The organism is Corynebacterium sp. (assembly GCF_030532715.1).
Classification (GTDB): Bacteria; Actinomycetota; Actinomycetes; order Mycobacteriales; family Mycobacteriaceae; genus Corynebacterium.
Genome location: NZ_JAUNKO010000002.1, coordinates 1 through 57,671, shown reverse-complemented (window position 1 = coordinate 57,671; position 57,671 = coordinate 1). Strand labels below are relative to the sequence as shown.

The 57,671-nt window shown below is 59.8% G+C and carries 53 protein-coding genes, 1 tRNA gene and 1 riboswitch (1 of these 55 running past the window's edge); of the genes, 28 read left to right on the top strand and 26 right to left on the bottom strand.

Annotated elements, in window-relative coordinates; translation table 11 throughout:
• Positions 1-68 carry the 3' portion of a hypothetical protein gene (locus Q4D83_RS03360; protein WP_303172980.1) on the top strand. The gene continues 544 nt to the left of window position 1, outside the view, so the window shows 68 of its 612 coding nt (coding positions 545-612); its start codon lies beyond the left edge, outside the window; the stop codon is at positions 66-68.
• Between the two features lies 1 nt (position 69).
• Here Q4D83_RS03360 and Q4D83_RS03355 read toward each other — a convergent pair whose 3' ends face one another.
• Positions 70-1,551, bottom strand: coding sequence for an NAD-dependent succinate-semialdehyde dehydrogenase (locus Q4D83_RS03355; RefSeq protein ID WP_303172978.1), 1,482 nt, complete (start codon positions 1,549-1,551; stop codon positions 70-72).
• Positions 1,552-1,629: 78 nt separating this feature from the next.
• Between Q4D83_RS03355 and pgi the strand changes: the two genes are divergently transcribed.
• Positions 1,630-3,270, top strand: coding sequence for a glucose-6-phosphate isomerase (gene pgi / locus Q4D83_RS03350; RefSeq protein WP_303172976.1), 1,641 nt, complete (start codon positions 1,630-1,632; stop codon positions 3,268-3,270).
• A 499-nt stretch (positions 3,271-3,769) separates the two neighbouring features.
• The gene (locus tag Q4D83_RS03345; RefSeq protein ID WP_303172974.1) at positions 3,770-5,287 is read left to right on the top strand and encodes a hypothetical protein; all 1,518 of its coding nucleotides are present in this window, start codon (positions 3,770-3,772) and stop codon (positions 5,285-5,287) included.
• 168 nt (positions 5,288-5,455) lie between these two features.
• Here Q4D83_RS03345 and Q4D83_RS03340 read toward each other — a convergent pair whose 3' ends face one another.
• Complete coding sequence (locus Q4D83_RS03340) at positions 5,456-6,052, bottom strand: lipoprotein LpqH (RefSeq protein WP_303172972.1); 597 nt, start codon at positions 6,050-6,052, stop codon at positions 5,456-5,458.
• A 111-nt stretch (positions 6,053-6,163) separates the two neighbouring features.
• Here Q4D83_RS03340 and Q4D83_RS03335 point away from each other — a divergent pair, with 111 nt between their 5' ends.
• Positions 6,164-7,408: an MFS transporter gene (locus Q4D83_RS03335; RefSeq protein ID WP_303172970.1), complete on the top strand. Its 1,245-nt coding sequence runs from the start codon at positions 6,164-6,166 to the stop codon at positions 7,406-7,408.
• On the opposite strand, the gene Q4D83_RS03330 is transcribed toward Q4D83_RS03335, so the two are convergent.
• The 3 genes from Q4D83_RS03330 to Q4D83_RS03320 are packed head-to-tail and all read right to left on the bottom strand — an operon-like array spanning position 7,358 to position 13,173.
• Positions 7,358-7,876 carry a PadR family transcriptional regulator gene (locus Q4D83_RS03330; protein ID WP_303172968.1) on the bottom strand — a complete coding sequence of 173 codons (519 nt, stop codon included), beginning with the start codon at positions 7,874-7,876 and terminating at the stop codon, positions 7,358-7,360. The two genes, Q4D83_RS03335 and Q4D83_RS03330, sit on opposite strands and share 51 nt — an antisense overlap.
• Positions 7,877-7,928: 52 nt before the next feature.
• Positions 7,929-8,735 (bottom strand): DNA-formamidopyrimidine glycosylase family protein, encoded by an 807-nt coding sequence (locus tag Q4D83_RS03325; protein ID WP_303172967.1) that lies wholly within the window; start codon positions 8,733-8,735, stop codon positions 7,929-7,931.
• Between the two features lie 4 nt (positions 8,736-8,739).
• Positions 8,740-13,173, bottom strand: coding sequence for a DEAD/DEAH box helicase (locus tag Q4D83_RS03320; protein ID WP_303172965.1), 4,434 nt, complete (start codon positions 13,171-13,173; stop codon positions 8,740-8,742).
• 35 nt (positions 13,174-13,208) lie between these two features.
• Between Q4D83_RS03320 and Q4D83_RS03315 the strand changes: the two genes are divergently transcribed.
• Positions 13,209-13,967: a 3'(2'),5'-bisphosphate nucleotidase CysQ gene (locus Q4D83_RS03315; RefSeq protein WP_303172964.1), complete on the top strand. Its 759-nt coding sequence runs from the start codon at positions 13,209-13,211 to the stop codon at positions 13,965-13,967.
• Between the two features lie 12 nt (positions 13,968-13,979).
• Positions 13,980-14,696: a DNA alkylation repair protein gene (locus Q4D83_RS03310; RefSeq protein ID WP_303172963.1), complete on the top strand. Its 717-nt coding sequence runs from the start codon at positions 13,980-13,982 to the stop codon at positions 14,694-14,696.
• Between the two features lie 26 nt (positions 14,697-14,722).
• Here the strand turns inward: Q4D83_RS03310 and Q4D83_RS03305 are convergent, their stop codons facing one another.
• Positions 14,723-15,052, bottom strand: a complete 330-nt coding sequence (locus Q4D83_RS03305; protein ID WP_303172962.1) for a hypothetical protein — start codon at positions 15,050-15,052, stop codon at positions 14,723-14,725.
• A gap of 535 nt (positions 15,053-15,587) precedes the next feature.
• Between Q4D83_RS03305 and Q4D83_RS03300 the strand changes: the two genes are divergently transcribed.
• Genes Q4D83_RS03300 through Q4D83_RS03290 form a run of 3 tightly spaced genes read left to right on the top strand, consistent with a single transcriptional unit; the run spans position 15,588 to position 17,142 of the window.
• A complete protein-coding gene (locus Q4D83_RS03300; RefSeq protein ID WP_303172961.1) occupies positions 15,588-16,388 on the top strand; it encodes a thymidylate synthase in 801 nt (266 codons plus the stop codon).
• Positions 16,388-16,888: a dihydrofolate reductase gene (locus Q4D83_RS03295; protein WP_303172960.1), complete on the top strand. Its 501-nt coding sequence runs from the start codon at positions 16,388-16,390 to the stop codon at positions 16,886-16,888. Before Q4D83_RS03300 ends, Q4D83_RS03295 begins: the two co-directional genes overlap by 1 nt.
• On the top strand, positions 16,885-17,142 hold the full coding sequence (locus tag Q4D83_RS03290; protein ID WP_303172957.1) for a mycoredoxin: 258 nt from the start codon (positions 16,885-16,887) through the stop codon (positions 17,140-17,142). The genes Q4D83_RS03295 and Q4D83_RS03290 overlap by 4 nt, the downstream gene beginning before the upstream one ends.
• Here the strand turns inward: Q4D83_RS03290 and cobF are convergent.
• From cobF to Q4D83_RS03275, 3 genes are all read right to left on the bottom strand, one after another.
• Complete coding sequence (cobF, locus tag Q4D83_RS03285; protein WP_303172955.1) at positions 17,079-17,873, bottom strand: precorrin-6A synthase (deacetylating); 795 nt, start codon at positions 17,871-17,873, stop codon at positions 17,079-17,081. The two genes, Q4D83_RS03290 and cobF, sit on opposite strands and share 64 nt — an antisense overlap.
• Positions 17,874-17,948: 75 nt before the next feature.
• Positions 17,949-18,227, bottom strand: coding sequence for a hypothetical protein (locus tag Q4D83_RS03280; protein WP_303172954.1), 279 nt, complete (start codon positions 18,225-18,227; stop codon positions 17,949-17,951).
• Between the two features lie 208 nt (positions 18,228-18,435).
• Positions 18,436-18,508: transfer RNA gene (locus tag Q4D83_RS03275), tRNA-Arg, on the bottom strand.
• A gap of 206 nt (positions 18,509-18,714) precedes the next feature.
• On the opposite strand from Q4D83_RS03275, the gene Q4D83_RS03270 reads away from it, so the two are divergent.
• A complete protein-coding gene (locus Q4D83_RS03270; RefSeq protein ID WP_303172953.1) occupies positions 18,715-19,542 on the top strand; it encodes a DUF1906 domain-containing protein in 828 nt (275 codons plus the stop codon).
• 7 nt (positions 19,543-19,549) lie between these two features.
• Here Q4D83_RS03270 and Q4D83_RS03265 read toward each other — a convergent pair whose 3' ends face one another.
• From Q4D83_RS03265 to Q4D83_RS03235, 7 genes are all read right to left on the bottom strand, one after another.
• On the bottom strand, positions 19,550-20,917 hold the full coding sequence (locus tag Q4D83_RS03265; RefSeq protein ID WP_303172951.1) for a cation:proton antiporter: 1,368 nt from the start codon (positions 20,915-20,917) through the stop codon (positions 19,550-19,552).
• Positions 20,917-21,696, bottom strand: coding sequence for a hypothetical protein (locus Q4D83_RS03260; protein ID WP_303172948.1), 780 nt, complete (start codon positions 21,694-21,696; stop codon positions 20,917-20,919). The genes Q4D83_RS03265 and Q4D83_RS03260 overlap by 1 nt, the downstream gene beginning before the upstream one ends.
• Before the next feature lie 82 nt (positions 21,697-21,778).
• On the bottom strand, positions 21,779-23,425 hold the full coding sequence (locus Q4D83_RS03255) for a cation acetate symporter (RefSeq protein ID WP_303172946.1): 1,647 nt from the start codon (positions 23,423-23,425) through the stop codon (positions 21,779-21,781).
• A gap of 3 nt (positions 23,426-23,428) precedes the next feature.
• A complete protein-coding gene (locus Q4D83_RS03250) occupies positions 23,429-23,773 on the bottom strand; it encodes a DUF485 domain-containing protein (protein ID WP_303172943.1) in 345 nt (114 codons plus the stop codon).
• Between the two features lie 364 nt (positions 23,774-24,137).
• A complete protein-coding gene (locus Q4D83_RS03245; RefSeq protein ID WP_303172941.1) occupies positions 24,138-26,417 on the bottom strand; it encodes an HAD-IC family P-type ATPase in 2,280 nt (759 codons plus the stop codon).
• A 51-nt stretch (positions 26,418-26,468) separates the two neighbouring features.
• Entirely contained in the window at positions 26,469-27,200 is a 732-nt protein-coding gene (locus Q4D83_RS03240; RefSeq protein ID WP_303172939.1) for an enoyl-CoA hydratase, read from the bottom strand.
• On the bottom strand, positions 27,197-28,033 hold the full coding sequence (locus Q4D83_RS03235) for an aldo/keto reductase (RefSeq protein ID WP_303172937.1): 837 nt from the start codon (positions 28,031-28,033) through the stop codon (positions 27,197-27,199). The genes Q4D83_RS03240 and Q4D83_RS03235 overlap by 4 nt, the downstream gene beginning before the upstream one ends.
• Before the next feature lie 69 nt (positions 28,034-28,102).
• Here Q4D83_RS03235 and Q4D83_RS03230 point away from each other — a divergent pair, with 69 nt between their 5' ends.
• Together Q4D83_RS03230 and Q4D83_RS03225 are read left to right on the top strand one after the other, a co-directional pair.
• Positions 28,103-29,617, top strand: coding sequence for a carboxyl transferase domain-containing protein (locus tag Q4D83_RS03230; protein WP_303172935.1), 1,515 nt, complete (start codon positions 28,103-28,105; stop codon positions 29,615-29,617).
• 10 nt (positions 29,618-29,627) lie between these two features.
• Positions 29,628-30,791, top strand: a complete 1,164-nt coding sequence (locus tag Q4D83_RS03225) for an NADP-dependent malic enzyme (RefSeq protein ID WP_303172933.1) — start codon at positions 29,628-29,630, stop codon at positions 30,789-30,791.
• Positions 30,792-30,808: 17 nt separating this feature from the next.
• Here the strand turns inward: Q4D83_RS03225 and fkpA are convergent, their stop codons facing one another.
• The 3 genes from fkpA to Q4D83_RS03210 form a co-directional block, all read right to left on the bottom strand.
• A complete protein-coding gene (gene fkpA, locus Q4D83_RS03220) occupies positions 30,809-31,168 on the bottom strand; it encodes an FKBP-type peptidyl-prolyl cis-trans isomerase FkpA (protein ID WP_303172931.1) in 360 nt (119 codons plus the stop codon).
• Between the two features lie 133 nt (positions 31,169-31,301).
• Positions 31,302-32,597, bottom strand: a complete 1,296-nt coding sequence (locus Q4D83_RS03215; protein ID WP_303172929.1) for a citrate synthase — start codon at positions 32,595-32,597, stop codon at positions 31,302-31,304.
• A gap of 453 nt (positions 32,598-33,050) precedes the next feature.
• Entirely contained in the window at positions 33,051-33,953 is a 903-nt protein-coding gene (locus Q4D83_RS03210; protein WP_303172927.1) for an aldose 1-epimerase family protein, read from the bottom strand.
• 86 nt (positions 33,954-34,039) lie between these two features.
• On the opposite strand from Q4D83_RS03210, the gene serC reads away from it, so the two are divergent.
• The 3 genes from serC (at position 34,040) to Q4D83_RS03195 (ending at position 37,050) form a co-directional block, all read left to right on the top strand.
• A complete protein-coding gene (gene serC, locus Q4D83_RS03205) occupies positions 34,040-35,167 on the top strand; it encodes a phosphoserine transaminase (protein WP_303172925.1) in 1,128 nt (375 codons plus the stop codon).
• An 86-nt stretch (positions 35,168-35,253) separates the two neighbouring features.
• Positions 35,254-36,186: a septation protein SepH gene (gene sepH / locus Q4D83_RS03200; protein ID WP_303172923.1), complete on the top strand. Its 933-nt coding sequence runs from the start codon at positions 35,254-35,256 to the stop codon at positions 36,184-36,186.
• A 6-nt stretch (positions 36,187-36,192) separates the two neighbouring features.
• On the top strand, positions 36,193-37,050 hold the full coding sequence (locus Q4D83_RS03195) for a hypothetical protein (protein ID WP_303172922.1): 858 nt from the start codon (positions 36,193-36,195) through the stop codon (positions 37,048-37,050).
• A 38-nt stretch (positions 37,051-37,088) separates the two neighbouring features.
• Here the strand turns inward: Q4D83_RS03195 and Q4D83_RS03190 are convergent, their stop codons facing one another.
• Positions 37,089-37,706 (bottom strand): CPBP family intramembrane glutamic endopeptidase, encoded by a 618-nt coding sequence (locus tag Q4D83_RS03190; RefSeq protein ID WP_303172920.1) that lies wholly within the window; start codon positions 37,704-37,706, stop codon positions 37,089-37,091.
• Between the two features lie 352 nt (positions 37,707-38,058).
• Here Q4D83_RS03190 and Q4D83_RS03185 point away from each other — a divergent pair, with 352 nt between their 5' ends.
• The gene (locus Q4D83_RS03185) at positions 38,059-39,246 is read left to right on the top strand and encodes a sensor histidine kinase (protein ID WP_303172918.1); all 1,188 of its coding nucleotides are present in this window, start codon (positions 38,059-38,061) and stop codon (positions 39,244-39,246) included.
• Positions 39,243-39,908: a response regulator transcription factor gene (locus Q4D83_RS03180; protein ID WP_303172916.1), complete on the top strand. Its 666-nt coding sequence runs from the start codon at positions 39,243-39,245 to the stop codon at positions 39,906-39,908. The genes Q4D83_RS03185 and Q4D83_RS03180 overlap by 4 nt, the downstream gene beginning before the upstream one ends.
• Here Q4D83_RS03180 and Q4D83_RS03175 read toward each other — a convergent pair whose 3' ends face one another.
• Both Q4D83_RS03175 and Q4D83_RS03170 read right to left on the bottom strand, forming a co-directional pair.
• Positions 39,909-40,736 (bottom strand): RNA methyltransferase, encoded by an 828-nt coding sequence (locus Q4D83_RS03175; protein WP_303173577.1) that lies wholly within the window; start codon positions 40,734-40,736, stop codon positions 39,909-39,911.
• A gap of 9 nt (positions 40,737-40,745) precedes the next feature.
• Positions 40,746-42,209: an NCS2 family permease gene (locus Q4D83_RS03170; protein ID WP_303172914.1), complete on the bottom strand. Its 1,464-nt coding sequence runs from the start codon at positions 42,207-42,209 to the stop codon at positions 40,746-40,748.
• Between the two features lie 134 nt (positions 42,210-42,343).
• Between Q4D83_RS03170 and Q4D83_RS03165 the strand changes: the two genes are divergently transcribed.
• Together Q4D83_RS03165 and Q4D83_RS03160 are read left to right on the top strand one after the other, a co-directional pair.
• Complete coding sequence (locus Q4D83_RS03165) at positions 42,344-44,164, top strand: chorismate-binding protein (protein WP_303172913.1); 1,821 nt, start codon at positions 42,344-42,346, stop codon at positions 44,162-44,164.
• Positions 44,161-44,832, top strand: a complete 672-nt coding sequence (locus tag Q4D83_RS03160; protein WP_303172911.1) for an aminotransferase class IV — start codon at positions 44,161-44,163, stop codon at positions 44,830-44,832. Before Q4D83_RS03165 ends, Q4D83_RS03160 begins: the two co-directional genes overlap by 4 nt.
• Here Q4D83_RS03160 and Q4D83_RS03155 read toward each other — a convergent pair.
• On the bottom strand, positions 44,829-45,539 hold the full coding sequence (locus tag Q4D83_RS03155) for a DUF3027 domain-containing protein (RefSeq protein ID WP_303172910.1): 711 nt from the start codon (positions 45,537-45,539) through the stop codon (positions 44,829-44,831). The genes Q4D83_RS03160 and Q4D83_RS03155 overlap by 4 nt on opposite strands.
• 38 nt (positions 45,540-45,577) lie before the next feature.
• On the opposite strand from Q4D83_RS03155, the gene Q4D83_RS03150 reads away from it, so the two are divergent.
• Together Q4D83_RS03150 and Q4D83_RS03145 are read left to right on the top strand one after the other, a co-directional pair.
• Positions 45,578-46,354, top strand: coding sequence for a glutaminyl-peptide cyclotransferase (locus Q4D83_RS03150; protein WP_303172909.1), 777 nt, complete (start codon positions 45,578-45,580; stop codon positions 46,352-46,354).
• 23 nt (positions 46,355-46,377) lie between these two features.
• Positions 46,378-46,875, top strand: a complete 498-nt coding sequence (locus Q4D83_RS03145; protein ID WP_303172907.1) for a DUF2771 domain-containing protein — start codon at positions 46,378-46,380, stop codon at positions 46,873-46,875.
• An 84-nt stretch (positions 46,876-46,959) separates the two neighbouring features.
• On the opposite strand, the gene Q4D83_RS03140 is transcribed toward Q4D83_RS03145, so the two are convergent.
• Positions 46,960-47,349: a cold-shock protein gene (locus Q4D83_RS03140; RefSeq protein ID WP_303172906.1), complete on the bottom strand. Its 390-nt coding sequence runs from the start codon at positions 47,347-47,349 to the stop codon at positions 46,960-46,962.
• Between the two features lie 365 nt (positions 47,350-47,714).
• Positions 47,715-47,889: riboswitch (cyclic di-AMP (ydaO/yuaA leader) on the top strand.
• Between the two features lie 5 nt (positions 47,890-47,894).
• On the opposite strand from Q4D83_RS03140, the gene Q4D83_RS03135 reads away from it, so the two are divergent.
• The 3 genes from Q4D83_RS03135 (at position 47,895) to Q4D83_RS03125 (ending at position 50,754) form a co-directional block, all read left to right on the top strand.
• Entirely contained in the window at positions 47,895-48,452 is a 558-nt protein-coding gene (locus Q4D83_RS03135; RefSeq protein ID WP_303172905.1) for a resuscitation-promoting factor Rpf1 domain-containing protein, read from the top strand.
• A 332-nt stretch (positions 48,453-48,784) separates the two neighbouring features.
• Positions 48,785-49,126 carry a DUF485 domain-containing protein gene (locus tag Q4D83_RS03130; protein ID WP_303172903.1) on the top strand — a complete coding sequence of 114 codons (342 nt, stop codon included), beginning with the start codon at positions 48,785-48,787 and terminating at the stop codon, positions 49,124-49,126.
• Complete coding sequence (locus Q4D83_RS03125) at positions 49,123-50,754, top strand: cation acetate symporter (protein WP_303172902.1); 1,632 nt, start codon at positions 49,123-49,125, stop codon at positions 50,752-50,754. Before Q4D83_RS03130 ends, Q4D83_RS03125 begins: the two co-directional genes overlap by 4 nt.
• A 193-nt stretch (positions 50,755-50,947) precedes the next feature.
• On the opposite strand, the gene Q4D83_RS03120 is transcribed toward Q4D83_RS03125, so the two are convergent.
• On the bottom strand, positions 50,948-51,142 hold the full coding sequence (locus Q4D83_RS03120; RefSeq protein ID WP_303172901.1) for a hypothetical protein: 195 nt from the start codon (positions 51,140-51,142) through the stop codon (positions 50,948-50,950).
• Positions 51,143-51,206: 64 nt separating this feature from the next.
• Here Q4D83_RS03120 and Q4D83_RS03115 point away from each other — a divergent pair, with 64 nt between their 5' ends.
• Genes Q4D83_RS03115 through Q4D83_RS03105 form a run of 3 tightly spaced genes read left to right on the top strand, consistent with a single transcriptional unit; the run spans position 51,207 to position 55,817 of the window.
• Entirely contained in the window at positions 51,207-53,468 is a 2,262-nt protein-coding gene (locus Q4D83_RS03115; RefSeq protein WP_303172900.1) for a helicase-associated domain-containing protein, read from the top strand.
• Between the two features lie 34 nt (positions 53,469-53,502).
• On the top strand, positions 53,503-55,170 hold the full coding sequence (locus Q4D83_RS03110; protein WP_303172898.1) for a DNA repair helicase XPB: 1,668 nt from the start codon (positions 53,503-53,505) through the stop codon (positions 55,168-55,170).
• Positions 55,170-55,817 (top strand): DUF3239 domain-containing protein, encoded by a 648-nt coding sequence (locus Q4D83_RS03105; RefSeq protein WP_303172897.1) that lies wholly within the window; start codon positions 55,170-55,172, stop codon positions 55,815-55,817. Before Q4D83_RS03110 ends, Q4D83_RS03105 begins: the two co-directional genes overlap by 1 nt.
• Here the strand turns inward: Q4D83_RS03105 and Q4D83_RS03100 are convergent.
• On the bottom strand, positions 55,814-57,265 hold the full coding sequence (locus Q4D83_RS03100; protein WP_303172896.1) for an SdrD B-like domain-containing protein: 1,452 nt from the start codon (positions 57,263-57,265) through the stop codon (positions 55,814-55,816). The genes Q4D83_RS03105 and Q4D83_RS03100 overlap by 4 nt on opposite strands.
• Before the next feature lie 206 nt (positions 57,266-57,471).
• Between Q4D83_RS03100 and Q4D83_RS03095 the strand changes: the two genes are divergently transcribed.
• A partial coding sequence (locus tag Q4D83_RS03095) for a hypothetical protein (protein ID WP_303172894.1) occupies positions 57,472-57,671 on the top strand: 200 nt, incomplete at its 3' end.

Genomic DNA, 57,671 nt, shown 5'->3' with positions numbered 1-57,671 from the left:
ACTCCTTAGGGTTCGGAACGTGGAGCAAAATACTGTACTTCCATTTCCCAGACGATTCTGAGAAGTAACCTACTCATCCAGTGGCAGAGCGATAAACTTCGGTTCCAAGAATTCGTGGATGCCTTCGAATCCGCCCTCGCGGCCGAGCCCGGATTCCTTAACCCCGCCGAAGGGGGCTGCGGGGTCCGAGAGCGCGCCACGATTGATGGCAACCATGCCCACTTCGAGGGATTCCGCAACCTTTAACGCAGTGTTTGGCGGGCCAAACACGTACGCCGCGAGGCCAAACGGGGAGCTATTTGCGCGAGCGATGGCTTGGTCCACATCATCAAAGGTGGTGACACTCACCACCGGGCCAAAGATTTCATCGCGGTGAATGGGCGACGAGTCCGGCGCACTCATCAACACCGCACCTGGATACCAGGCGCCGCCTTCGAATTCAGGTCCGAATTGTGGGGTGGGGCCGGCCCAAATAAGCCGCGCGCCGCGAGCCACCGCATCATCGACGAGGGTACGTACCGTCTCCACCTGATCAGCACCGGAAAGCGGCCCGAATGTCACCCCCTCCTCCCACCCAGGTCCGAGCTTAAAACTCGCCATTTCGGCTGCCACTTTTTGTACGAATTCCTCCGCAACGGACGAGTGAATAAGGAATCGATTAGCAGCGATGCACACTTGTCCCGCGCCGCGCATCTTTGCCACGGCTATTTCGCGGGCAGCCAAATCCACATCCGCCCCAGGCAGCACAATATACGGCGCGTTTCCACCCATCTCTAAACTCACCCGCAGCGAGTGTTTCGCCGCTTTCATCGCAAGCTTTTGCCCTACCGTTGAAGAGCCGGTGAAGGTAAGTTTGCGGATGCCAGGGGCGTCGAGCAGCGCGGAAATGCGACTCGCGCGAGCGCTGGGGAGCACACTCACCACACCGTCCGGAAGCCCAGCCTCCTTCAGCAATCGAGCCAAATAAAGCATGGTCAGCGGGGTCTTGGAGGCGGGCTTCACAATCACCGTGCAGCCCGCGGCTAACGCTGGGCCCAGCTTGCGTGTCCCCATGGCGAGCGGAAAATTCCACGGGGTGATCGCCAACACCGGCCCCACCGGTTCTTGTCGCACTAGTATGCGAGCTGTGCCCGCAGGGTTCAGCCGGTAATCGCCACGAATACGTACCGCCTCTTCCGCAAACCAACGGAAAAACTCGGCGCCATAAGACACTTCGGCCCGCGAATCCGGCAACGCGCGCCCCAGTTCGAGGGTTTGCAACAATGCTAAATCTTCCGCATGCGCATGAATCAACTCGAACGTACGATAGAGAATTTCTGAGCGCTCACGAGCCGGAGTATTCGCCCAATCTTTCTGCACGTCGAGCGCGGCTCGGAGCGCAGCTTGCGCGTCTTCGCTACTCGCGGAGGCTACCTGGGCTAACGTGTCGCCCGTCGCCGGGTTCTGCACCTCCAAAGTGCCGCCGTCCGAAGCCGCCGACCATCGCCCGGCGAGGAACAAATCTTTGGGCGTGGAAGCAATCAAAGAGTGGATTTGGGAAGGGTCTACCATGACCCCCACAGTAGATGCTCTCGGACTACTGTGGGTAGGAGATAGTGCCAATAATAAATCCCCACCCAAGGAGAGAGCATGGCAGCAGACATTACCGCTACTGCAGAGTGGAAAGCGTTGGAGGCGCACCACAACGAACTCAGCGAAACCACACTCCGGAATCTGTTCGACGCCGACGCTAACCGCGCAAACAAACTTACTTTCGATGCCGCGGGGCTCCACGTCGACCTTTCCAAAAACCTCGTCAACGACAAGACGATCGAGCTTCTGCTCGCGCTCGCCGAGGCCGCGAACCTCAAGGAACGTACCGAAGCTATGTTCAATGGCGAGCACATCAATAACACAGAAGATCGAGCGGTACTGCACACCGCGCTCCGCCTGCCAGTAGAACGCGACCTCACCGTTGATGGCCAAGACGTCGCGGCCGACGTCCACGAAGTTCTGGGCCGCATGCGTGACTTTGCACACGCCCTGCGCTCCGGCGAATGGTTGGGGCACACGGGACGTACCATCAAGACGATCGTCAATATTGGTATCGGCGGCTCCGATCTCGGGCCCGCAATGGCCGTGCAAGCGCTGCGGCACTACGCTACCGCCGGCATTTCTGCCCGGTTCGTCTCAAACGTCGACCCCGCGGACATGGTGGCAAAACTGGAAGACCTAGACCCCGCGTCCACGCTCTTCGTCGTCGCCTCAAAAACCTTTACCACGCAAGAAACGCTCGCCAACGCGCACGCCGCGAAACGCTGGCTGTTGGAGGCTTTCGACGGCGACGAAACCGCCGTGGCTAAACACTTTGTCGCAGTCTCCACCAACGCCGAAAAAGTATCCGAATTTGGCATCGACACCAACAACATGTTCGGATTCTGGGATTGGGTGGGCGGCCGCTACTCCGTGGACTCCGCGATCGGCTTGTCCCTCATGGCTGTCATCGGCCCCATGGATTTCATGCGCTTCCTCTCGGGCTTCCACGCAATGGATGAGCACTTCCGCACCGCGCCCCTAGCCCAAAACGTACCCGCGCTCATGGGCTTGCTCGGCGTCTGGTACGGCGACTTTTTCGGTGCCGCCACCCATGCCGTGCTCCCCTACTCCCAAGACCTAGCCCGCTTCCCTGCCTACCTCCAGCAACTGACCATGGAGTCCAACGGTAAATCCGTGCGCCATGACGGCACCTCCGTCAACTGCAACACCGGAGAAATCTACTGGGGCGAACCGGGAACGAACGGCCAGCACGCCTTTTTCCAGCTCATGCACCAAGGCACCCGCATGGTTCCAGCCGATTTCATCGGCTTCGCTCGGCCCAAGACCGACCTACCGACGGCCAACGGCACCGGCAGCATGCACGACCTCCTCATGAGCAACTTCTTTGCCCAGACGAAGGTGCTGGCGTTCGGCAAAACCGCCGCCGAAATCTCCAGCGAAGGCGTACCCGTGGAATTAGTCACCCACAAAGTCATGCCGGGCAACCGTCCATCCACCACCATCCTTGCGGAAGAACTCACCCCAGCAGTCCTCGGTGCACTCATCGCACTGTACGAGCACATCACCTTCGTGCAAGGCGTGATCTGGGACATCAACTCCTTTGACCAGTGGGGCGTTGAACTAGGCAAAAAGCAGGCCGGCGACCTGCTGCCCGCGGTGACCGGTGAAAAACAGCCGAACTCCGGCGATTCCTCCACCGACCACCTCATCACCTGGTACTGCGCAAACAAGTAACTAACCGCCAAGGGCGTACGCACACACTCCTCACCACTAGGGCCGCCAGCTAATACGCTGGGCCCGGTGGTGGGGAGTTTTTCAGGTTGGTGATGGTGCCCGTGGTGGCGTTGGCCGCGAAGCAGGTGCTTCCACCCCCATTCTCGGGCGAGCTCGCCAATATATTCGGAAAGCTACAGGCACGAGGGATGGCGCACACACGGCGGCTCGAACCATGCACACGCACCAAATTCAACTACGCGCAATTTGATGGTGCGTTATATGCATCTCGCAAAGTCCCGTTTGCGAAACTACCACCCAGACTTTTGGCCGATAAATACGAATTGCACGATTATTTTGCGTGCACTTCTTCCTCGAAGTGAAAATGGGGCATTCCGCAACATTGAAGCACCCGACTATGTGCCGCATTTCCGCAGCTACGCCAGCTCAATAATGAAACACACATGCTAGGATTAGGAATCCAAAAGACGGCATATGAAATCATTGAGGCAATTCTGCGATGTCCAATTCTGAATTTCGACCCACCGAGATACTTTCACGCAAACCCGACCGCGACACCGTCATCGACCTTGCGGAAACCGGTGCAGATTCGCGCACTTCGTCGGCGCTTGAAGTAGCCTCAAGCAGCTACGAAGCAGTGACCTCCATCAGCGGGAATACGACAACTCAGCATCACATTACGGCCGCGCCGCAGCAACCGAAGATGGGCACGATGACCGCCTTTCAAACCATGGCTTCTTTCTACCAAGCCGAGCAAGGTAAACGACGCGGCACCGCGATTGTACAGCTATTACTTTTCGCGATAACGTTTTTCCTTTTCTCGTCGAATTTTACGTATTTCGGCGCTTTTTTCGGCGGCCCAGATCCGGCTCCGCCATTCGCCATAACGATCACGATTATGGCGCTATTCGTCGGCATTTCAGCGTATCTAAAAGCTACCGCTTCGCGCGCGGAAACAAAGATCAAGTCCACGCTGAATAAGCTCCGACCATCTCACACAAATGCAAATTCTGAGCAACTGGAACACCCCGCTCACTACGTGAAAAACGCCGCCCAATACGTGGTTACCTTCAGCAAAGTGGACTCCACACTACGGTTCCTGCAACACACGTTGGTGCACGCACTGACGGTACTTTCCGCCGTTTGGACAGTGTTTGCTTGGCTGTCCCCCGCATCCCGTTTCGAATCCATCGCCTTTGCTTTGACCTGCATCCTGGTGGGCGGCATTATCCAAGTCATTTTGAGTATGGATTTCTTCGGTTACGACGATGACGTGCAGAAACTGCTACGCACCATCGAAAACGATTCGAAATACGCAGCGTTGCTGCAATGGGCGAAAATCCCCACCGAGGACAATGAGCAACGTAAAGTGGTTCAGATTTCTAACGCCGACTACGAAGAGCTACCAGCATCACTGTCGCTAAACCTACCGCGCTTTGTGCTCATGTATGGCTTGGCGGCGTTTTTCACCGCCGTGCTTAATATGGTGTTCGCGGAACGCTTACTCACGCAACCGATCTCCGACGTGTTCACGTTGACGATCATCACGTCACTCATTTCCATCCCAATCATGGCGAGCACCCTCACACGCATGCGATTCCCGCTGCAATTGCGCCAGCGATACATCCTGCATCATCGCCCAGTACTCATCGCGCTGTTTATCGCGGCCACGCTCTTGTTCATTGTGCCGGTGCTTGCCATGTCGGAAGTACTCAGCACAGAATATAATGTGCGACCACCAGTCAATCTCATGATCATGCAGATCGTCATCACGCTGATCATCCCCGTCGGGCTGGGCATCCTGGAAAGCACCCGCTATGCGCATGCCGCCAACCAAATCCTTCGCGGCACCATGACTCCCTACACGACGAGCATGACATTACCGTGGCGTGCCAAGCGCCCAATCCGGCTCAGCACTATTTCACGGCGCTTCCTGGAAGATGTGCTCACCTTGAAAAAGCAACTCCAAGAGCACATCGTGGACAAGGAAATGACGATGCGCCCTTTGATCTCATGATGCTCACCACCGTGTGCGGATAAGCTACCCAAAGCCAATGGGGCTGGTTGCATTCGTGCAACCAGCCCCACATCCTGTTCTACCCGGCCAAACGGACTTGCCACAAGCAATTGTAGAAAAATATTCGCCGGCGCGTAAGGGATCTGCTGAAAAGGCTTCACCCGGTGGTCATCCCTGAGGTGCTTCCTCAATTGGGGCATCGTCGGCCGGCGCATCAACCCCACCAGTCCCACCGGGGCAGACAATGCGCACTTTCACGGTAGCGGGCAGCTCGGCGTTGGCGTGACCTTCGTGCATGCCCTGTCCATCGATCACCCAAGCGTCGCCCTCTTTAGTCACTAGCGTTTGTTCGCGGGTGCGTTCGTCGATGTGCACATTGAGGGTGTGGGTCTTGATCGTAAGCTGCCCGAGTGTGGGAACGTCGTCGGCACCCTCGACGTTGGCATGGATTTGGGCGCTATGTTCCACGCCGCCTTCCAGTTTCAATGTGGGGCCTTCAGGGAAGCACACGACGGGTGTGAATTGTTCGTCGATGACGTTTCCGTCAACCTCAACGCTGACTTCACCTGGCCCGTCTTCGCTCATGACGGGTGGTGGCGAGGTTTTCGTGGAGGTGGCGTGCGCGGTGGTCGAGGTTTCACTGGCGAGCGCGGAGGCGGATTCCACCCCCGATTGCGCTTTTCCGAGTTCGGGTTCGCCGTTATTGCACGCTGCTGTTGCGAACGCGACGATGGGGACCATCGAAATCATCGCGATTTTTTTCATGGGTGTGTAACCTCCTGGTGGTTCGCCTCTCTGGGCACAGGTTACCGCCCACGTTACTCAGCGCGCCTACCCCCAGCTAGGCCCCGGGTGGGGCGGTATATAGTAGCGTGCGTGTCTCAACTGCGAGTTTCAGCGCTTCAACAACCTAAGCTTATCGCCCTGATTGCAATATTTTTGACGGCTCTCAACTTACGCGCCGCAGTCACTGCACTGCCGCCGCTGGTGCCGCGCATTCAGGAAGCGTTGGGCATTGGCAGTACGTTGGTGGGCGTTCTTGGCATGATTCCTACGGCGATGTTCGCGTTCAGCGCGTTTGTCACCCCGTGGTTATTGCGGCGTTTGCCTCTGCACCGCGCGTTGCTTCTGGCCATGGTGTTGACCGCGCTGGGCCAGGTGCTTCGGGTATTGGGTCCATCTTTTCCCATGTTGTTGGCGGGTTCAGTGGTGACGTTGTTTGCTATCGGCGCCACGAATGCGCTGATGCCGGTGACGATTCGGGCGCATTTTCCAAACCACGTGCCGTCGATGTCAACGACGTATATGGTGGCCATGCAAATCGGCATGTCCGTCGCTCCCTTGTTCGCCGAACCGCTGGCTATTCACACAAATTGGCAGCTGTCCTTGGCGTCGTGGGCGGTGCTAGGGGCGGTGGCGGCCTTGGCGTGGCTGCCATTGGTACGTCACGGCGGCGCTGGCGGCGCGGCTGCGGCGAGCAGTCAGCGACATCGGCGTACCCCGGTGTGGAAAACCCCGATCGGCGTTGGGCTTGCGGTGATGTTCGGCTGCACCAGTTTGACCACGTACTCGCTCATGATTTTCATTCCTCGCATGTACGTTGACGCGGGTGCCGAGCTCCAGTTCGGCGCAACGATGCTGGCGTGGTGGTCTGCGCTGGGGTTGTTGCTCGCGTTTATTGGCCCGTGGTTCGTCGCGCGTTTCGACGACCCGTTCCCCATCGTCGTTACCTTCGCGGCGTTGTTTATTGTGGGCAATGTTGGCATGGCTTGGGATGCGATGGCTGCGCCGTGGCTTTGGATTACGCTTTCCGCGATTGGTCCCTGTAGCTTCCCCATGGCGCTCACCCTGATCAATTTCCGTTCACGGACTGTCGACGGCGCGACCGCACTGTCCGCGTTCGGGCAAGGCGCCGGCTACACAATGGCGTGCATTGGCCCGCTTGGGTTCGGCCTATTGTACGACTACAGCGGCGACTGGATGATGCCCACGGTGTTTACCTCCGTCAGCTTGGTGTGCGTGGTGGCCGGCAGTTGGTTCTGCACCCGCAATACGAAGGTGGAGGATCAACTACCGCAAGTTTTCACGAAACCAGTTGAGCCCGAATTGGTGGGCGGCTAACCCATACGCAAGCGTGGCCCGCTGGTAGGTCGCCACATCTGCAAGATGCTTTGGAATCTCTGTTTGCGCCACCTGTTGCTCGATGTCAACCAGATGATCGCAGCCTCGTTGCAGCGCATCTTCAATATTGTCAAGCACTTCTTCGCGTTGCTCGGGCGGCAAAAAACCTAAGAAGAACAATCGGGCAAGGATGGCAGGCTCCGCGTTACTTCCCGAAATGTCGCTGCGCATCCATGTGCGAAACTCCGTGGTCCCGACGGGAGTAATGCGGTAGGTTTTCCGGCCGCGCGCAGCGGGGTCAATATGGTCGACTTCAATGCGCCCATCCCGCAACAAACCGTCGATCGCGCGTTTAATGCTGCCGGAGCTCGCACTATAAAACAACGCCGGTCCAGCTTCGAACGCCCGCACAAGATCGTAGAGACTCCTGGGGCGGATCAGCAGCAATCCGAGAATGACGTAGGCCATGGCACAAGACTAGACCAATCCGCGTAGTCAGCTTTGCCGCTCGATGCGCTCGCTACTCCCCAAGCATCGGCTGGCAGCTTGGGCACCACCAAATCACGCGTTCCAGCTCGTGCGCGTCGCCACCAAGGTCCGGGCCGCCTAAAAAATCCTTGCGGATTAGGGTCCCGCAGCGTCGGCATGGTTGGTGGTTGCGCCCGAACACGTACGAGTTTTCCCCGGCGCGCCGCACCCCGGTGGTCACGCGGATCGGCGAGCGTCGATTCCCCCACATGAGGCGCCGCGTGATACGCAGCACCTTGGCAACGTCAACGTGGGCGACTGGGGTCGCCGGATGAATGCCAGCGAGGAAGCACACTTCCATGCGGTACTCATTGCCAACGCCGGCAAGATTCCGTTGATCCAACAAGGCGGTACCGATCGGGCGTTCGGGCCTGAGCAGGATTCGGCGGGCGGCTTCCGCCACGTCCCATTCCTCGGCGAGCACATCTGGGCCGAGGTGCGCGATGGCATTGGCATACTCCGACGCCGGAAACACGCGAACAAAACCAAGTTCGAACCCGACGAGTTCGATGCCGCCGGAAAATTGCAGCACCACCCGGGCCTTATACCCAGGCTTGCGCCATCGCGTTCCCGTGGTGTGCACTGACCACGAGCCCTCCATTTTCAGGTGTGTGTGCAGCACCCGCTCATCGAACCGCATAAACAAGTGTTTGCCGTACGGCCAGATGCGGGTGAGGGGCGCGCCGTCGAAACGCACGGTGGCAACGTGCGGCACTCGCAGCTGGGTGCGGCTCACCACACGGCCGGTGAGGGGTTGCAGCCGCTCGGCCAATTGGAAAACGGAATCACCTTCGGGCATGCCGCTATCCTAGCTTCGCGCAGCGCACGCCCTGAGGGCTGATGCGCGCACCGATCGCCCGCAATTGCGGCAGAAACGGCGAGGTCAGAGCGTTTTCGCCGTTAATTTTAGCCACGGTATCACCGGTGTGGGACAGCGCATGCGCGATCTCAGCCACGCGGTCTTCGGCGACGATGGTCAAGTGTTTGCCGCCGCGGGTCAGGTAGCCTGCCAGCCCGCCGTCCACAAGAATCACGCGGGCGCCAGCAGCGCGGCTCAGGTTGGGTACGGGCCACGGCAACGCCGCACCGTAAGGGTTGGCAGGGTCCGCGGCCGCCACCACATGAACAGATGTTGTTTTCGAATCTCGGTCAGCATAGGTGCGCAGGCGGTCCACTACGGCAGAGGTGGAAAATTGGGAGGCCCCCAGTCCGTCGATCAGGTAGCCGCGCATCGCTTTACCCCGCTCCTCGAAGCCGCTGAACACTCGATACGCCAGTGCGAATCCGCCGATAACGTCTTCGGAGACGATACTGCCGCGCGTGACCACACCGTAGCGCGCCATCCAGAGATCGCCAAGCGCTTTCCCGCGCTCAGTAGCATTCGGAACAAACGTTTGGCTCGGCTGTGGAGCAGACCAGCGCCCCACCAAGTCTGGGGGAATCGCGGCGCGGGTACGCGACGGCCGCCTCGACGCACGATGCGCCACTCGTCCGCCGGAGCCGAGGTGAGCGCGGACGGGCTGGAAACCGTCAGGGGCAACCAGCCCGACTTCCACGAGGTTCCAAATTGCCGCCTGCAATTCCCCCACCGTTGCCGGAACAGCTGCTCGAATTTCGTGGAATAGGTAGGCGCCACCGTGCCGCAGGAAATCAAACACTTGTTGGTCAACCATGCCGAGCGTCGGTGTCTCCGGCGTCTCCGCGATCAAGGGCGCGTCGTCGGCAGGAAACAGCATAATCCACGGGTCTCGGCTCCCCGCTTTGCCCGCGCCACGCACGACAACCTCACCGTGGGTGGTGAGCTCGTCCAGCCACGCCGGATTGTAGTTTGCCACGCGAGAAGGCAGCACAATGGATTCCCACGCGCTGGCCGGAAGCCGCACCCCGGCAAGCTGCTCGATCACGGAATACACGCCATCAATACCGCTCAATTCCGGGGTGCCGCCAAGCGGGGCGACGCGCTGCCAATCCAGCAGGAACCGGGCGAACGCATCCTGTGGGACTGGCGACACTGCGGCACGGGCGGCGGCGAGACTTCGGGTGCGCAACATGCGCAACACACGAGAATCGCAAAACTGTTCGTCCGAGGAAGTGTAGTGTCCGGGCAACACGTCAAGATTGCGAACCACGCTGTGGGCACTGGCGATCGGCAGCCCAAACGCGTCAGCTATTTCAGCCAGCGTGAACGGGCCGTGGGTTCGCGCCCAACGACCCAGCAATTGCTCCAGTGCGTCCGTGATTGGGTCCGCTGGCGCGGCCACCCCGGCCGGGACCGGCACGCCTAACCCATCCCGCAGCAGCGGCGCATCCTGGGTCAGTGCGAGGTGCTCCACGCCCGCGATACGCGCCCGCATCATCCGCGGCGTCAACGCCAAGTGCGGATTTGGGTAGTTGCAATACCATTCCACATCGGCGCTGGGTATCGGGCCAAGCATCCGCAACGTATCCTCAAGTTCCGTCGGCGTGCGGGCTCGTTGATACCGGCGGATTTCCAGGTGCACCGCCGCCAGTACATCCGCATCTAGGAGTTCGCGCAATTCCACCTTGCCCAAGAGCTGGGCCATCAGCGCTGGATCGAGTGCCAGCGCAGCCGCCCGCTTTTCCGCCAACGGGGTGTCACCCTCGTACATAAACGCACCGGCGTAATGAAACATCAGCGCCGCGGCAAATGGGCTCGGTTGGTCCACCGTCACCTCGACGATGCGCACGCGGCGCGCGGCAATATCACGGAGCAATCCCACCAGCGCAGGCAAGTCGTACACATCCTGTAGGCATTCGCGCACGGTTTCTAAAATCACGGGAAAGGTGGGGTATTTTCGCGCCACCTCCAGCAACTGCGCCGCCCGTTGGCGCTGCTGCCACAATGGGGTCCGTTGTCCGGGATGCTTGCGGGGCATCAATAAGGCGCGCGCCGCACACTCGCGGAACCTCGACGCAAACAACGCGGACCCGCCTACCTCTCGGGCGACAATGTCCTCCGCCTCGGCGGGATCAATGTGAAACAGGCTCGCTCCAGGTTCCACGTCGCAATCAGGGATGCGCAAAATCATGCCGTCATCGCCAGCGACCACCTGAGTATCAAAGTCGAATTGAGTACCCACCGCCAATGCCCACGCCGCGTTAACGCCACGACCATAAGGCGAGTGTAAGAGCACCCGCCAGTCCCCAAGCTCATCGCGAAAACGTTCTACCACAAGGGTTTGTTCGTCCGGAATGATTCCCGTGGCCTGCTGCTGATCCGAAAGAAACTTCTGAATGTTGTGCGCGGAGTTTTCGTCGAGATCATCGCTATAGCTAGGGTTGCGGCGAAACGCACCCACAGCTTTGCCGAGCTCCGCGGGTCGGCCCGCCTGATCCCCCTTCCAAAACGGCAACCTACCGGTATGCCCAGGCGCCGGGGTAACCAACACTTGATCGCGGCCGATTTCCTCGACCCGCCAACTCGATGCCCCAAGTGTGAACACATCGCCGATTCGCGTCTCGTGCACCATTTCCTCATCGAGCTCACCCACACGCCGCGCACCGCTTTGTCCGCCAACGAGGTACACCCCAAACATGCCCCGATCCGGAATGGTTCCGCCACTCGTCACCGCAACACGTTGCGCCCCGGGCCGCGGAGTGAGCAGGCCGGAAACGCGATCAAAATCTACCCGGGGCCGGAGATCCGAAAATTCTGTGCTGGGATAACTGCCGCTGACCAAATCGATTACAGCATCGAATGCTGCGCGGGGTAGTTCGCGGTATGGGTAGGCACGCCGCACCACATCGAACCAATCATCAACATGGAGCGGCGTCATTGCCACGGCCGCAACGGTTTGTTGCGCGAGCACATCCAGCGGATTCTTCGGTACCTTCAGCTCCTCGATCAGCCTAGCGCGCATGCGTTGCACGATCACAGCGGTTTGCACGAGATCCGCGCGGTGGAGCGGATACAACCTGCCTCTCGACGTCTCGCCCACGGCGTGGCCAGCCCGCCCCACGCGCTGCAACCCGGCGGCGACCGACGGCGGTGACTCCACTTGAATCACCAATTCGACCGCACCCATGTCGATTCCAAGCTCGAGCGAGGATGTTGCCACCACGCACCGCAACTCCCCAGACTTGAGTAATTGTTCGGTGAGGGCACGCTCGTCTTTGCTCACGGAACCATGGTGGGCACGGGCAATCACTTGCGGCGCGCGCCCGGCGATATCGCTGGACGACATGATTTGCGCCGGGTCTCGGCGCCGCTCGAGGGAAAGGGATTCCGGATCGTGTTCCAGTGCCCACAGTTCATTCAGGCGAGACGTAAGCCGCTCCGCCGAGCGGCGCGAGTTTACAAACACCAGTGTGGATCGTGCCGCCATGACCTGGGCATAGACATCACGCTCGATCGAAGGCCACATGGAACCAGCGACAGGCAATGCGGACTCGCTGGCGAACTCCGGGAGATCCGAATCCATCACCGCGTCCCCGATCGTGGAGCCCTGCTTCTGGCCAGAAAGATCCGACATATCCTGTTCACCGACATAGACCTGCAGATCCCAGGATTTCTCCGCGGGCGGGGCAACGATGACGGTGTCGGGGCCTAAAAACCCGGCAACTCGATCCAGCGGGCGCACCGTTGCGGACAGTCCGATCCGCTGAAAGCTGGTCATCATCGCCAACCGCTCCAAACTCAGCGCAAGATGGCTGCCGCGCTTGGTTCCGGCAAGGGCGTGGATTTCATCCACAATGACCGTTTCTACCTCGCTTAACGTGGCGGCCGCCTTAGAGGAAAGCATCAAATAGAGCGACTCGGGGGTGGTAATCAAAATGTCCGGCGGGGTGCGCTGCAACTTCGCCCGCTCCGCGGCGGTCGTGTCGCCTGAGCGCACACCGACCTTAATGTCCGGCACAGGGAGCCCAAGGCGTCGGGCGGTCATAGCGATGCCTCGCAACGGCGCCCGCAGGTTGTGCTCCACATCCACCCCCAGCGCCTTCAACGGTGAGATATACAGCACCTTGACGCGGCGACGCTGGGCGGGTAGCGGGGCGTCGAAAAGCGCGGTTTGGGCGGGTGGAGCAACCAAGGAATTCAGCGCCCACAAAAACGCCGCGAGGGTCTTGCCGGAACCTGTCGGTGCTACCACCAGCGCATTATGCCCATCGCTAATGCTTTCCCATGCCTGTGCTTGGGCGGCGGTGGGCACAGCGTAAACGTCGCTAAACCATGCCGCCACCTGCGGGCGGAAGCGCTCCAACACAAGTTCAGACATGCCTACCATCCAACCAGAACGCTAGACTAAAACCCATGACCGCACACTTCGAAGATTCCATTTTGACCCGCCGTCTTGCCCAGGGAACTGGTGAAATTCTCAAAGGTGTCCGCAACGTCGGTTTGCTGCGCGGAACCAACCTCGGCGACGCTGGCGACGACCTCGCCCAAAACTGGATCGCCCGAGTGCTCGCCCAGCACCGGCCTGACGACGGATTCCTCTCCGAAGAAGCTGCTGACAACTTGGCACGACTGACCAAGGACCGCGTATGGATCATCGATCCGCTCGACGGGACCAAGGAATTCGCCACTGGGCGGCAGGACTGGGCCGTGCACATCGCCCTCATTGAAAATCAACAACCCGTGCACGCGGCGGTCGGACTGCCTGACCTCGGCGTTGTGTTCCATTCGTCCGACGCGAAAGCCGTAACGGGCCCCCTTTCGCGCAAGCTCATGGTTTCCCATAACCGGCCGCCGAAAGTGGCCGCACACATTGCCGACAAGCTGCAATTTGACACCGTGTCCATGGGCTCCGCCGGCGCCAAAGCCATGCACGTGCTACTCGGCGACGCTGACGCTTACGTCCACGCTGGCGGCCAATACGAATGGGACTCCGCCGCTCCTGTCGGCGTGTGCCGCGCTGCGGGGCTGCACTGCTCGAGGCTCGACGGCAGCGAGTTGACCTACAACAACGAAGACACCTATCTGCCGGATATTCTTATCTGCCGCCCCGAACTGGCGGACGAAATTTTGGAATTGGCCGCCGCGTTCCTCGAAGCCAACGGCGGATACTAGAGGATAGGTCCCATGGCTCGCCACACGGAGTTGCCCGACTCAGCTTCCGAACTGGTTGCCGAATTGCGCGCGGCGTTGCCGATGCACGCCGACCAGGTGAACGCTGAGCAGCAACAGCGGTATTTGAAAACCGACGAGCCGATGCTGGGCCTCCCCATTCCACTCTTGCGCAAGATAGTTCGGCAATCAGTTCGAACCCCCTTGTCGCCACCGACGCTGTACAACGCCGCACGCGAACTTTGGGACGGCGCAACCCACCGCGACTTTCGGCGGGCTGCCATCATGCTGCTGCTGGTGCCGAAACACGCGGCCACCCTGGACAGCTCCGCCATGGATGTAGTGGAGCACTTTGTTCGAACCGGCGCATGGTGGGATCTTGTGGACGAATGCGTGCACGTGCACAACTACATTCGGGGACCACGCGGCTCGGAGAATTTCGACACAGAGTTCGCGCGCATGCTTCGGTGGGCGCGGGACCCAGATCGATGGATCCGGCGCTTTGCAATCCTGTGCCAACTCCAAGCGAAAGGCGATACCGACCCCACGCTGCTATCCGAAGTGATCTCCATGAATCTCGAGGACACCGAATTCTTCGTAGCTAAAGCGATCGGATGGGCGCTGCGCGACTATGCCCGCACCGCGCCCGAATGGGTACGCAACTTTGTGGCCGACCACCCAACAATGCAACCACTATCCCGCCGGGAAGCGCTCAAACACCTTGGCGCATAATCGCCGACGGGCGAACGGTGAAGCGGTTACGGCAATTGCATAAACGTGGCGTGGATTTGACCGTCGTCGCCACGTTCGTGCTGCACCACAAGATCCACCAGCTCCGCGAGGCCGGATTCGCATACTTCCACCAACGTCGCGGGGCGAATCTTTGTTTCCCCATCGATCGGGATAGCATCCTCGAGTTCCCCGACGTCATCCAACGAGTCCCAGATAAGCATGTACTCGTTGCAATAGAAGCAGACTTTACCGTCTTCACGGGACGGGATGACGCAGAGATGAACTCCATCACTCTGGCGTTCGTCTGCGCCTTCATCTCTGTGAACAAAAAATACAGTACGTAAACTATTTTCCATTACCGTTTCCACTTCATGTGAAGATCTCTTGTGTAAAATTCTACGGGAAGGCGCCCATAAGGGTGCTCATACCCAAGCAGGCACTGTCAGAATTTTACCACTGAAACGAGCGTTCACCTGCTAGATCACTCCCCCGTAAACACCTCAAAGAAAGTACACTTTCAGGCATTTTTGGGCGAGTTGTTAAGTTTTGCATAGGGTAAATTGATTTTAAAATACCCACGCATTCAAGGTATCACTATTTGCGTCAGACGCACCTCTCTGGGCAATAATCAGATCCCATTCCAAGCAAATGCACCCCACACAATTTTGCGCACACATTGTTTAAATGCGCACGGCACCTAGTGGATCGGATACGAGTGTATACCCTGTGCCACCCCGCGCGATACTCGAGGGCCACCGCCGCGCAACAATGACGCGGCAACGCACAAGGACCAGCGGCATAATCACACACAGTTTCGCCATTACGGATGGCTGGAAAACCTGCCACATGCACACGTGCAAGCGGATCGGCGCACAACGTAGACTACTCCACATGAGCGCACCCACTCCATACGAAGACCTCCTGCGCAAAATACTCGACGAGGGCAGCCGCAAAAGCGACCGCACAGACACTGGGACCACGAGCTTGTTCGCCCAGCAACTCCGGTTTCCCCTGCACGAGTATTTTCCGCTGATCACCACCAAGAACGTTCATTTTCATTCGGTGGTCGGCGAGTTGCTGTGGTTCTTGCGCGGCGATTCCAACATCGCTTTTCTGCACGAACACGGGATCCGCATTTGGAACGAATGGGCCGACGAACAGGGCGAGCTCGGGCCGGTCTACGGCGTGCAATGGCGCAGCTGGCCCACCCCCAACGGGGAGCACATCGACCAGATTGCTCGCGCGGTTGACCTGCTGCGCCAAGACCCCGACTCGCGCCGCAATATTGTGTCCGCATGGAACGTCGCAGACCTCGACGCTATGGCCCTGCCGCCGTGCCACCTACTCTTCCAGCTGTACGTTGCCGACGGTCGCCTGTCGTGTCAGCTCTACCAGCGCAGCGCCGACATGTTCCTCGGGGTACCGTTTAACATCGCCTCCTACTCGCTGCTCACACACATGTTTGCCCAGCAGGCGGGGCTCCAGGTAGGCGAATTCATCTGGACCGGCGGGGACTGCCACATTTACGATAACCACCGTGAGCAAGTAGAGCTCCAGCTCTCCCGCACCCCCCGCGCCTATCCGCAACTTACCCTTCGAAAAGCTGACTCAATGTTCGACTACACCTTCGAAGACATTGCGATCACAGGTTACGACCCCCACCCCACCATCCGCGCCAAGGTCGCCGTATAATGCTGCGCGCAATCTGGGCCGAAAACCTCGACGGCGTACTTGGAGATGGCACACGCATGCTCTGGCACGTCCCCGAAGACCTCGCACATTTCAAGCGACTAACCTCAGGATTCCCGGTGATCATGGGCCGGCGCACGTGGGAATCGCTGCCCTTCCGTCCGCTTCCGGGCCGCCAGAACATTGTGCTGTCCACCCGCAACCCAGGCAAGTGGTCGGTCGGCGCGAACGTCGTCACGCAGCTTCCCGACGAAGGCTGGATCATCGGCGGCGGCGAAGTATACGCAGCAACTCTACCGCTCGTGCATTCGGTCGAACGAACGCTTATCGACGTCCCGACCCCCACCGCAGACAACCTCGTCTACGCCCCCACGCTCCCGGAGACGTTCGAATGCGTCGCCGAATCTGAGTGGATGGAATCGCACACGGGGGTACGCTACCGCTTCCAAACCTGGCGGCGGCGCGGAATCAATTTCACCGACGGCACGTTAGAACAAATATGAGCAACGAACACGTCACCCTGTACACGACGGATTGGTGCCCCTTCTGCCAGCGCCTCGTCAAAGCCCTCGACCGCACCGAAACCCCCTACGCGCGCATCGACGTCGAGCAGGACGAAGCCGCCGCCGAATGGGTCAAATCCGTGAACGACGGCAACCGCGTAGTCCCCACCGTGAAATACTCCGACGGCACCTACGCCACAAACCCTCCGGCCTCCGCAGTACGCCGCAAGCTGGAGGAACTCGCCTCCTCCTGAGTGAGGATCCGAACGAGGTAAATATCCATAATCCACCCGTGCTGGTCCCGCAACGATTGCTTCAGGCGCTCCAAATCCTCACCAATCTCGCGGATAAACCCAGCGCGGGTGACCTCATACTCCATACCTAAATAGGCCCCCCACCAGATGTACGCGTCCGGATCCGTGCAGGTCCGCCACGCCGCGCCGCCGTCAAGCATGACCACACAATTGTCTTTATTGTAAGTATCCGGAAACTGGCGGCCGGTGGTGATAGTAATATCGCTAGCAATTCGGTTCAACGGAATCGCATGCGCCGCCGTGAGCGCTTGGATGGCCGTAATCCCCGGAATCACTTTGACTCGAACTTGCGTTTGCATATTGGCGAGGATGCGGAGTGTGGAATCATACAAGGACGGATCACCCCACACGAGGATCGCCGCAGCACCAGACTCAGGAACATGCTCCAACAACGCTTCCTGCAATAATTCACTGCGCGCATGCAGCCAACGTTTGACCTCCCCGACATATTGCTTGGGCTGTCGATCCCGCGGCGGATCCACCATAGTCACCAACGGCACGTGCGGCGCATGCGCCGCAAGAATCTCCCGCCGCAGCGCAAGCAGATCCTCCTTCACCTCGCCCTTATCGAACGCCAGCACGACATCCGTTTGGCGCAGCGCCGCAATCGCCTCGAGCGTCACATGCTGCGGACTACCCGCCCCGATACCAATCACAAACACCGTACGCATCAACCAGCCAAAACCCTTCCAACTCAAAAGGCCCGCCCAAACAGTGGGCAGGCCCTCATTGTAGCGACGAAAACTCTACTCTTCGTCTTCGCCAAAAATATCCACGCGGTCCGTTGGGGTAAGGTGCCCAGAGAGATCCGCAAAGTTACGAGCAATACTGCGCTGCATAAACATTTCGCAAGCCTGCGAAAGGCGCTTCGCATCATACATATTCAAACGGAGAAGCAGGTTCGCCGAGTTGCCGTCCTCCGAAATCTCCTCAACGGACAGATACTCAAAGCCGTTCAGGTCAACCAACCTGGTGACAACCTTGCGGCCATCAACATCCGTAAACGTAGGCTTCAACTCTGCCATGTGCTACCTCCCAATGCTCAATGATGTCACTCAAGTGTAAGTGGTTTCCCACACCCCACGGGCAAAAATACCCATATTGGGGTGACCGCCATACAAAATTCCGTGCGAATGGGCAACGCCATACCAAGCGGGGGTGATTCTCATGCGGAGTTGTGGCCGCTACCCCGAGTCAAGCACGCGACGCCCACGCGCCCCGAACAAGTTCAAGCGCCCCAGAGAGGAATCGAACCTCCGACACCGGCTTTAGGAGAGCCGTGCTCTATCCACTGAGCTACTAGGGCCTTTTGCGTAGTAACGCTGCGCGTTGACCACCGTTAGAAATAGTAACCCACGACGGGGGCTGTCCCAAACCGCACAATGTTGCTATTGTGACAGGTGTTATTCAATGTTGCTTTTGTGGTTATTGTTTGATCGGTACGCCGTAGCGCGCTCCGACCGGCCCGCAAACAGCAACAGTTTTTCTGAGTTTCAGGAGCACTAGAGCATTATGATTTCGCGCCGCACGTTTTTGAAAGCTACGGCTTGTTCCCTCGCAGCCGGTGCCGCCAGTTCGGCTGTGGCCGGAACAACTGCCGGTGCCGCCCCGATCATGGGTACCATCATCGATTTCTCGGCGGGTGTGCCAAGCGCCTCGGCGATCAAAGCAGCAGGACACTTAGGGGCAATCCGATATGTCTCGGAGCGTCGCCCCGGCGCAGAGTGGATGCTCGGCAAGCCGGTAACGCTGGCGGAAACGCGCCAAATGGCCGCTGAGGATCTGCACACCGCAAGCGTGTACCAATTCGGCCGCGCGGAAACTGCGGACTGGAAAGCCGGGGCTGCGGGTGCATTGGAACATGCCCCGAAGGCGATCAGCATTCACTTTGCGGCGGGCGGACCGACAGCGCGGCCCATCTACGTGGCCATTGACGATAACCCCACCCGAGATGAATATGTGAACCAAATCCGCCCATACCTAGAGGGGTTTAAGGTCGCGCTAGCCGCCGTTGGCCTGCAAATGGGGATCTACGCCAACTATGGCACGATCGAGTGGGCGTTAGCGGACGGGCTTGGGGAATTCTATTGGCAGCACGATTGGGGTTCACAAGGCAAAGTGCACCCACGAGCGCACCTGCACCAAAAGGCAGGCTACCGCGCCTACATCGACGGCATCGAGGTAGATGTCAACGACGTCTACGCGGCGGACTGGGGGCAATGGTCACCGGGCAACGCGGCGATCCCGCCGAACACGGACGACTCCCCCAACACCAACAACAACGTCAGCACGGACACCACCTCCGAAATTATCCGAGCGTTAGGAACCCTATCGTCCTAGTTGCGGCTCAATCCAGGGTAATGTCCCCCGCCTCTAGCGTGCTGCTGCGCGGCGGGGCATTCTTTTTACCTTCCGCCTGCTGCTGGGCGCGCTGGGCGCTGGCCTGGCGGAATTCCTGATCCTCTGCACGCGCAGCGGCTTCCAGCGCATCGGCCGCCTCGGACGGCTGTTTCTTCGGCGCGGGAATCGCCCCGGCAACGATCGGGAAGATTAAGACGGTCACCGCCCCGGCAGCGACGAGGATGGACGCGAGGGCGGCGTCGATAAGCTCTCTGCTGAGCGCAATCTCGGTAACGGCGACGATAATTGGTAGCCCAGTAGCCGCATACAACCCCAATTGCGCCTGCTCCTGTAACCCGCGAATCCCCGAGCCGGTGTGCACAAAACGCTCGGTGAGGAAAATAGGCACCCCGCGAGCCACCAAAATCACCAGCACGCAAAACGCCACAATCATCGGGGCGCGCAGCACTTCCGAAACCTCAATAGCCATGCCGGAAGTAATAAAGAACACCGGAATGAGCAGCCCGTAGCCCATGACGTCCAGGCGCGCCTCCACCGTTTTCCGCGAACGAGCCGGCACCAGTGCGCGCAAAATCAAACCCGCGGCAAACGCCCCCAGCACCACGTCCAACTCAAAGACCGCGGCCATGGCCATCAGCGCAGTGAGCAAAGCGATGACTGCGCGCATCACGGTTTGGGCCGTGTGGCTCGCGCCGTCCCGCACCGCTGGGCCAATCCACGGCGCGATTGCCGCCACAGTGCGCGGCACAAAAGCGATGATCAACGCCCCGCCCATAAACACCAGCAGCACCACCACCGTCAACCACGTACTCCGCGTGGAAAGCAGCAACGCCATGGTGAAAATGGGGCCGAGCTCTCCCACGGCACCGTGCACCAAGACGCCACGCCGCACCGCCTGCGACACATCCGCCGTCTTAATCACCGGCAACAGGGTGCCCATCGCCGTCGACGTCACGGCCACAGCGATGACTATGGCTGCCATCGTGTCACCGGCAAACATCAACAACGCGGCACCAAACGCAAGGACCGCGCTCCCTACCCAGGTGCCGGCCGCATACTTGCCTTGCCGGCCACGCATGGACTCCGGCTCAATCTCCCAGCCCGCAAGCAGAAACAACATGCCAAGGCCGAGCTCGCGCAGCAGAGCGTTGCTTTCGTCCGAATGGGCCAGGTTCAGCACGTGCGGCCCGATGAGCACCCCCAGAAACAGCAAAAACACCACCGCTGGGATCTTTTTCCGCACCAGATAACTCAGCAGTGGCGAGGTCAACGCTGCGAGGGAAATCCACATCATCGAAATGATGGCCTCGGGTGATACCGAGGCGCCGGCAGCGAGAACCAAAGGTTCGGGCATTATTCCTCCATGAGACCAACGACTTGAAGTTCCACCAAGTCCGTAAGGTCTTCCGCGGTGCCCGACACGGCCACCGCCACCACAAAATTCTCGCCGTACGACACCGACGAATGCAGGGTGAGGTCGTTCGACCAACCCCACTTCGTACCAATCACGCCTGGCAACGTCGAGGTACCAAAGTTTTGCTCATATCCGTCCGCAGCAACCTCATCGGATTCCTTCATGGCCCGCAGAATGGGATCATTGCGATTTTTTCGAAGCTTTTGCGAAACGAAGGAGACCACGTCATAGGTGGAAGTGACACTATACCCCCAAGTATCCCGGGACCGTGTAGAAGCTAACCCGTATTCCTTGGCAACAATATCTATGCAATCAGGATACTTCTCAAACATTTTTTCGGCGATTTCATCGTTTGAGCTGCGGATCATTTCCAACGCATCGGCGCGATCCTTCAATTCACCGTGTTCCAACACATATTCGGCGATGTACAACTTAATGAGACTCAGCGCTGGTCGGGCGAAGCGCTCCGTCGCCGTGCCGGTGTGAAAACCGTCGTCCATGCGCAAAATAGTCACCTGAGAACCAGTGGGGTTCTCCACAAAGGTATCCACATCACCTTCCGCAAAGAAGTCTGACGCCCCCTGAGAAAACCCATCACTGCTCAGTCGCGCCTCCTCTTGAGAGTGCTGACCCCCTCCGTACATGGCAGCAACCGGCAAGGACAGGAAGGCTACCAATGCGACAACCACCGGGGCCGCCATCACAGCTCGTGAATTCATGAAAAAAATAATAGCCCCAGCCCCTGCGGCACGTGCAGCAAAGGGGTGGAGCTCCCAAAAATAGGGTAAGAATTGTTTCGCTCTAGTGATCGACTGGTGCTTCGACGCCGACGCCAGTCAAGGAACGAACTTCCATTTCCGCTTGGAGGTCATCCAAATTATCTGGCTTGCCAACAAAAGTACCAATGATGCCCGCGAGGAAGGCCGCCGGGATTGATACGATGCCCGGGTTCGACAGCGGGAACAGTGCGAAGTCCATGCTGGGGAACATCGAGTTCGGAGCACCCGAAACTGCCGGGGAGAACACGATCAGGGTCAGCGCCACAATCAGGCCGGTGTACATAGCTGCCACCGCACCGGTGGTGTTGAACTTCTTCCAGTACAGGGAGAACAGGATGGTTGGCAGGTTTGCCGACGCCGCGATAGCGAACGCGAGAGCAACCAGGAAGGCCACGTTTTGGCCCATGGCCAAAATACCCAGCACGATGGCAATCACGCCGATGACAACCACGGTGATGCGGGACACGCGGACCTGCTCCTCTTCCGTGGACTGGCCACTGCGGATGATGGAGTGGTAGATGTCGTGCGCCACGGAAGCAGAGGCGGTGATCGCTAGGCCGGCGACCACGGCGAGCACCGTAGCGAAGGCCACAGCGGAGATAATCGCCATGAAGATCGAGCCACCCAGCTCCAACGCCAGCAGCGGAGCCGCAGCGTTCGCACCACCGGGGGCTGCCAGGATACGGTCGGGCCCCACGAAGGCGGCGGCAGCGTAGCCCAGCACCAGAGTCATGAGGTAGAACGCGCCGATAAGGATGATGGCCCAGGTCACGGACTTGCGAGCTTCCTTCGCCGTTGGCACGGTGTAGAAGCGCATCAGCACGTGCGGCAGGCCAGCGGTACCCAGCACCAAGGCGAGACCCAAGGAGATGAAGTCAAGGCGGGTAGTTGCGTTCTTGCCGTACTTCAGGCCCGGCTCAAGGATGGCGCGGGCGTCGTACCCCGCCTTTTGCAGATTTTCGGAACTACCGTGCATAGCGACGGCCTGCTCCAGCAGCTCAGAGAAGCTGCCCTTAACGAACCACAGGATCATCAGGGTCATGATGCCCACGCCGCCGACGAGCAGCACGGCCTTAATCATCTGCACATAGGTGGTGCCCTTCATGCCGCCGAGCAACACGTACAGGATCATAATGACGCCGACCACGGCCACGACGATGGCTTGGGTGCTGGCGTCGTGAATGTCCAACAACACCGACACCAAGGAACCCGCACCAGCCATTTGTGCGATGAGGTAGAACAGGGACACGGCGAGGGTACCAAACGCCGCCGCGAGGCGAACCGGCTTCTGCCGGAGCCGGAACGAAAGCACGTCCGCCATGGTGAAGCGACCGGTGTTTCGCAGCGGTTCCGCAACGAGCAGCAGGGCGACCAGCCACGCGACGAAGAAGCCGATGGAATAAAGGAAGCCGTCGTAACCGGACAGGGCGACGGCGCCGACAATACCGAGGAAGGACGCGGCAGAAAGGTAGTCACCCGCGATGGCCAGGCCGTTTTGGGTGCCGGAGAAGGATGCGCCACCGGTGTAGAAGTCGGAGGCATCGGAGGTGGATTTACCCACCCGCATCACAATCGCCATGGTAACCACGATGAACGCGACAAACACGGCGATGTTGAGGATCGGGTTGCCCGCGGTAGCTTCCTGGGCAAGTACAACTGTCTGTGGCATTGACTAACCTTCCATCTCAGCACGGATGGCAGCGGCGCGAGGCTCAATCTGCTTGTTGGCGAACTTGATATACCACCAGGTAATTACGAAGGTGGTGACAAATTGGGCTAGGCCTAGCAGGATGCCAACGTTAATGGATCCGAACACCACCTGCCCCATCATGTTGGGCATGTAGGTTGCCATTAGCACGTATGCGATGTACCACACGAAGAAGGCCGCGCTCATCGGGAATGTAAAGGACCGGAACGTCCGTTTCAAATCGATGAATTCGGGGGCCTCCTGCATGGCACGGAATTCGGCCGCGGTGGGTTCACGGCGCCCGGCGTGTGCCTGAGGATTGGCGCTCACTGGTGAATCGCCTCGCTTTCTGCGTGGTTGTCAAACGATGAATGAATGCGTGTAACAAATTGCAACTGCACAGTGGCACGCCGAATTCGTTACTGCATTCGTTGATGAGGCCAAGTTACCCAGCTCACATTGCAATATGGAAGTGAAACGAGAACGTCTGACCAATTCGACGCATTTGACCACCCCCGAAATCTCGACTACCAGCATGTAAAGAATTCGCTAATTTACCCCCGAAGCCACACAATCTTCACACCTGCAAAGGTTGCGAATCACACTGTGGCATAGTTCACGCACTTATTAGTGGAGCTCAACAAGATGCGACGTGCGCAATCACTCCCTCCTCGCGGGAAAACGAACCCCACCCTTAGCGCCGCTTCGCATTGCTCAGACGCCACCACAACTCAATCACAGACGCCCCACAGAGCCCCACGATCAGCCCTCGCAGCAGCAGCTCGTAATTGCTGGGATCCAATAAGAAAAACTGCGCCAACCAGCTAGAAGAAAACAGCACCACGTAAAACCCTACCGATACGGTCAGCAGCACGATTTTCCACCATGTATAAGGGCGCGCCACGATCCCCAGCACCCACAACGCCATGACGAGCAGCGCCAACAGCACCGCCGTACCGGCCTGGGTTTTCAAAGCTTCGGGCGCCGCCGCACCGGGATAGTGCCACAGCCACATAGCAGCGGATAACAATCCGATCGTCAACCCGGAAGGTATTGCAAAACGCAACACGCGGAGCACGAAATGCGGGCGAGCTCGTTCATAGTTAGGGGCCAATGAAAGGATGAAAGCGGGAATTCCAATAGTGAACCAAGCAGTAACAGTGACGTGAATAGCTTGGAACGGAAATTTAATTCCGACCACCGCGAAAATCAGCGCCATCACAACCGAATACACAGTTTTAGTAAGGAATAGGTTTGCCACGCGCTCAATGTTTCCGATCACGCGGCGGCCTTCCGCCACCACATGCGGCAGCGTGGCAAAACGATTATCAAGCACCACCACTTGCGCCACCGACCGCGTCGCCGGCGAACCACTGCCCATGGATATACCAATGTTGGCGTCTTTCAGCGCGAGCACATCGTTGACGCCGTCACCGGTCATCGCCACTGTGTGCCCATTGCGTTGCAGCGCCTTCACCATTTCGCGCTTCTGCTCTGGGGTGACCCGCCCAAACACCGTGTGCTCTTCAATAGCGCGCCGAAACTCGTCCGGCTCCGCGGGTAACTCACGGGCGTCAATCACCGATCCCGTCAACCCCAGCTCGCGCGCCACCGCGCCTACCGACGCCGCGTTATCCCCCGAAATCACCTTCAGCTCAACGTGCTCAGCGCGGAAAAACTCCAGGGTTTCCAGCGCATCATCTCGAATCTTCTGCCGCAATATGACGAGGGCTTCGGGGGTGCGCGCGGCGTCGCAAAGCATAAGCACGCGCAAGCCTTGGGCGGCAAGCTCTTCGGCGGGGCGCGCGGCCGGTTTGCTCACCAATACGTCCGGCGCGCCAAGGAACCATTTGCCGTGCTCCCCCAAGTTGACGGAGGCGAACTTCTTTGCGGAGCTAAACGCCTCGAAGCTAATCACTTCGAACGGTTCTACGTCAATGGTGGCAATCGCCTGCAGCGTGTCATTCGGCCGGTTTTCCACCGAAACAAACGAGGCAAGGATGCGTTCCACTGGCGCCTTGCCCAACGGTCGCACCTCCGCGAGCTCCATGCGGTTTTCCGTCAAGGTGCCGGTTTTGTCCACGCACACCACGTCCACGCGCGCCAAACCCTCAATCGCTGGAAGCTCGTTCACCAGCGCTTTTCTACGCCCCAACCGCACCACGCCGACCCCGAACGCAATAGAGGTCATCAGCACGAGGCCTTCGGGAAGCATGGGCACCAGCGCCGCAACCATCGCAAGAATGGACTCCCGTAACGGTTCCCCCGTGCGAGTCAGCTGGGTCCACACGGTGAGCAGCCCCGTGGGAATCAGCAGCCAGGTAATCAATCGCAGGATCGAGTTAATGCCCGCCTGTAGTTGCGAATCCGTGAGTTGGAACTTCCCCGCCTCCGCAACAAGTTTCGCCGCATACGCATCCTCGCTAATGGCCGTCGCCTGGTAGGTGGCGGTACCCGCAGCTACAAACGAACCCGACCATACCGTGTCGCCCACAGCCTTGGGCACGGGCTCGGATTCGCCGGTCAGCATGGACTCGTCCACCATCAACCCATCCGCTGAGCGCACCTCGCCATCGACCACCAATTGGTCACCCACCCCAAGTTCGATCAAGTCATCCAGCACTAGCTGGTCGCGGAGAATTTCCTCCTTGCGCCCGTCGCGGATCACCGTTGGCAGCGACTCCCCTAAGATGGTGAGCTTGTCCAAGGTGCGTTTCGCCCGCAACTCCTGAATAATCCCGATCGCCGAATTGGCAATGATCAGCGTGCCAAATGCACTGTTAATCCACGACCCCAACGCCAACACGATCAACAGCAGCACCCCCAGAATCGCATTGATCCGAGTCAAAACGTTGGTTCGAATAATGGTTCCAACGCTGCGACCCGTTCGGCGCGACTGCCGATTCACCAGACCCGCCTGGACTCGCTGAGCAACCTCGTCACGGGTCAGGCCCGAAGGTGGGGTGTACGTCATGCCTGTCGATTTTAGCGAGACATTTCGCACACGCCGGAAACCCTCGGCTGGCTACTGTCCCTTAAACACCGGGGCACGCTTTTCCGCCCGGGCGGACCGCGCCTCCGCGGCGTCGGCACTCGACCAACAACGCTCGTAAAGCTCCTGCTGAATCGGCCGCAACGCAAACCCAAAGCCTTCATCGTTGAGCACGCCCTTGAGCTGCCGCAGGGCCAAAGGTGCAAAACCGGCGATGCGTTGCGCGTAGGCCAAAGCGTCATCCGCGTCGCCGCGGGCGTTGGCAAAACCCACCGCTTCGGCGAGGTCTGCGTCCACAGTTTCTGCCGCCAACAACACCGAACGCGCCACCGAACCGCCAAGCATGGACACCGCGCGGCGGATCGTCCAATTGTCCAGCGCAAATCCCAATTCGGCGGGCGGAACTCGGAACCAGCCGGCGTCGCCAACCACGCGTAAATCGCATGCCAGAGCGAGCTGAGTTCCGGCGCCGACGGCGGGCCCCTGGACGTCGGCAATCACCGGCACCGGGCAATCCAAGATGCTGCGCAGCATACGGTGCAACGCCCCATGGAAATCATCGCCATACACCCCACCCTTTAAATCAGCGCCCGCGCAAAACGCCTTGCCCCGCCCCCGGATCAATACCGCGCGGGTACCCGGGAAATCCACCGCATCAATCGCGTTTGCCACCTCAGTACACACCTGCGCGGTCAACGAATTGCGCTGCGGGTCACGGTCAAACGTAATGCTGAGAACGTAGCCATCTGGCTCAAGGACGATCATGCGGGGAACTCCAGCGGGTCGGGGCCGATGCGGCCAGAATCAAGGGCGTTGAGGGCGGCCATTTCGTCCTCACCCAAGTGGAAATCGAACACTTGTAAGTTTTCCAGGATGCGTGCATCCGTGGCGGACTTCGGCAACGGCACCAACCCCAATTGGAGGTGCCACCGCAGGATCACCTGCGCCGGGGTCCGTTGATGCGTCGCCGCAATCTCCACAATGCGAGGTTCGGTGACCAACTGCCCTTGGCCTAACGGCGACCACGATTGTGTGACCACCCCCAATTCTTGGTGTAGCTCGCGCAACTCAACCTGCGGGAAACCCGGGTGTAGTTCGATTTGGTTCACCGCCGGTACCACACCGGTTTCCGTAATAATGCGATGCAATACTTCCGGGTAGAAATTGCACACACCGATGGACTGCACGGTGCCCAACCCTTGAATGCGCGCCACGCCCTCGAAGGCGGCGACAAATTGGTCCTGCTTCGGGCACGGCCAGTGCACCAAATACAGGTCGATGTAATCGAGGCCGAGCCGCCGCAAGGATTGCTGGAACGCTACCCCCGGCTCGTGCTGCTGGTTATTCCACAATTTGGTGGTAATAAACAACTCATCCCGGGTGGTATCACCAGCAGCAACGGCGTCGCGCACGGCGCGACCCACCTCTTCTTCATTGCCGTAGATCGCGGCGGTGTCGATGTGGCGGTAGCCCACTTCGATAGCTCGACGCACCGAAGTGTACGCCTGCTCCTCCTCAAGCTTGTAGGTACCAAAACCCAATTGCGGCATTTCCGTGCCGTCATTGAGCGTGACTGAAGGAATATTCATGGCCCCCATTAAACACGCATCACCCCCAAAGAGCGATAGCTTCCTGTGTCACAATCTCGCACGCGTTAGATTTTGAATATGACACGTACCGGCGCTCACGATCTCATAACCCAAGTTCTCGACGCAGATTCATTCATAAGTTGGGACACCCCACCGGAATACGGAAATATTTCCGAAAACTACCGCGCAGCGCTGGCTCGTGCACGGGAGAAAAGCGGGGTGGACGAGGCCGTGATCACCGGGGAAGGTACCGTGGGCGGCACCCGCGTGGCCTTTGTGCTCAGCGAATTTTCCTTCCTTGGCGGTTCCATCGGCGCGGCCACCGCCCGCCGGATTATCGCGGGGATTCACCGCGCCACCGAGGCGGGATTACCACTGCTGATTTCGCCTTCGTCGGGCGGGACCCGCATGCAAGAAGGCACCCCCGCATTCGCACTCATGGTCTCTATCACCACAGCCGTGTATCGGCACAAGGATGCGCACCTGCCGTTCCTGGTGTATCTGCGAAACCCCACCACAGGCGGCGTGCTGGCGTCCTGGGGGTCCGCCGGGCATTTCACCTTTGCGGAACCAGACGCATTGCTGGGCTTTCTGGGTCCTCGCGTGGTGGAGCTCACCACCGGAACCCCCATGCCCGATGGTGTGCAAACCGGCGAAAACCTCGCGCGACATGGGGTTATCGACGGTGTCATCTCCCCCACCCAACTCCGCGAAGCAGTCTTGAAGATTATTGACGTCCTGCTCCCCAGCGACGAACCCGGCGAGCCTGCGCAACCTGCGGAAGTCGCGGCGTCGACAAGCGGGGAGGCAGACAACCCCACGTGGGAAGCCATCGAGCGCACCCGCGACCTCAAGCGACCAGGCGTGCGAAACCTTCAGGCGGCGCTGGCCAAACATTGGATCGAACTATCCGGTACCGGTGAGGGGCGACGCTCGCCCGCGGTGACGGTGGCACTCACTCGAATCGGCAGCCGACCAGTGGTGTTGATCGGGCAGGACCGCCACCACCAGCCGCCACACGCCGACACAGAGCTGGGGCCGGCGGCGCTGCGCTTCGCCCGACGCGGCATTCAACTTGCGCACGAACTGCAATTGCCGCTGATCAGCATCATCGACACCCCCGGCGCGGAGCTTTCCCAAGCCGCCGAAGAGCAAGGCATGGCCGGCTCAATCGCACGCACGCTCGGCGAGCTGGTGGACGTTGACGTCCCCACCGTCTCCGTCATCCTCGGCCAAGGCTGTGGCGGTGGAGCGCTAGCCATGCTGCCGTCCGACCGCGTGCTCGCCGCTGAAAACGCCTGGCTATCCCCGCTGCCGCCGGAAGGCGCATCTGCCATCATGTACCACAACACGGAACACGCCGCGGACATGATGCAGGAGCAAGGCGTGGGCGCCCCAGCACTCCTCGCTGCGGGCATCGTTGATGGCCTCATTTCCGAGCTTGGCGACGCCGCGGCCCACCCGAACGCCTTTATCAACAACGTTATCGCCCACATCGACTACACGCTGTGGGAACTCGAAAACAACCCCCTACGGGTTGGCCGGGAACAACGCTTCCGACACTATGAAGCACTCCCCGCACGCCTGATCTAGGGTTTAAACCATGAACGACCACGATTACGGAGCTCTCACCGACGCTGAGATCTTCGACGCCCATACGGGTGGCAAGCTCACAACCTCCTCGACTCGCCCGCTGGAGACGGTCCGAGACCTCTCCCTGGCGTATACGCCCGGGGTAGCCCGCGTGTGTGAAGCCATCGCCGACGATCCCACGCTTGTTCGCGAATTCACGTGGGCCGGCAACAATGTTGCCATCGTCTCCGACGGCACCGCGGTGCTCGGCCTCGGCAACATCGGCGCCAAAGCCGCACTCCCCGTCATGGAAGGCAAAGCCCAGCTCTTCGGCAGATTCGCGGGCCTCAACGCCGTGCCAATCGTGCTCGACACCACCGACGTCGACGAAATTGTCGCAGCTGTCGCCGCCATCGCGCCCAGCTTCGGCGGCATCAACTTGGAAGACATTTCCGCGCCGCGCTGCTTTGAAATCGAACGCCGGCTGGACAACATGCTTGACATCCCCGTCATGCACGACGATCAGCACGGCACCGCAATCGTCATTCTCGCGGCCCTGCGAAACGCCTGCAGCCTGCTAGAACGCGACCTCACCGACCTGAAAGTAGTAATCTCCGGCGCCGGCGCAGCTGGAGTTGCCTGCACCAAAATCCTCATCGGCGCGGGCGTGCGTGATATCACAGTGCTGGATTCCCGCGGCATTATCCACCGCGGACGCACCCCACTCAACCGCATCAAACGCGACCTCGCCGAAATCACCAACCCGCGCGGACTCATCGGCGGAGTATCCGAAGCCCTCGAAGGCGCGGACACTTTTATTGGCCTCTCCCGAGGACACGTACGCGAAACCGAACTCCAAAAAATGGCCGACCAGCCCATCCTGTTTTCGCTAGCCAACCCCGACCCCGAAATCGACCCCGCCCTCGCCGCAAAGTACGGAGCCGTCGTAGCCACCGGGCGAAGTGACCTCCCCAACCAAATCAACAACGTGCTCGCTTTCCCCGGCATTTTCCACGGGGCCTTAGCGGCGGGAGCCACCAGCATCACCACCCCGATGAAGCTCGCGGCTTCCCGCGCCATCGCCGAAATCGCCGCCAAAAATCTCGATGCCGAACACGTGGTCCCCTCCCCGCTCGACCCACGCGTGGCACCCGCCGTCAGCGAAGCCGTCCGCGCCGCGGCGAAAATTCGGTAGCGATAAGTTCGGGTGGGTTACCCGACGCTGATCAGGTCGATCACAAACACAAGGGTGCGACCGGACAGCGGGTGCCCGCCCCCGGCGGGGCCGTAAGCTGCCTCCGGCGGGATGGTCAGTTGGCGGCGCCCGCCGACCTTCATGCCGGGAATGCCTTCCTGCCATCCGGCGATCAAACCGTTGAGCGGGAATTCGATGGTTTGGCCGCGATCCCACGAGGAATCGAACTCTTCACCAGTTTCAAAATCCACGCCAACGTAGTGAACCTCCACCATGCCACCCGGCTGAGCCTCGGGGCCTTCACCTTCGACGATGTCTACGATGACAAGGTCTTCGGGTGCGGGACCTGCCTGGACCTCAATCTGGGGTTTCTCCATGAGGGAATACTCCTTATGTTGCTTGTACAGCGGAATGTGACCAACATGCCAAACGGCTGGTTCGATCACACTTTTCCCACAATTATACGTGGGCTGTGATGAAAACCAGCCGTTATGGAACGTTGAATGCCTTTTAACGCTGCTCGCGCGGCACAAACTCGCGGAGAGTTTCACCGGTGTACAGCTGACGCGGGCGGTAAATCTTGGAGGTGGGATCCTCGATCAGCTCGCGGTACTGGGCGATCCAGCCCGGCAGGCGGCCCATGGCGAACAGCACGGTGAAGAAGTCCGTGGGGAAGCCCATCGCGCGGTAGATCAAGCCGGTGTAGAAGTCCACGTTCGGGTACAGGCGACGGCTGATGAAGTAATCATCCGCCAACGCGATTTCCTCGAGGCGCATGGCGAGCTCGAGGGTATCGTCGCCGCCAAGCTTTTCGATGACCTCGTGCGCGGTCTTCTTGATGATCGCGGCGCGCGGATCGTAATTCTTGTACACCCGGTGGCCGAAGCCCATAAGGCGAACACCGGGCTCCTTGTTCTTCACGCGGTTCATGAAGTCGGTGGCGTCGCCACCGTTGGCCTTGATCTCATCCAGCATTTCCAACACTGCCTGGTTTGCGCCGCCATGCAGCGGGCCGGACAGGGCGTTGATACCCGCGGCCACGGCAACGAACATGTTAGCCTGCGAGGACGCCACCATGCGGACGGTGGAGGTGGAGCAGTTCTGCTCGTGGTCGGCGTGCAGGATCAGCAACTGATCGAGGGCTTTCACCAGCAGCGGGTCAACATCGTACGGCTCGGTTGGGAAGCCGAACATCATGCGCAGGAAGTTCTCACGCGCGTTCAGCGAGTTGTCCGGATACATGTACGGCTCACCATTGCGGGCGCGGTGCGCGTAGGCCGCCAGCATCGGCACCTTCGCCATCAGGCGCACGGTTGCCTTTTCCAAGTGCTCCGGGTTCAGCGGGTTCAGGGAATCCTGGTAGTAGGTGGACAGGATGTTGAGCGAAGATGCCAGCACCGCCATGGGGTGTGCGTTGCGCGGGAAGACGCTGAACTGTGCTTTGAAGTCCTCGTCCAACAGGGTGTGATGGCGGACCTCATCGTTGAACTTCAGGAGCTGTTCCTGGGTGGGAAGTTCACCCTTAATAAGGAGGTAGGAAACCTCGTTAAAGGTGGCGTGCTCAGCAAGATCCTCGATGGCATAGCCGCGGTAGCGCAGGATGCCCTTATCACCGTCGATGTAGGTGATCTTGGATTCGGTGGAACCGGTGCTCACGTAGCCGGGGTCAAACGTGACCAAGCCGGTTTCACTGAGCATCTTGCCAAGGGCGATACCGTCATTACCTTCGGTGGCTTTGAGAATGTCCATCTCGAATTCGCCACCCGGGTAGTGAAGTACAGCCTTATCCTTGTTATCAGTAGCCACTGTTTACCTTTCGAACGTCGGTTTCAAGGCCCTTACCCAGAGCTGCAGTCAGCTGCGGCACCATTATCTTTGGGTGAACTCCCCGTATGGTTTCAATAAGGACACACGCAATCCACACCTGGCGGGCATGCCTACAACCTATACGGCTGTTGCTGTTTTAGCCACATGGTTGTACCCGCATTAGCGAACCTTTACAGCATCGCCTCGCAGGAAAACGCCCCACCGGCACAACCGAATTCACAGCGAAAAGCATCCCCTATTTCCGCACATAATTGACGCAAGTTTTGCATGTAGGGCGCAATTTTCGCACGATAATGCACTTCACAGCCCCCAACGAAAGAGAGTGTCACACAGAACACCCTTCTGTGTGACACGGGATACATTAAGCGTGGAGTGGCCTCGCTGCCACTACTGTAAACAATTCAGAGAATGGAAGATAAAACTTCGCAAAATTCACTTTTTACCCTCATTGCCTACCCCCGCTATGCCCCACGAAGCCTCCCAGGACTCGCCCGGATCCAGATAAATCAGGTCAACCCCGGTCCGCAACGCATTCGGCGGGCACGTCATCGGTTCGATGGCTATGGCCCTCCCCCGCCCTGGGAATTGGGCCGCGGTAAAGACTTGCACCCAGCCGAAGGCGGAGTCGAACCACAACTTAGAGCCCACCCCGTGCTCATCCAGCACAGAGCACTCCACCCCGTCGCCGGCTTCCACCGTAAACGCGTCATCCAGCCAGGTACCGGCAAGCATGCGATGACGCAGGTCAAATTGCGTCCCCGCCACCGGAGTGAGCGGCCCACACGGCAGGTTTCGGTCCGGGTCTAGAGGCAGCCGCGCCACCGCCGGCACGTGCAATACGCAATCATCCAAGGGGGCATCTTGCGCGTTGATATAGGCGTGCACGCCAAGCCCCATGGGGATTCGATGCCCGGACATATTGGAAACGCGAGAGGTACACTTCAACCCGGCATCGCTTAGAGCGTATTCGTTTTCGAAGCGCATGCGCCACGGCCACCCCGGTCGCGGCTCCAACAGGTAATGCAAAACGGCGGTTTCTGGCGTTGCAGCCTTCACCTCCCAATCGACGTCCGCAACAAAACCGTGGATGGAGTTGTTGCGCTCGGGTTCCGTAATAGGCAGCCGATATATATGGCCGCGATGGGAGAAGATCCCATCGGCGGTGCGGTTAGGCCACGGGCCCAACATCACACCACAATGTAATGGCACGGGGCTCGCCTGCGGATACGTGTCCGCTAGGTTTTTCCCGGCCCAAGTAACGCCTCGGACCCCACCGCCGCGGGCGGTAATCCAAGCATGATATCTCCCACTTTTCAGGGCAATGTCCGCAGTCATAACCCCAGGGTACGCGGAAACTGGGCACCGGGGACTAGAGTGGGAAGCACCTCTTGCAAGCTCACAGAAAGTGTCTTCGCTTCGACATGACCGAGTTTCCTACCCTTCCAGCAGAACTTCTCCCCGTCGACGGCCGCTTCGGCTGTGGCCCGTCGAAGGTTCGTTCCCCTCAGATTCAGGCGATTGTTGCGGGCCAGCCGGGCATTATGGGCACCTCCCACCGCCAGCCCGCTGTGAAAAACGTTGTCGGCTCGATTCGCGAAGGTTTGAGCGAGCTGTTCCAACTTCCGGAGGGCTACGAGATCGTCTTGTCCCTCGGCGGCGCGACCGCATTTTGGGATGCCGCTACCTTCGGGCTGATCGAAAAGAAATCCGGTCACTTGTCGTTCGGTGAGTTTTCCGGCAAGTTTGCCGCCGCCGCAAAGAAAGCCCCATGGCTTGCGGAACCGACGGTTGTGTCCGCAGAACCCGGCGACGCCCCCGCCCCGCAGGCTATGGCTTATTGTGACGTGCTGGGGTGGGCACACAACGAGACATCTACAGGCGCAATGGCCGAGGTCACGCGCCCTGCCGATACTGACGCGCTGGTGGCCATTGACGCCACCTCCGGCGCGGGCGGGCTCCCCGTGGATATCAACCAGACCGACGTGTATTACTTCTCCCCACAGAAGTGTTTCGCCTCCGACGGCGGCTTGTGGTTCGCGGCGATGAGCCCTGCGGCAATTGAGCGGATCGAAAAGATTAACGCCTCCGACCGATTTATTCCGGCGTTTCTGAATCTGCAAACCGCGGTGGATAATTCCCGCAAAAACCAGACCTACAACACACCGGCGGTAAGCACCCTGCTGCTCATGGACAACCAGGTGCAATGGATGAACGCCAACGGCGGGCTCGCAGGTATGGTCGAACGCACCACGGCGTCGTCATCCGCGCTGTACGCGTGGGCCGACACGCGCGAGGAAACTTCCTGTTATGTGGCGGATCCGGCGAAACGTTCCCTCGTGGTGGGCACGATCGATTTCGCGGAGGGTATCGACGCCGCGCAGATCGCCAAGATTCTGCGCGCGAACGGCATTGTTGACGTAGAACCGTATCGCAAGCTTGGGCGAAATCAGCTTCGCATTGGCATGTTCCCGGCGATCGATTCCGCCGACATTGTCACCCTGACAAAGGCAATCGATTACATCCTTGACGGCGGTTTCGCCGCCAAGTAGCACGAAGTTCGCGTTATGGTGGATACATCTACCCCAAGTGGGTGTATCCACCTTGTTGTTTCGATCACGAGCTTTTGAGGAGAGTCATGCGCGAGCTGCACCTTGTCGCACACGAGTCAAATGCCACGTCATTGGTGCTGTGCGTTGAGGATTCCGACGAGCAATTCTTCCTCGCCGTGGACGATACTCTGCTGGAAATTCTCACCTCCCCAGACGCTCCGCCAATCGAACATAAGCAGGACCGTACCGACGAGGCTGCGGCCCCACCACCACCCGCCGTTGAGCCACCCCCGCCAATTACCGTGGCCGCGGAGCATCCCGCGCCGGAGCGGGAGTCGCGGCCGAACGGGCCGCTCACCATGCGGCCACGTGAGATTCAAGAACGTATTCGAGGTGGTGCTTCGGTAGCGGAGTTGGCGGAATCGATCGGCGTCATTGAGGCCCGCATCGAACCGTTCGCTCACCCTATTTTGCTGGAGCGCGAGCGGATGGCGGAGTTGGCGAAACACGCACTGCCGGTACGTGACGACGGCCCAGCCTCCCTCACCTTGTGGGAAATCCTGGCCACCGCGTTCGCGGCGCGAGACATTGACCTCACCACATCGAAATGGGATTCGTATCGGGACCAGTCCGGCCAGTGGGTGGTCAAGGTAAGTTGGAAATCCGGCATTTCCGAAAACTCTGCCGAATGGTCGTATCATCCGAAAGGCACAAGCGCTTCGCCCACCGTAGTGGCCCGCAACGCAAGCGCCGCGGATTTGATCGACCCCCAGTTCTCCCGGCCGGTGCGCAGCCTGCCGCACTTTGATGTGCCTACGCCCACCGAGCAAACCGCCCCCATCCCCGTGGTCAAAGACGAACATACACACGAGGGCGACGGGTTCCTGGAAAACGATGAGCAGCCGACGCCGCGCGGGGGAAAAACGCCGGAGCCGAAACGGCGTCGAAAAGCGGTCACACCGCATTGGGAAGATGTACTCCTCGGGGTGCGCACGAGCACGAAGCGCCCGAGGAGCTAGCCGAGCATGCCCGCACCACACCAGGCTGTAGTCACCCTGTGGTTTGTCACCACCGCCAACCCCGCACGCGTGCTGGCCGCCGAACCCAAAGCCGACCGTGGGTTCGGACGCAAATACCTCGCCCAGCTGAACCCCCGCTGGCCGATCACCGTGTTTGGACAGTTCCCGCTTAATCGCTCTGCGCAAACCTCCCGCGGCGAATACTATATCGGCGGCTATCCGGGAATCGCCGTCGTCCAAACCGTGCTCGATCAAGCGCACGAACTTTCCGAATTGGACCCGCGCCTGTTGCGCTCGCTTCCAGCGATCGACGTCTACGCCTTCGCAATCAACGAGCACACTGGTTTAGGCGGCGTCGCACACTGGCGCGCCGGGCAGCTCAAACGTTCGCTATGTGCGCGACGCACCCGGGTGTACGAGGACATTGGAGTTCCGGAACCGTTTGAAGAACCACTGTGGGCGGGCGAAGGTCATGGAATCGAACTACCGTTTCATCCGCACGATTTGGTGAAAGCCGCGCAGCGCGCCTGGCTTGGCATCTCCGACGAAGGCCCGGACATCAATATCGTCGCCTACGCTATCGACGGCCGCCCGGAACCGCGCATGGTAGCCACCCCCACGCCACGCGCCATCGACGTAGAAACACTCGTGACAAGGGGCTCCACCAAGCTGGGGTTTTCCGCGAGCGACCCCGACTACGACGATTACGAGCTCCCCGAAAACGATCCGCCCAACGACCTCAGCCGGTGGCTTGCCGTGGCCAGCAACATTACGTCTCGGAAGGCAAAAGAGCTCCGCGACACCCTCCGAGTCAAAGGCGAAGAACTGCGCTACCGGATCAGGCACATCGACAGATCCGAATAGTTTTCGGGGTTTGCAGTGTGCCCACCAGCAACGCCAACCTATTTGGATTCACTCCCGCGCCGTTGCCACCAGATTGCCAGCAATACCATTGCCATGACGCCCTGCATGATTGCTGGCACGAACCACGACGCCTGGCCGCTTTGTTCGAAGGCAATCACCAGCGGCAATAACCCGTTAAACAAATGCATCCCGCCGTGAGTCCCTGCCGCACACCAGGCATTGCCGGTCAGCAGCACCACTGCACCGGCAAGCAAACCCATGGCGAACGGCAGCGTTAAATATTCGATTCGCTCCCATAGGTTTTGCTGTCCGCCTTCGGAAACCAGGTGGATAATGGTAAACGCCACGGTCGTCCAAGCCACTGTAAAGAACGGCCGAGCGCGGGTGAGGGAAAACAGCCACCCACGATAAAGCAATTCCTCCGGAATGCCCTGCAAGACGAACGATTTTGCGAAAAGCGCCAAGAGGCCAAGTAGAATTTCGGTGACACCGAATCCGGCAAGGCCTTCGACTTCGGCGTTGTTATCAACGAAGGTCCGCAAGACATATGCGCTGGCCAAACAAGGTATCGCGACAATACCGATCCCCATGAGCAGCCCGGGTAACAATTCCCGTGGATTGCTAAAACCAGCGCTGGCAATAGGCCTTCGTTCCACATGTTTCATCCACAAGGCAACGCATATAAAGACCACACCCATTGTTAGAAATGGGAGGATTGCGCTAATAAGTGTTGCGCGGTTTGGTTCGCTTTGCACCCAAGGAATGAGCAGAAACGGAGCTCGCACAAAGTTTGCAACGAGGAGTATGAAAAACGCGACGAATGCACGTACGACCAACCCCCACCAATTCAGCGGAATACGTGGCTGATCTGCACTTTTTCCGTTTTGTTGTGTGTTCATATCGTCACTGTATCCAGCGGAAAGCCGGCTTCGAAAGTGCCCACCGCCATGTGTTTTCGCATCAAAATCATGACCCGAGTCATGGTTGGCCGACACTATAATTCAGACTGTGAGTACCTCCTCTACCGCCACAAATAACGACGGTGTTTCCGCAACTTCTACCGCTGTGGTCATGCATGAGGCCATCCCATTTTTACGTTTCTTTTTGCTAGCTGCACTATTCTTTAGCGGCTTATTCATCGTGTGGGGCATTCCAGCGTTTGCCGCTGTGCAATGCACCCTTGTAATCGCAGCTCTTTTCGCTTGGCGGTCGTGGTCTCAGGCAGTCTCCACCGGCGTGAGACTGCGCCACCGTTCGGCACTCCTTGTGGTTGTATTGTTTTTGAATTCCACGCTGACTAATGGCCTACCAGCGATTCTCTTCATCTGGGTGGCCGCGACTGTACTGCAATTTTTGGTGTCGAATCGAACGTATATTGTTCTGTGTGCCGCATTACCGGTAACACTGGTCGGGATCGCACATGCAATCAAAGGATCGCCCCCGTTTCAGATCCTTATCGAAGTCGCGTTCGCAATCACCGCGATTGGCACGAGCTTAGCGCTCGGTGCTTTTCTGCGGCGCTATGCAAACGCGGCAGCGGAACGACAGCACACCATGCAACAACTCAAGATCGCGAATGAGCAGCTGCGGGATCTTACGCTGGCACAGGAGCGTAGCCGTATCGCCGCCGCGCTTCACGACGCATTAGGTCACCGGCTGACCTCTATCAACATGTCGCTCGTATTCGCCCAACGGGCCTGGAATTCCGCCCCGGAGCGCGCATTGGAAGAGGTAGGCCGCGCACAGGAAGGCGTGGTGGATGCCCTCGACGAGATGCGCACAGTCGTGCGGGCACTCAATCCGGTCCGGGCAGAATCGAATAGTTTTGTGGATACATTGCAGAACATTGGCGATTCTTTCGCATCAACCGGATTGGATGTCCAGGTACACACCCCATCCGAACTAGACATCGATCACAACGCCGAGCGAGTGCTCTTGGCGGCGATGCAGGAGGCGCTCACCAATGCAGTGCGCCATTCCGGCGCCGATCGCGTAGATATTACGCTCACCCCAAACGGCACGCTGTTGATTGCCGATAATGGGTCCGGAAATTCCGCACCTGGGCTCGGTTTCGGGCTCCGTTCACTGCGCGAGCGCGCCGAAAGCATTGGCGGTTCAATGGAGATTTCAGACCATGGCGGCATTGACCAAGGATTCCTACTTCGAATCTCGGTTCCAGTGAGGGAAACGGCGTGAGCAAACGAATCATCCTGATCGACGACCACGCGCTGCTGCTCCGCGGACTCTCCCTAATTTTTGAAACTATCGACGGCTGTGATGTCGTCGCCACCACTACCGATGGCCGCGAAGTCTCCAAACTAATCAGCGAATACAGGCCCGATGTCGTGGTTACCGACGCAGTGATGCCCGGCTTCGACGGCCTCGCGGTAGTCACGGAATGCGCGCGCCAACATCCAAATACCCCAGTGCTCGTGCTCACCACCTTCGACGATGCTTCCCTGGTGCGCTCACTTATCGACGCCGGAGCTGCCGGATATTTGCTAAAAGATATTTCGGCCGAACATTTATCCGAAGCGATCCATGCGGCTGCTGATGGAGGCATGGTGCTGGACCCACGAATCGCACGGATCGTGCACAATCGGCAGGCGGGCGCCGCGACAGGCCGCGGAATTATGACGCTGACCAGGGCGGAACGCAATGTCGCCGAGTTGGTGGCGCAAGGCGCAAATAACAAGCAGATCGCCGCTCGACTATTCCTCGCGGAAGGCACCGTAAAGAACCACGTATCCCACCTGTTGCGCAAGCTCGATGCGGCGGATCGCACCGTGCTCGCCCTCAAATTGGCAAAGTCATTCGGCTATTTGGGAGGCAATCTACCGGGCGACTTCGCGAGGTGATTATGCGCGCGTCCGCGCCCGCTCATAGAACGCAATGGCGGCCGCAGTAGCGAGATTGAGAGAGTCGGTGCCAGGAGCCATTGGAATGCGTGCGCGGATATCTGTGGCGCGCATGGCGTGCTCCGTCAAGCCGGGCCCCTCCGCCCCGACGAGCAGCGCCAATGGGCGGTCCGCCACGGGAGGCAGGGCGTCGAAAAGCGGGACGGCAGCCGAGTCGGGGGTGAGGGACACAATGTGGAAACCGCGTTGATTCAGCAGGTCAAGCTCGCGCTGCCACGTCGTGCGGGTCCCAGAAAAATGGGCGAATGGGAGGCGGAGGACGTGCCCCATGGACACGCGAACAACACGGCGATACAGCGGATCTGCACAGCCAGCCCCGAACAAAATAGCGTCTACCCCCATGCCGGCGGCGTTGCGGAACATTGCGCCAATGTTTTCGTGATCACCCACGCCTTCGAGAATCGCAACGGTTTGCGCGCCGTCGATAGCTTGCTCGATAGTGAGGCTGGGCGCGCGGTCGGCGGTGGCCACGAGCCCACGATGCATATCAAAGCCCGCAACGTGAGCGAGCACCTCGCGGGTGACCTCGTAGACGGGAACGCCCACGTCACCGTGGGCATCCAAGAAGGCGCGCAACTTCGCACCAAAACCCACAATCATCCGAACTGGGAAGCGGGATTCAAGCAATCTGGGAATGACGAGCGGTCCCTCGGCAACGACCAGCCCTTTGCCTCCGGGGAGGTCGGGGCGACGGTCGGCGTGGTTGAGGGCCCGGATATCGTCAAGACGCGGGTCGAGCGGGTCGGCGAGAAATATTGGCTGCACAATGCATCTAGCTTATTGCACGACGCTCAGCAGCGGGTCGACAGCGAAGTAGATGAGGAACAGTGCGGAAATCAGCCACAGCAACCAGTGCACCTGCTTCGCTTTGCCGGCGGCGGCTTGCATGAGCACGTACGCGACGAAGCCCACGCCAATGCCGTTGGCAATCGAATACGTGAACGGCATGACCACGATCATGAGGAACGCGGGCAGCGCGACGTGGAACTTGGTGAAGTCGATATCGCGAATCTGCCCCATCATGAGCGCACCAACGACCACGAGCACCGGCGCGGCAGCCTCGATCGGCACCACGGCGTACAGCGGGGTGAGGAACATAGCGGCGAGGAACAACACACCCGTCACGATGTTCGCAAGCCCCGTGCGCGCGCCGTCGGCAATGCCGGCCGCCGAGTCGATATAGACGGTGTTGGAGGAGGCAGACGCGCCACCGCCGACGATTGCGCCAGCACCCTCAACAATCAGGGCGCTTTTCATATTGGGCAGGTTGCCATCTTCATCGACGAGCCTCGCCTGTTTACCCAGCGCCGTCATGGTACCCATGGCGTCGAAAAAGTTTGCCAAAACGAGGGTAAACAGCAACAGCGACGCCGCGAGCGCGCCAACCCGCCCGAAGGCGCCGATCAGGTCCACCTGCCCCACCAGGGAAAGATCCGGTAATCCGCCGACGGAATCCGGCAGGGTGGGCACGGCCAGCGACCAGCCAGTAGGAACAGGCTTTCCATCCACGAAGGAAGGTCCGGCGCCGGTAGCGGCTTCGACGATCATTGCGATGATGGTGGTGACCACGATGCCGATAAACAATCCGCCGCGCACGTGGCGGGCAACCAGCACACCGCAGATGACCAGCCCAAGCACGAACACCAGTGTGGGCCACGAGGCGATGGAACCGTTCAAGCCGAGGCTGACCGGGACGGTGGTGCCCGCGGCATCGGGGATGCGGCGCACAAACCCGGCGTCCACAAAACCAATAAAGGCGATGAAGAGGCCGATGCCCACACCCATGGCGGCTTTCAACTCACTGGGGATGGCGTTGAACACGGCGACGCGGAAGCCGGAAACGGCGAGCAGGACGATGATCACACCGTCGAGCACCACCAAACCCATGGCCTCCGGCCAGCTCAACCCTTCGACCGAAACGAAGGTGACTGCGACCAGCGTGTTGATGCCCAAGCCGGTGGCGATGCCGAAGGGGTATCGCGCCAATAAGCCAAAGGCGATGGTCATGACGCCGGCCGCGAGTGCGGTTACCGCCGCCACTTGCGGCACTCCGAGGGTGGTACCGGTGTGGTCTTCGACAGTGCCGATGATCAGCGGGTTAAGGATGATGATGTAGGCCATGGCGAAGAAGGTCACCACGCCCGCGCGGACTTCAGTTCCCACGGTAGATCCGCGTGCTGAAATATGGAAGAAACGGTCGAGTGCTCCCGACGATGTTGCTGCGTTCGTACTCGCAGTCATGATGTAGTTCTCCGTAGGGCTCAGTTAAGAATGAGGGGCCACGGTTACAATGACACTTCAAGGAGGCTTCCGGCAAATAACGCCCCAAATAGCGCCTTGTTGTTTCTCCATTTTTCTCCAGCATCGGAGACGCTGTGACTTCCATCCTGTTAATTGATAATCACGATTCGTTTACTCACCTGCTTGGCGATCTCGTCTGGCGCGCGGTGGGAATTCGCCCGCACATTGTGGCAAACAACGCCCCAGAGCTACACGCCGCGGCTATCGCGGGCGCGGATCTGGTAATCATCTCCCCCGGCCCCGGACACCCTGCGGTTTCGGAGGATTTGGGTGGCTCAGCGCTCGCAATCGCACAGACGGAAACCCCAGTGATTGGGGTGTGTTTGGGCCACCAGGCTATCGCGCTTGCAGCCGGTGCCAAAGTAGAGCGGGCACGCACTCCAATGCACGGCCTCAATAGCAAAGTTGTTCACAATGGAACCGGGGTGTTTGCGGATATACCGTCCCCAATGGAGGTGGTGCGTTATCACTCGCTGGATGTGTCCGAGCCCACAGAACAATTGGAGGTTTTGGCGCGCGCGGACGACGGCACGATCATGGCGCTGCGGCGCACGGACGCCCCGCAATGGGGCGTGCAATTCCACCCGGAATCCGTAGGTACGTTCCATGGCTTGCGGTTGCTGCGAAACCTGATCGAAGCCACGGGATGCCTCGACCACATCCCCACGTGGCACCGCCGCAAGATTGCCGCGGTGGATTTCCCGGCATTGGCCCGCCACTGGTCCACGCAGTACCCCCATTTGGTGTGGCTTGATAGTGAGGTGAGCATTCTGGCGGTGGGCACCGAGACGGTCCACCCGGCGCACATTCCACCGGGTAGGCTCAGCAGCGATAGTTGCCCCGCAACGGTGGATTTCATCCCCGGTGCACTCGGGGCGCTGACGTATGAGGCCACCGGCGGGTGGGACGGCGCCACCGTCGGCCAAATCGCGGACACCGAACGTTTTGTCGTCCCCGAGATTGTGGTGCAGCGGGACCAACAGGGCACCTACCTGCTCACCAAAACGACATCGGATTTCGAGCTGCCGAAGCTGGTGCCGGATCACCGGGTACCGGCCGCGCCGTCGCATAGCCCGCTGGTGTTGGCGGACACCAAGCGGGAGTATATGGACAAGGTGCGCCGCTGCCAGGAGTTTATTCGGCGCGGCGAAAGCTACGAGTTGTGCTTAACCACGGCAGCGTCGACACGCGTCAATATGCAGCCGCTTGACCTGTACATTCGACTCCGCAGCCTGGCCCCCGCCCCCATGGCGGGGCTGGTGCTGCACCCCGATGTGGCGGTGTTGTCGGCGTCCCCGGAGCGGTTTTTGTCCGTCAAGGCGGGGGTGGTAACGGCCTCTCCGATTAAGGGGACCCGCCCGCGTGGCGTAGACGATTCGGCGGATGTGCGCAACGCGGAGGCACTGGCGGCGAGTACGAAAGACCGCGCGGAAAATATCATGATCGTCGACCTGTTGCGCAACGACCTCGCGCGCACTTGCCTGCCGGGCTCCATCGACGTCCCCGAACTATGCGTTGTACATTCGTTCGCTTGGGTGCATCAGTTGGTGTCCACGATTACCGGCCGCCTGCCGCAGGACACCCCAGGGTTGCGCGCGGCGCTGGCGGCGTTTCCCGGCGGTTCGATGACGGGCGCGCCGAAGCAACGTTCCATGGATATACTGGCCGACATTGAGGGACATCCTCGCGGCTACTACTCCGGTTCGCTGGGGTACGTGTCCGCGAATGGGGATTGTGATTTTAGTATTTTGATCCGCACAGCGGTACACATCGACGGCAATTTAACCTATGGTGCTGGTGGGGCAGTTACGCTGCTCAGTGACCCTGAAGAAGAGTACAACGAAGTGCTAGTGAAAATGCTACCGCTGCGTTTGCTGCTCGGAGAGGAATCATGAGATCCACCAGCTTCCGGCTTGTCGACGGCCGCGTCCGTAACCTTAACGGCCACCTGCAGCGCCTACGTCTCGACGGAAAGCAACTCGCCCGCGTCCGCACCGAATTACGCGCCGCCGGGCCTGGGGCATACCACCCAATTATTCGCGCCGCTGGATCCTCCGTTGAAGTTGTGATCCGCCCCGACCGCCCAATCGAACCTACGATCATTATCGATGCCCACCCGCACAAAGACCAACGCCTGCTACCAACCGTCAAGGGACCGGATCTGGGTTGGTTGTCTACCCGCATGGATATTTCTCGACGCCGCGGCTGCAGCGAAGGTCTGCTCACCTACAACAACAAGATTGTGGAAGGCATTTTCACGTCCCCATTGGTATTCCACGGCACCACGGTGCTCTGGAGCGCGCACCCGCGCGCCCTCCCTTCGACCACGAACGGGCAGTTGCTTCCGCTGTTGCAGGCCCACGGGTTCACCCTCAAGCCGGTGCGGGGGTTTGCCGTACACGAGCTTCGCGATGGTGAAGTGTGGCTAGTCAACGCTTTCGCCGGCATCCGTAAAGTGACGCAGTGGATGGAATACGGGGCGCTGGAGTCCGCCGCCAGCGGCTCCGCCCCCGACATCGCCGAAGCCAATGCTTGGCTGTGGGAACAGGCCGAAGAAGTCTAAACTTCGATGGTTTGTTCGTCGTCGAATGGGGTGGCTTTCGGCTGCCCCAAAATCTCCGGAGGCGGGGTGTCCGTGTGCGCCCCACACCCATAGTTGGAGTGCACCACGCGCCCGTCCGCGGAGTATTCGTTCACGCACACCCCAAATCGCGGCCCCAGCGGCTCCCCCACCGGCAAGTAGAAGGCGCAATCGACACATCGGAGGGTGGATTTCTGGGCGAACTCACTGTGCGGCCCGTACTCCCCGCCCTGCAAGCGCACCCGCGCCTCGTGCAACCCAAAGCGGGTGAGTTGCTTATTTGAGGAGCTGCCAGGCACACGCACGGTGTCGGGGCCGGCGGCGTCGGCTAGCCGCGGATCGTCGGCACGCGGGGGCAGTTGGTCACTCGGGCCAAGATCGCCGGGTTGCACACGGTCGGCGTACGGCACCCACTGCGGGGCGCGCAACGCCTCCTCGCCGGGCAACAGCGCCAGCTCATTGACCGTGATGCGGCGGCTCCCCCGCGCGCAGGCGAGAACTACCTGCCACTCCCAGCCCCGATAGCCTGGCATGGCGGCCACAAAATGGTGGGTGGCCACGTGCGGACCAATATTGGTTACGCCTGTATGTTCCCCAATATCGCCCTCGCCGAGGTCTTCGAGGGCAGTGCGCGCGATGTCAATGGCGGCGGAATCAAGCAGCGGGTTACGTCGTCGATTGGATGGCACGTCGTTTATTATCACCTACGTACGGCATGATGGTGGGTATGCCCTCGCGATTCCGCATGCTCGTGTCCACACTCTGCGCTGTAGCCACGCTCAGCGCGTGCGCCACCAACAGCTCCGCGCCAGTGGAACACCTCACCGTAGAGATCATTGCCACCCACCCGTTCGATGAGGACGCATTCACACAGGGGCTCGAACTCGCAGACGATCGCCTGCTGGTGGGCACTGGTCTCGAAGGGAAAAGTCGCATCTTCTACCGCATGCCGGACGGGCGCGAAACCAACTCAACAAACCTGGATCCCGAATTTTTCGGCGAAGGCGTCACGCGCACCGGCAATACCGTGTGGCAATTGACGTGGCGCCACGGCACCGCCATTAAACGCGACGCCGACACACTTGCCGAGGTAGGCCGCGCCTCGTACTCCGGAGAAGGGTGGGGCCTATGCTCCTTCGCCGACCGGCTGGTGATGTCCGACGGCACCTCCCAGCTACGCGAACTCGATCCAAACACCTTTGTGGAACTTCACCGGATCCAAGTCACGCGCAACGGGGAACCGGTGGACCGCCTCAACGAACTCGAATGCGTGGACGATTCCGTGTACGCCAACCGGTTCCTCACCGACGAAATCCTGCGTATCGACGCCGCGACCGGGGCCGTCACCGCCACCATCGATGCCTCGGGCCTGGACAGCGGCGCTCAGCCAGATACCAACAATGTGCTCAACGGCATCGCCCACATTCCCGACACCGACCGGTTCTACCTCACCGGCAAGCGCTGGCCGAAACTCTTCGAAGTCCGTTTCGTTCCCGCGCATTAGCGCCCGCACGTTAGGATCTGCACATGGCCTCAACACAGCGCCGCACGCATCTGCGGCAGTTTCTGATTCTCATCGTCGCGGTGGTGCTGGTGGTGACGATTTCCATCGGCTTCCAACAATGGTGGAACAACCGCCCCGACGCCGAGCCGAGCGACGTGAAAATAACCGCCTCTAGCGGTGGCCAAACCATGGAAATTTCCCCCTATAGTGTGTGCGAATTGGGCACCCCCTGCGAGGGCGAAACCGTGCCTGAGTTCGCCGTCGACGGCTCCCTGAAACTCACCCTCCCGAAAGACATCTACGACCACGACTGGCGCCTGCTGAAAATCTACGACGATCCCGAGGCCAACCACGAAGAGTTTTACTCCGGGCACGAACAAACCGAAGTGGACGTCGCCGCGGTTACCGACGCCGGGGCCAAACTCACCGTCGTCGAGGTCACCACCGCACTCATTGGCCATAATGACGCCGGTGAAGAAGCCCCCTACACGGTGGTGTGGTCCCTCAAAGTCAAGCAATAAGCCCCTTGCGGGCAAGGGGCTGGCGGGGTGTCTGGGATGCGTTTCGCGGACGGTGGCTCGCGCGGATCAATCTCACTGGGCGGCTTAGGCGTCAAGCTCTTTCGCCACGGCCCTGAGGATCTCGGCGACTTTACGGCCCGATTTCCGATCCGGGTAGCGGCCCGCCCGTAAATCGGGTTGCACCTTCTGCTCGAGGATGGTCACCATGTCAAGGATCATGCCGTGCAATTGCTCCGGCTTGTACTTGTGGTGGGGCTTTCGGGCCATGCGGGGGCTTTCCAACAGCTTTACGCGCAACGCTTGGGGCCCTTTGCGTCCGGCAGCGAAATCGAACTCGATGCGTTGCCCAGGGTGCAGCGCGTCCACGCCCTTCGGCAGCACCTGCTTGCCCACGAAGCAGTCTTCCTCACCAGGATTCGTTACAAAGCCAAAGCCGCGTTCGGCGTCATACCATTTCACTTTTCCGATCGGCATGTTTGATTCACCGCTTCCCACTTCAACATTGGATGGCGGTGTCAAAACCGCCTGGTAATCCAGCCCTCCCACCAAGAAGGAAGGCAGACAAATAACTATACCTGGCCCACCGGAAGTGGGGGCAGCGCAAATTGCCCAACGACACCGAGAAGGTTTTGGGCCCACATTAATAAATGTCACACAATCGGTTTTGATAACATGTGACCTGGGGATTTTCGGAAGCGAACCAAAAAGAACAGACCTTTTTTGCAGTTTCACGTGACTATTTCGTTATAAACCGCTACGGTCTATGGCAGGCACAGCAATGTGTTCTTGCATCGGGTCTTTCCCGCCAAACCCTGTCTGGGGACCCAAGGCATCATATTGCACTGTGCGTGCTGAAATATCCAACTGACAATTTGATTGCAGACAGGGCGTGGGGAAACCACTTTTGGCGGCCGCTTCGGTCGCCTTGGGGTGAAGCCACTTCGGTGGCCGGGCGCTTGCCTTCTCAGCCCGAACCCGACAGCTAACCTCACCGGCGGAACAACGAGAGGACTTTATTCATGGCCCGTCACGCAGCCCGCGCTTCGCATCCGCTCGCAAAGCTTGCAGCCACCACCGCAGCTTTCGGCACCGCAGCCACCCTGATGGCTCCGCCCGCTGCCGCTGCCCCAGATTCGGACTGGGATCGCCTGGCACAATGTGAATCTGGCGGCAACTGGGCAATCAACACTGGTAATGGCTACCACGGTGGCCTCCAGTTCTCCCCGTCCACCTGGAACGCCTACGGTGGCCAGCAATACGCCGCATTTGCCAGCCAGGCTTCCCGTGAACAGCAGATCGCCGTCGCTGAAAAGGTGCTCGCTGGTCAAGGTTGGGGCGCTTGGCCGTCCTGCTCCGCCAAGCTGGGACTGAACTCCGCCCCCACCCCGCGCGATGGCGCGATGGCCCCGGTCGTCGCTCCTGCCGCAGCTCCGGCAGTCGTTCACGCCGACCCGGTGGCAGCCTTCCTGGCGAACCCAACCCAGGCCGTCTACGAAGCAATCAAACAATCCCTGAACAACGCTGGCCTTCAGGTGCCGCCCGCAGTTGAGGACGCTTACCGCGCCCACTTCGGTTAGTTCCCCACACCCCTTTTAGGGGGTGCGAAACAAGAATGCTGCAGTGCCGCTAGTTCCACACGGAACGGCGGCACTTTTGCATTGTCGGCGTCGCCTGCACGCTGTGCGTTCCATGCGCAATCCCGCGCAAAAGCCATGTACCTTTGCAAAGAAATTCGCAACCTTGCAAATGTTTTCTGCCTGAGATCTTCGCTTCATATCGGCAAACTCTGACAAGTTGGCGAAGATTATGTGTAATGTCTCACAACGTCACCAAAGGGTGATGCAGCTTTCAAATCTCGAGGGCGTTCGAACCACACGCTCTCCCGATCAGCCTGCCGAGAGAGGTAGACATGACTGACCCCACACGTGCCAAGCACGTTCCCACTCCAGAGGAGTTCCTCGAAGTCTCAAACAGTTCAGAGTTCGCCGAGCTTCGAAGCACCTTCCGCCGCTTCGCCTTCCCAGTGAGCGTTGCGTTTCTGGCCTGGTACCTCGGGTACATCATCATCGCAACCTTCGCCGTTGACTTCGTCCAACAGCGGGTTTGGGGCGCAATCAATGTTGGCATGGTGCTTGGCCTCGCACAGTTTGCCACCGCAGCCCTCGTCACCTGGGCCTACGTTCGCTTTGCCGATAACAAGCTCGATCCTGCGACCGCTTCGATCCGCGACAAGATGGAGTCTCCCCGATGAACCTCTCTACTCACACCCTTGCTGCCGCAAGCAGCGCCGTTGAGACCGGCAACCCGATTCTCAACATCGCAATTTTCATCCTGTTTATCGTCGCAACGATGACGGTCGTGGTTCGAGCCACCCGCCAAACCTCGCAAAAAGGTTCGGACTTTTACACCGGTGGTGGTTCCTTCAATGGCTGGCAAAACGGCCTAGCAATCTCCGGCGACTACCTTTCGGCCGCAGCGTTCCTCGGCGTGACCGGCGCCATCGCGCTCTACGGCTACGACGGCTTCTTGTACTCTGTTGGCTTCCTGATCGCCCTGCTCGTGGCACTTGTGCTCGTGGCCGAACCGCTGCGCAACACCGGCAAGTTCACCATGGCGGATGTGCTGTCGTTCCGGTTGAAGCAGCGTCCCGTGCGCACGGCCGCAGCGATCTCCACGCTCACCATCTCGCTGTTCTACCTCATTGCACAAATGGCCGGCGCTGGCGGCCTCGTGGCCCTGCTGCTCGGCATCTCGGGCAAGGGCGCACAAGCCGGGGTTGTCGCCGTGGTCGGCGTGCTTATGATCGCCTACGTCCTCATCGGCGGCATGAAAGGCACGACCTATGTGCAGATGATTAAGGCTGTGTTGTTGGTCGGCGGTTCACTGATCATTTCCTTCCTCGCATTCTGGGCCATTGGCGGCGGCTTCAACGCTGTGCTGGAGTCTGCCGTGGCGAATCACCCGAACGGTGAGGCCATTTTGAACCCCGGCATGAAATACGGCGCCTCGTTGAAGACCAAGCTCGACTTCATCTCACTCGGCATGGCTCTCGTATTCGGTACCGCTGGCCTGCCGCACGTGCTCATGCGTTTCTACACGGTGCCAACCGCCCGTGAGGCCCGCCGCTCCGTGACCTGGACTATCGCGATCGTCGCCCTGTTCTTCCTGCTCACCGTGATCATGGGCTACGCTGCTGCCGCCTTGGTCGGCCCCGAGCAGATCAAGAACGCTCCTGGTGGCGTGAACTCCGCAGTGCTGCTGCTTTCCTCCCGCGTTGGCGGCACCATCTTCATGGCGTGCATCTCCGCAATCGCGTTTGCTACTATCCTCGCCGTGGTTGCTGGTTTGGCTATTACCGCTTCCGCATCCGTGGCTCACGACCTCTACAACTCCGTGTTCCGCAACGGCGAAGCCACTGAGGAAGAGCAAGTGCGTGTCTCCCGCATCACCGTGGTGGTGATCGGCGTGCTCGCCATTGTCCTCGGCATCGGGGCGATGGGACAAAACATCGCCTTCCTAGTTGCACTAGCGTTCGGCATCGCAGCGTCCGCAAACCTGCCCACCATTTTGTTCTCGCTCTACTGGAAAAAGTTCAACACCACCGGTGCACTGTTCTCCATTTACGGCGGCTTGCTCACCTCGATCATCCTGATCGTGTTCTCCCCCGCAGTCTCCGGCGCGGAAACCTCCATGGTCCCGAGCGCAAACTGGGCACTATTCCCGCTGACCAACCCGTCCATCATTGCCATCCCCGCAGGCTTCCTTCTCGGAATCATCGGCACCATGATTGGCAAACCGGACAACTTTGAAGAAAAGGCCGCCGAAATGGAAGTTCGCTCCCTCACCGGCGTCGGCGTGGAAAAAGCAGTCTCGCACTAAACCACGCACCAACATTCCACGTTCTCATCGCACCCCCGCGCTCATGCGGGGGTGCGTTTTCGTGACGGCTTCGTGGCGGCACCAAGCCGCGAAAGTAACCCCCAGCTTCAACTGCAAGAAAGCACACGAAATACTCCCCGGCGGATGGGATCACCGCGGGGAGTGTTCGCAGCCCTAAGGCAACCGAGTCGGGTTAGGGCTTATTGGTTCTGGTGTACGGGTGGACATACCCCAGCTTTTCCGCGGGGAGCGGGAACGGGGTCTCATCACCGTAGGGGCTGGATGCGCCAGCAACCTTGGAAATGAGTTCGGTTACAACGTGACCATCGCCGGGGGCGTGATCTGGCCAACCCGCATCGACGTAGCCCTTTTTTTCCATATTAGCCATGTGCCTATTCTTTCAAACCGGTGGCGCAAAAGTCACCTCTTCAGGCACTAAACTCGGTGGCATCATGAAAAACAACGCGGATGAGCCGGGCGGCATGATCAACTTCCGGGAATGGCTGGGGGCGATCGACGACGCGCTGCTTGGGGAGATTCTTACCCACCGCCCTGACGTGATTGTTCCTGACGTTCCGGGAATTACCACCTTAGCTGGCCGTTTGCAGCTACGAGCTTCTATCGCACAGGCGCTAGCCAAGTTGGATGTGACGGCATTGCTCACGCTTGAGGCTGCGGCGCGACTTGGTGGGGAGCTCAACGCAGTGTCACTTGCGGATGTCACCGAGCGCATCCTGTCGGTCACGCAGACCTCCCCCGCGGACTCCCCCGTGGATTCCCCCACTGCGGCAACGATCGAAGCAGCCTTTCACACCCTCGTCTCTTTCGCACTTGTGTACGGCACGCCGGATGCGTTCAAGGTAGTGGCGGAGGTAATGCCATCCTTGCCACTGGATTGGCAGCTATTGCCGGAGCCGGGCGCCCCGCAGCTGAGCCACCAACAAACACAAGAGTTTATCGCCGAATCCGGCACGCGGTGTCAGAAAATTTTGGCAACGCTGCTGGATTCGGGTGGCACGGGATTAACCAAGGACGCGGAGTTCGACGCCGACCCGAGCCGGCCGATTCCAAGGCTGCTGGCTGCGGGTCTGCTGGTGCGCGTGGATACCCGTACGGTACGTCTCGCCCCGACTACGAAACGCGTGTTGTGGGGTTTGGAGCCGTTAGTCATCCCGTTTACCCCGCCGCACCCCGCGCACACCCCCACGCAAGGCGAGTTGGCCAAGGCGGATCAGCAGGGCGCTGTTGCGGGGCTGGAGGTTGTGCGAATGATGCGCCAGCTTATTGAATACCTCACGGACCATCCCGCCAGTTGCCTACGCGATGGTTCCCTGGGGGTACGCGCCGTGCAGCGGATGGCGAAGCACTTGCAGGTTCACGCGCTCGACGTGTGTCGGCTGGTCGGGATAGGCGAGGCGGCGAGATTGTTGGCTCGGGATATTCCGGACCCGCCGCCGGAGAACAATACTTTCCACGACTACCTCTGCCCCACGGAGCTTGCCACCCAATGGTTGCAGGCGCGGCTGGATAGCCAGTGGGCTGACCTGGTCCGCGCCTGGTGGCATTCTCCGTGGGCGGCGTGGAAGGTAGAGAAGCCGGTGAACCTGCTGAGCGGCAACACTGCCCGCTCGCATTTGCAGCAATCGAAGGAACTCCTCATCCAGCAATATGTTCGAGCTGGGAAATTGACGGTAGCGCAGGCGATGTCCATGGTGGGCTTTTACGCCCCTCTCCATGCTTCGCGGTTGCGCGGCGCGCAGGAAATTGTCGCGGAGGCTTCATGGTTGGGCGTGCTCACGCCAAACGGCGAGCCCACGAGCGTGGCCATCGCACTCATCGAGCAGCCCGGCGAAATCGGTAAGGCGACGTATCGGGCCACCCCGGAGACAGTGGATTATGTGATCGCCCAAGGGGACATGACAATCCTCGCGCCTGGCCCTCTCACCCCCCAACTCCGCCAAAAGATTGAACTGATTGCCGAGGTCGAATCGGCCGGTTTGGCGAGTGTGTACCGTATTTCGGAGGCGTCGTTACGCGGGGCGTTGGATGCCGGGGTCAACGCGGGCGACATCGCGGAAATGTTGGAACAGCACACCGTGGGTGAGGTTCCACAATCGTTGGTGTTTTTGCTCAACGACCTCGCGCGGCAGCACGGCAACCTTCGCGGCGGGCCCGCAATGTGCTATCTACGCTGCGAAGATACGGAGCTTCTGGAGCAGGCAGTGCAGGCTATTCCAGCGCTGCGGCAGCTGGCACCAACAGTCGCGGTATCGCAACTACCGCTGGGATCAATGATTGAAACGCTCAGACGTGCGGGATTCCAGCCGCTCGCTGAAGATGGGCACGGCATCGCATTAGATCTGCGGCCGCCGCCGCGCCGCGTCCCCACCCCTCCAGCAAACACTCATGCGGATAGCGTGCCGGTGGGGGAACTGACGGATGTTATCCGTAAGGTGCGGGCGAACGAACGCAACGCCGCCACCGCAAGCGAGGGTTCGCGGTCCACTGCTGACATTTTGGGCGTGCTGCAGGCTGCGGTACGGTCGAGGAAAACTGTCACTCTTGGTTTCGTGGATAAGCACGGCATCGCCACGGCCCGGGTGGTGCAGCCACTCACAGTGTCTGCTGGCCAAGTGGACGCGGTAGACAAATCTACGGGCGCCGTCCACCGCTACCAGCTGCACCGCATTACCACCGTAGTAGTAGATAATTAGAGTTTACGTTCGCATTCAACCCAGGAGGCATTCGGTGTCATTTGGCAATGGACCGCTCATTGTCCAATCCGACAAAACCGTGTTGTTGGAGGTAGACCACCCACTCAGCGACGAGGCGCGCGCTAGCCTTGCCCCCTTCGCGGAACTCGAACGCGCACCCGAACATGTGCATACGTACCGCATTACCCCACTCGCGCTGTGGAACGCCCGCGCCGCCGGTCATGACGCCGAACAACTTGTCGATCTCCTCGAGCGGTACTCCCGCTTCCCTGTGCCGCAGCCGCTGCTTATCGACGTCGCGGAAACCATGGCGCGCTACGGCCGGGTCCGCCTGCATAAGCACCCCGCCCACGGGTTGATCTTGGAATCCGCGGAGCCGGACATTTTGCGCGAGCTCCAATTGCACAAGCACATCAAACCGCTGCTCGGCCAGGTCATCGACGCGGAGAGCATCGTGGTGCACCCTTCGGCGCGGGGTCAGTTAAAGCAGGAACTGCTCAAGGTTGGTTGGCCTGCGGAAGACCTTGCCGGCTATGTCGACGGCGAGGCTCATCCTATTGCACTGTCCCAGGAGCATGAGGCTTGGGAGTTGCGGGACTACCAGCGCATCGCCGCGGACGCCTTCTGGAGCGGCGGCTCCGGTGTGGTGGTGTTGCCGTGTGGTGCGGGCAAGACCATGGTCGGCGCTGCAGCGATGGCGAAGGCGCAAACCACCACGTTGATTTTGGTCACGAACACGGTGGCGGGCCGCCAATGGCGCACCGAGTTGCTGCGCCGCACCACGCTGACGGAGGAGGAAATCGGCGAATACTCCGGCGAAAAGAAGGAGATTCGTCCGGTGACCATCGCCACCTACCAGGTGATGGTGCGGAAGACGAAGGGTGAATACCGTGCGTTGGAATTGTTCGACGCGAATGACTGGGGCTTGATTATCTACGATGAGGTGCACCTGCTGCCCGCGCCGGTATTCCGCATGACTTCAGATTTGCAATCTCGGCGGCGCCTCGGGCTCACCGCCACGCTCATCCGCGAGGACGGCCGCGAAGGCGACGTGTTTTCACTCATTGGGCCGAAGCGTTACGACGCCCCGTGGAAAGACATTGAAAACCGCGGGTACATCGCCACCGCCGATTGCGTAGAAATCCGAACCACCATGACGGACGCGGAACGCCGCGCCTATTCGGTGGCGGATCCGCGCGAGCACTACCGGCTGGCCGCCTGCGCCGCCACGAAAATGCCGGTGGTGCGCAAACTGCTCGAGGTACACCAAGGCCAACCCACACTCATCATCGGCGCTTACCTGGAGCAGCTGGAGCACATTGGCACCGAGTTGGGGGTGCCCGTCATTGAGGGGAAAACCCCCACGAGGGTGCGGGAAAAATTGTTCAATGCGTTTCGGCGCGGGGAGATCAACGTGCTGGTGGTAAGCAAGGTGGCTAACTTTTCCATCGACTTACCAGAGGCGGCGGTTGCCATCCAGGTGTCCGGCACCTTCGGTTCGCGCCAGGAAGAGGCCCAGCGGCTGGGCCGCATCCTGCGCCCCAAAGCGGCCGGCGGCGAGGCGCATTTCTATTCGATTGTGAGCCGTGATAGTAAAGACACATTGTATGCGGCGCACCGGCAGCGTTTCCTCGCCGAGCAGGGCTACGCCTACCGCATCCTCGACGCCGTCGACCTTCTTCGACCCATGAAAGACAACTAATGTCCGGTTTTCATTTCACCGTTGATACTGCCCACGCCAAAGCGCACAATGAATTCCTCAAAGATCAACGCCGCCTGCAGGTTTCCGCGATTGTGTTCGGCTTGATCCAGGTGATGGTGGCGGCCGTGTTTATCTGGTACACCAACCAGGCGGCGTGGGCGTGGTTGCTCGCCGCCGGCCTTGGGGTGTCCGCGCTGGTGAGTTTCGCCATGGTGGTAGTCATCCCCAAGAAGGTGGGCAGCGCCCAACAAATGTACGACAAGTACGACTTAGTGCCGGCGATTGTGGCGAAGGTGAACCCCCGAGACATGGTGCTGCTCGCCCTCGTGGACGCGCGTGTCGACCCCTCCGATAGTCACCCCGCACCAGCACTCGCCGCCCGCACCATCACCAAGCTGGTTGGGCATTCCCGCACCGTTGGCGAGCGGGTGCCCGCGGTAGCCGTGGCGGGACGCCGAAACATGAAGAACACGGGCTTTTGGGACGAAATCTCGCCCATGCCCATCGCCTGGGGCACCCCCGACCCGGCAACGATTGCCGCGGCGCGCAAAGCCATCCCGCAGCAGCAATGGAACGAGCTCACCAAGCACGCCGAACGCGTCGACGAGGTGCTCGAGACGCCGTTGAACCTACTCAAGCTCACCTAGCGGCAATTGCTCTGAATACCGGCCTTGCACAGCATTACCCTAAACCAGGACTCCAACGTGTGCTTCAGGCCGACCTGCGGCGCAAACGCCAAAGTGTCAGCGTCCCCACCGCCACCAAACACGTTCCACAAGGCGGTCAGCGTGGCCACACTCGCGGGGTTACCCGCCGAGTTCGGGCCATACCCGAAATCCGGGCCGCGTGAGGGCTGCTCCATCGGGGGCTCAATAAACGGCAGAGTTTCCTGCGTCGTGTTTGTATTCGCGCTCTCCGGCGGCAGCAACCGAACTTCCCGCAAGCCGGTGACCTCGGTGCCGTTGACCGCGACGTCGAAAGTCACGGCGTCGCTAAACTTCTCGTCGCCCACCGCTGCCTGCCACGGCTTCGGGGCGCTCACCCGCAACGTGTAGCGGCCGTCGGCAATATCGGTGAAAAAGTAACGACCATTGGCGTCCGTATCCGCAGCGGCAACGACCTTCGAGCCCTTCAACACCTCAACCTTCACCTTGGCCGCGCCGCGCTCCATGATCTGCCGCTTGCCGTCACCGTTAGCGTCGAAATACACATCCCCAGCGAAGCGGTACGTCAACGCCGCGTTCAGCGTCACGCTTTTCGACGCCGCGGACACCCTAAACGGCTGGCTCACACGCCCCTCAGGCACGTCCTTCGTCGCACTATTATCCGCGCCGTCCGTAGAAAACGTCAGCCCCTTCGGGAACCGATACAACAGCTGGTACTCCCCCGCCGGCAAATAATCAAGGCTGTACTTGCCGTCCTTGGCGGAACTCGTGGCGCGCGCCCACGGCTCATCAATCACCTGCATCGGTGCGTCCGCAGTAGGCCGCCGCATCAGCTGCACCTCCACCTCCGGGGTGGAACCAGTCGCATCGGTCTCCTCGCGGACACCATCACCATCAGTTTCGAACCAAATAGAGCCCGAAACCCGGCCTACCGTGGGCACAAACAACGGATCCGCGAAGCTTACCTTCGGTGCGCCCTCCGAAACCTCCACAACATCCGAATACACATACGTCTTGTCTGGAGCCTCTGGGGCCGCCTCTCGGACAAGCTCGCGCTCCGCAACGTCGAACGACCAACCCGCCACCGACGCGGACAAGCCATAGCCATCTGGGACCTGCATGCGAGCTACATACCGGCCAAACGGAACATCCCGAAACTCGAACTCGCCCGAATCCGGCACCTCACTGCTTGCCACCACGCCGCGCTCCGGCGAGGACACACTCACCAACTCCACGGTTTGGCCCCCAAGATACGCGTCAGCGTCCTTGGCGAACTTCCCGTCGCCGTTATTATCCAGCTGCAGCTTACCGGCCCACGTCCCGCAGCACGCGGGCGGCTCCTGCGCGCTCGCCGTGACGGCCGGAGCCGCCATCGCCACAGTCAACGCAGCAATAGCAGAAACCCCAGCCTTACGAAAGGCGATGGACATAGAGCGCAACCCCTTTCCGAAGGATGAGAAAACGCAATGGCACAACAAAAATTCCTATGAAAACCTATCATATAGGACGCAAATCGACTATCAAACTAAGAACAAGTTAAGCCCTCCCGTAGGGTGCCCCCACATGGTCTGACCTGTACGAAATCGTTACCAAATGTGTGATCGAATTCGAAACAACGCGCTGGAAATGACAGCAAATGTTAAGAAACGATAAAGAAATTCGCGGTGATAGTGAAACCGAACACTTAATCCCCATTGCCGACCTATTGCTTGGCTGCAAACGCGCCAAAACTCTTATTAAATTCTTATTTGTGGGTTGTTTGGTTGTGGTCGTGGCTGCGCAACGACGAAGAAGGGGAGGAGGGGCCGTGGTGGCTCCTCCTCCCCTTTTTTTTTG

Bases quoted from the DNA above. Each gene is read 5' to 3' on its own strand.
- Q4D83_RS03355 (WP_303172978.1), bottom strand. From the start codon at position 1,551: ATGGTAGACCCTTCCCAAATCCACTCTTTGATTGCTTCCACGCCCAAA.
- pgi (WP_303172976.1), top strand. From the start codon at position 1,630: ATGGCAGCAGACATTACCGCTACTGCAGAGTGGAAAGCGTTGGAGGCG.
- Q4D83_RS03345 (WP_303172974.1), top strand. From the start codon at position 3,770: ATGTCCAATTCTGAATTTCGACCCACCGAGATACTTTCACGCAAACCC.
- Q4D83_RS03340 (WP_303172972.1), bottom strand. From the start codon at position 6,052: ATGAAAAAAATCGCGATGATTTCGATGGTCCCCATCGTCGCGTTCGCA.
- Q4D83_RS03330 (WP_303172968.1), bottom strand. From the start codon at position 7,876: ATGGCCTACGTCATTCTCGGATTGCTGCTGATCCGCCCCAGGAGTCTC.
- Q4D83_RS03325 (WP_303172967.1), bottom strand. From the start codon at position 8,735: ATGCCCGAAGGTGATTCCGTTTTCCAATTGGCCGAGCGGCTGCAACCC.
- Q4D83_RS03320 (WP_303172965.1), bottom strand. From the start codon at position 13,173: ATGTCTGAACTTGTGTTGGAGCGCTTCCGCCCGCAGGTGGCGGCATGG.
- Q4D83_RS03315 (WP_303172964.1), top strand. From the start codon at position 13,209: ATGACCGCACACTTCGAAGATTCCATTTTGACCCGCCGTCTTGCCCAG.
- Q4D83_RS03310 (WP_303172963.1), top strand. From the start codon at position 13,980: ATGGCTCGCCACACGGAGTTGCCCGACTCAGCTTCCGAACTGGTTGCC.
- Q4D83_RS03305 (WP_303172962.1), bottom strand. From the start codon at position 15,052: ATGGAAAATAGTTTACGTACTGTATTTTTTGTTCACAGAGATGAAGGC.
- Q4D83_RS03300 (WP_303172961.1), top strand. From the start codon at position 15,588: ATGAGCGCACCCACTCCATACGAAGACCTCCTGCGCAAAATACTCGAC.
- Q4D83_RS03295 (WP_303172960.1), top strand. From the start codon at position 16,388: ATGCTGCGCGCAATCTGGGCCGAAAACCTCGACGGCGTACTTGGAGAT.
- Q4D83_RS03290 (WP_303172957.1), top strand. From the start codon at position 16,885: ATGAGCAACGAACACGTCACCCTGTACACGACGGATTGGTGCCCCTTC.
- cobF (WP_303172955.1), bottom strand. From the start codon at position 17,873: ATGCGTACGGTGTTTGTGATTGGTATCGGGGCGGGTAGTCCGCAGCAT.
- Q4D83_RS03280 (WP_303172954.1), bottom strand. From the start codon at position 18,227: ATGGCAGAGTTGAAGCCTACGTTTACGGATGTTGATGGCCGCAAGGTT.
- Q4D83_RS03270 (WP_303172953.1), top strand. From the start codon at position 18,715: ATGATTTCGCGCCGCACGTTTTTGAAAGCTACGGCTTGTTCCCTCGCA.
- Q4D83_RS03265 (WP_303172951.1), bottom strand. From the start codon at position 20,917: ATGCCCGAACCTTTGGTTCTCGCTGCCGGCGCCTCGGTATCACCCGAG.
- Q4D83_RS03260 (WP_303172948.1), bottom strand. From the start codon at position 21,696: ATGAATTCACGAGCTGTGATGGCGGCCCCGGTGGTTGTCGCATTGGTA.
- Q4D83_RS03255 (WP_303172946.1), bottom strand. From the start codon at position 23,425: ATGCCACAGACAGTTGTACTTGCCCAGGAAGCTACCGCGGGCAACCCG.
- Q4D83_RS03245 (WP_303172941.1), bottom strand. From the start codon at position 26,417: ATGACGTACACCCCACCTTCGGGCCTGACCCGTGACGAGGTTGCTCAG.
- Q4D83_RS03240 (WP_303172939.1), bottom strand. From the start codon at position 27,200: ATGATCGTCCTTGAGCCAGATGGCTACGTTCTCAGCATTACGTTTGAC.
- Q4D83_RS03235 (WP_303172937.1), bottom strand. From the start codon at position 28,033: ATGGGGGCCATGAATATTCCTTCAGTCACGCTCAATGACGGCACGGAA.
- Q4D83_RS03230 (WP_303172935.1), top strand. From the start codon at position 28,103: ATGACACGTACCGGCGCTCACGATCTCATAACCCAAGTTCTCGACGCA.
- Q4D83_RS03225 (WP_303172933.1), top strand. From the start codon at position 29,628: ATGAACGACCACGATTACGGAGCTCTCACCGACGCTGAGATCTTCGAC.
- fkpA (WP_303172931.1), bottom strand. From the start codon at position 31,168: ATGGAGAAACCCCAGATTGAGGTCCAGGCAGGTCCCGCACCCGAAGAC.
- Q4D83_RS03210 (WP_303172927.1), bottom strand. From the start codon at position 33,953: ATGACTGCGGACATTGCCCTGAAAAGTGGGAGATATCATGCTTGGATT.
- serC (WP_303172925.1), top strand. From the start codon at position 34,040: ATGACCGAGTTTCCTACCCTTCCAGCAGAACTTCTCCCCGTCGACGGC.
- sepH (WP_303172923.1), top strand. From the start codon at position 35,254: ATGCGCGAGCTGCACCTTGTCGCACACGAGTCAAATGCCACGTCATTG.
- Q4D83_RS03195 (WP_303172922.1), top strand. From the start codon at position 36,193: ATGCCCGCACCACACCAGGCTGTAGTCACCCTGTGGTTTGTCACCACC.
- Q4D83_RS03170 (WP_303172914.1), bottom strand. From the start codon at position 42,209: ATGACTGCGAGTACGAACGCAGCAACATCGTCGGGAGCACTCGACCGT.
- Q4D83_RS03160 (WP_303172911.1), top strand. From the start codon at position 44,161: ATGAGATCCACCAGCTTCCGGCTTGTCGACGGCCGCGTCCGTAACCTT.
- Q4D83_RS03150 (WP_303172909.1), top strand. From the start codon at position 45,578: ATGCCCTCGCGATTCCGCATGCTCGTGTCCACACTCTGCGCTGTAGCC.
- Q4D83_RS03145 (WP_303172907.1), top strand. From the start codon at position 46,378: ATGGCCTCAACACAGCGCCGCACGCATCTGCGGCAGTTTCTGATTCTC.
- Q4D83_RS03140 (WP_303172906.1), bottom strand. From the start codon at position 47,349: ATGCCGATCGGAAAAGTGAAATGGTATGACGCCGAACGCGGCTTTGGC.
- Q4D83_RS03135 (WP_303172905.1), top strand. From the start codon at position 47,895: ATGGCCCGTCACGCAGCCCGCGCTTCGCATCCGCTCGCAAAGCTTGCA.
- Q4D83_RS03130 (WP_303172903.1), top strand. From the start codon at position 48,785: ATGACTGACCCCACACGTGCCAAGCACGTTCCCACTCCAGAGGAGTTC.
- Q4D83_RS03125 (WP_303172902.1), top strand. From the start codon at position 49,123: ATGAACCTCTCTACTCACACCCTTGCTGCCGCAAGCAGCGCCGTTGAG.
- Q4D83_RS03120 (WP_303172901.1), bottom strand. From the start codon at position 51,142: ATGGCTAATATGGAAAAAAAGGGCTACGTCGATGCGGGTTGGCCAGAT.
- Q4D83_RS03115 (WP_303172900.1), top strand. From the start codon at position 51,207: ATGAAAAACAACGCGGATGAGCCGGGCGGCATGATCAACTTCCGGGAA.
- Q4D83_RS03105 (WP_303172897.1), top strand. From the start codon at position 55,170: ATGTCCGGTTTTCATTTCACCGTTGATACTGCCCACGCCAAAGCGCAC.
- Q4D83_RS03100 (WP_303172896.1), bottom strand. From the start codon at position 57,265: ATGTCCATCGCCTTTCGTAAGGCTGGGGTTTCTGCTATTGCTGCGTTG.